General features: G+C 67.1%; 45 protein-coding genes and 12 pseudogenes (1 of these 57 running past the window's edge). 21 read left to right on the plus strand and 36 right to left on the minus strand.

What is annotated here, in order from left to right; translation table 11 throughout:
* Positions 1-9: 9 nt before the first annotated feature.
* Positions 10-162 (plus strand): DUF1330 domain-containing protein, encoded by a 153-nt coding sequence (locus AB0M67_RS27795; RefSeq protein ID WP_365750048.1) that lies wholly within the window; start codon positions 10-12, stop codon positions 160-162.
* Here the strand turns inward: AB0M67_RS27795 and AB0M67_RS27800 are convergent.
* The 7 genes and pseudogenes from AB0M67_RS27800 to AB0M67_RS27830 all read right to left on the minus strand — a co-directional run bounded on the left by AB0M67_RS27800 (position 159) and on the right by AB0M67_RS27830 (position 6,502).
* Positions 159-797: a hypothetical protein gene (locus tag AB0M67_RS27800; protein ID WP_365749783.1), complete on the minus strand. Its 639-nt coding sequence runs from the start codon at positions 795-797 to the stop codon at positions 159-161. The genes AB0M67_RS27795 and AB0M67_RS27800 overlap by 4 nt on opposite strands.
* 832 nt (positions 798-1,629) lie before the next feature.
* Positions 1,630-2,427: a carbohydrate ABC transporter permease gene (locus tag AB0M67_RS27805; RefSeq protein ID WP_365749785.1), complete on the minus strand. Its 798-nt coding sequence runs from the start codon at positions 2,425-2,427 to the stop codon at positions 1,630-1,632.
* Between the two features lie 89 nt (positions 2,428-2,516).
* Positions 2,517-3,128: a sugar ABC transporter permease gene (locus AB0M67_RS27810; protein ID WP_365749787.1), complete on the minus strand. Its 612-nt coding sequence runs from the start codon at positions 3,126-3,128 to the stop codon at positions 2,517-2,519.
* Between the two features lie 134 nt (positions 3,129-3,262).
* Positions 3,263-4,161: pseudogene (locus tag AB0M67_RS27815) on the minus strand (phosphotransferase).
* A gap of 177 nt (positions 4,162-4,338) precedes the next feature.
* Positions 4,339-4,737, minus strand: a complete 399-nt coding sequence (locus AB0M67_RS27820) for a helix-turn-helix domain-containing protein (RefSeq protein WP_365749789.1) — start codon at positions 4,735-4,737, stop codon at positions 4,339-4,341.
* Positions 4,697-6,184, minus strand: coding sequence for an FAD-dependent oxidoreductase (locus AB0M67_RS27825; RefSeq protein ID WP_365749791.1), 1,488 nt, complete (start codon positions 6,182-6,184; stop codon positions 4,697-4,699). The genes AB0M67_RS27820 and AB0M67_RS27825 overlap by 41 nt, the downstream gene beginning before the upstream one ends.
* 54 nt (positions 6,185-6,238) lie before the next feature.
* On the minus strand, positions 6,239-6,502 hold the full coding sequence (locus AB0M67_RS27830; RefSeq protein ID WP_365749793.1) for a LacI family DNA-binding transcriptional regulator: 264 nt from the start codon (positions 6,500-6,502) through the stop codon (positions 6,239-6,241).
* Between the two features lie 41 nt (positions 6,503-6,543).
* Between AB0M67_RS27830 and AB0M67_RS27835 the strand changes: the two genes are divergently transcribed.
* Positions 6,544-6,990: a hypothetical protein gene (locus AB0M67_RS27835; RefSeq protein ID WP_365749795.1), complete on the plus strand. Its 447-nt coding sequence runs from the start codon at positions 6,544-6,546 to the stop codon at positions 6,988-6,990.
* 37 nt (positions 6,991-7,027) lie between these two features.
* On the opposite strand, the gene AB0M67_RS27840 is transcribed toward AB0M67_RS27835, so the two are convergent.
* The 3 genes and pseudogenes from AB0M67_RS27840 to AB0M67_RS27850 form a co-directional block, all read right to left on the minus strand.
* Positions 7,028-7,291 carry a hypothetical protein gene (locus tag AB0M67_RS27840; protein ID WP_365749797.1) on the minus strand — a complete coding sequence of 88 codons (264 nt, stop codon included), beginning with the start codon at positions 7,289-7,291 and terminating at the stop codon, positions 7,028-7,030.
* Between the two features lie 251 nt (positions 7,292-7,542).
* Entirely contained in the window at positions 7,543-7,791 is a 249-nt protein-coding gene (locus tag AB0M67_RS27845; protein WP_365749799.1) for a hypothetical protein, read from the minus strand.
* Positions 7,792-7,939: 148 nt separating this feature from the next.
* Positions 7,940-8,297, minus strand: a pseudogene (locus tag AB0M67_RS27850) (transposase); the annotation flags it as partial.
* Positions 8,298-8,726: 429 nt separating this feature from the next.
* Here AB0M67_RS27850 and AB0M67_RS27855 point away from each other — a divergent pair.
* A pseudogene (locus AB0M67_RS27855) lies at positions 8,727-8,804 on the plus strand (transposase); the annotation flags it as partial.
* Between the two features lie 20 nt (positions 8,805-8,824).
* Positions 8,825-9,052 (plus strand): annotated as a pseudogene (locus AB0M67_RS27860) (transposase); the annotation flags it as partial.
* Between the two features lie 380 nt (positions 9,053-9,432).
* Here AB0M67_RS27860 and AB0M67_RS27865 read toward each other — a convergent pair.
* Entirely contained in the window at positions 9,433-12,585 is a 3,153-nt protein-coding gene (locus AB0M67_RS27865; RefSeq protein WP_365749800.1) for a CHAT domain-containing protein, read from the minus strand.
* A gap of 77 nt (positions 12,586-12,662) precedes the next feature.
* Here AB0M67_RS27865 and AB0M67_RS27870 point away from each other — a divergent pair, with 77 nt between their 5' ends.
* The 3 genes and pseudogenes from AB0M67_RS27870 to AB0M67_RS27880 all read left to right on the plus strand — a co-directional run.
* On the plus strand, positions 12,663-13,037 hold the full coding sequence (locus AB0M67_RS27870) for a CATRA system-associated protein (RefSeq protein WP_365749802.1): 375 nt from the start codon (positions 12,663-12,665) through the stop codon (positions 13,035-13,037).
* Positions 13,027-14,577: a CATRA conflict system CASPASE/TPR repeat-associated protein gene (locus AB0M67_RS27875; protein ID WP_365749804.1), complete on the plus strand. Its 1,551-nt coding sequence runs from the start codon at positions 13,027-13,029 to the stop codon at positions 14,575-14,577. The genes AB0M67_RS27870 and AB0M67_RS27875 overlap by 11 nt, the downstream gene beginning before the upstream one ends.
* A gap of 84 nt (positions 14,578-14,661) precedes the next feature.
* Positions 14,662-14,844, plus strand: a pseudogene (locus tag AB0M67_RS27880) (IS21 family transposase); the annotation flags it as partial.
* Between the two features lie 146 nt (positions 14,845-14,990).
* Here AB0M67_RS27880 and AB0M67_RS27885 read toward each other — a convergent pair.
* Positions 14,991-15,413: a hypothetical protein gene (locus AB0M67_RS27885; RefSeq protein ID WP_365749806.1), complete on the minus strand. Its 423-nt coding sequence runs from the start codon at positions 15,411-15,413 to the stop codon at positions 14,991-14,993.
* A 278-nt stretch (positions 15,414-15,691) separates the two neighbouring features.
* Between AB0M67_RS27885 and AB0M67_RS27890 the strand changes: the two genes are divergently transcribed.
* Complete coding sequence (locus AB0M67_RS27890) at positions 15,692-19,186, plus strand: helix-turn-helix domain-containing protein (RefSeq protein ID WP_365749808.1); 3,495 nt, start codon at positions 15,692-15,694, stop codon at positions 19,184-19,186.
* 429 nt (positions 19,187-19,615) lie between these two features.
* Here the strand turns inward: AB0M67_RS27890 and AB0M67_RS27895 are convergent, their stop codons facing one another.
* From AB0M67_RS27895 to AB0M67_RS27955, 13 genes are all read right to left on the minus strand, one after another.
* Positions 19,616-19,948, minus strand: a complete 333-nt coding sequence (locus AB0M67_RS27895; RefSeq protein WP_365749810.1) for a hypothetical protein — start codon at positions 19,946-19,948, stop codon at positions 19,616-19,618.
* Positions 19,945-20,442 carry a DUF1990 domain-containing protein gene (locus AB0M67_RS27900; RefSeq protein ID WP_365749812.1) on the minus strand — a complete coding sequence of 166 codons (498 nt, stop codon included), beginning with the start codon at positions 20,440-20,442 and terminating at the stop codon, positions 19,945-19,947. The genes AB0M67_RS27895 and AB0M67_RS27900 overlap by 4 nt, the downstream gene beginning before the upstream one ends.
* Before the next feature lie 234 nt (positions 20,443-20,676).
* Positions 20,677-21,048 (minus strand): hypothetical protein, encoded by a 372-nt coding sequence (locus AB0M67_RS27905; protein ID WP_365749814.1) that lies wholly within the window; start codon positions 21,046-21,048, stop codon positions 20,677-20,679.
* A gap of 123 nt (positions 21,049-21,171) precedes the next feature.
* Complete coding sequence (gene car / locus AB0M67_RS27910) at positions 21,172-24,561, minus strand: carboxylic acid reductase (RefSeq protein WP_365749816.1); 3,390 nt, start codon at positions 24,559-24,561, stop codon at positions 21,172-21,174.
* 227 nt (positions 24,562-24,788) lie between these two features.
* Positions 24,789-26,450 (minus strand): carbamoyltransferase N-terminal domain-containing protein, encoded by a 1,662-nt coding sequence (locus AB0M67_RS27915; RefSeq protein WP_365749818.1) that lies wholly within the window; start codon positions 26,448-26,450, stop codon positions 24,789-24,791.
* Positions 26,451-26,522: 72 nt separating this feature from the next.
* Positions 26,523-27,761, minus strand: a complete 1,239-nt coding sequence (locus tag AB0M67_RS27920) for a cytochrome P450 (protein ID WP_365749820.1) — start codon at positions 27,759-27,761, stop codon at positions 26,523-26,525.
* A 29-nt stretch (positions 27,762-27,790) separates the two neighbouring features.
* A complete protein-coding gene (locus AB0M67_RS27925; RefSeq protein ID WP_365749822.1) occupies positions 27,791-29,224 on the minus strand; it encodes a class II 3-deoxy-7-phosphoheptulonate synthase in 1,434 nt (477 codons plus the stop codon).
* 23 nt (positions 29,225-29,247) lie between these two features.
* Positions 29,248-30,192 (minus strand): diiron oxygenase, encoded by a 945-nt coding sequence (locus tag AB0M67_RS27930; RefSeq protein WP_365749824.1) that lies wholly within the window; start codon positions 30,190-30,192, stop codon positions 29,248-29,250.
* 13 nt (positions 30,193-30,205) lie between these two features.
* Positions 30,206-31,021: an aminotransferase class IV gene (locus tag AB0M67_RS27935; protein WP_365749826.1), complete on the minus strand. Its 816-nt coding sequence runs from the start codon at positions 31,019-31,021 to the stop codon at positions 30,206-30,208.
* An 8-nt stretch (positions 31,022-31,029) separates the two neighbouring features.
* Entirely contained in the window at positions 31,030-33,150 is a 2,121-nt protein-coding gene (gene pabB / locus AB0M67_RS27940) for an aminodeoxychorismate synthase component I (protein WP_365749828.1), read from the minus strand.
* The gene (locus tag AB0M67_RS27945) at positions 33,150-33,980 is read right to left on the minus strand and encodes an arylamine N-acetyltransferase (protein WP_365749829.1); all 831 of its coding nucleotides are present in this window, start codon (positions 33,978-33,980) and stop codon (positions 33,150-33,152) included. The genes pabB and AB0M67_RS27945 overlap by 1 nt, the downstream gene beginning before the upstream one ends.
* Positions 33,981-33,994: 14 nt before the next feature.
* Entirely contained in the window at positions 33,995-34,822 is an 828-nt protein-coding gene (locus AB0M67_RS27950) for a UbiA family prenyltransferase (protein WP_365749831.1), read from the minus strand.
* A 79-nt stretch (positions 34,823-34,901) separates the two neighbouring features.
* Entirely contained in the window at positions 34,902-36,056 is a 1,155-nt protein-coding gene (locus AB0M67_RS27955) for a cytochrome P450 (protein ID WP_365749833.1), read from the minus strand.
* A 602-nt stretch (positions 36,057-36,658) separates the two neighbouring features.
* Between AB0M67_RS27955 and AB0M67_RS27960 the strand changes: the two genes are divergently transcribed.
* Positions 36,659-36,925: a hypothetical protein gene (locus AB0M67_RS27960; protein ID WP_365749835.1), complete on the plus strand. Its 267-nt coding sequence runs from the start codon at positions 36,659-36,661 to the stop codon at positions 36,923-36,925.
* A gap of 46 nt (positions 36,926-36,971) precedes the next feature.
* Complete coding sequence (locus tag AB0M67_RS27965; RefSeq protein ID WP_365749836.1) at positions 36,972-38,279, plus strand: cytochrome P450; 1,308 nt, start codon at positions 36,972-36,974, stop codon at positions 38,277-38,279.
* 197 nt (positions 38,280-38,476) lie between these two features.
* Here the strand turns inward: AB0M67_RS27965 and AB0M67_RS27970 are convergent.
* The 3 genes and pseudogenes from AB0M67_RS27970 to AB0M67_RS27980 all read right to left on the minus strand — a co-directional run.
* Positions 38,477-38,691: pseudogene (locus AB0M67_RS27970) on the minus strand (IS5/IS1182 family transposase); the annotation flags it as partial.
* Positions 38,692-38,796: 105 nt separating this feature from the next.
* A complete protein-coding gene (locus AB0M67_RS27975; RefSeq protein WP_365749838.1) occupies positions 38,797-39,759 on the minus strand; it encodes a methyltransferase domain-containing protein in 963 nt (320 codons plus the stop codon).
* 163 nt (positions 39,760-39,922) lie between these two features.
* Entirely contained in the window at positions 39,923-40,831 is a 909-nt protein-coding gene (locus AB0M67_RS27980; RefSeq protein WP_365749840.1) for a methyltransferase domain-containing protein, read from the minus strand.
* A 549-nt stretch (positions 40,832-41,380) separates the two neighbouring features.
* On the opposite strand from AB0M67_RS27980, the gene ispH reads away from it, so the two are divergent.
* The 3 genes from ispH (at position 41,381) to ispG (ending at position 45,550) form a co-directional block, all read left to right on the plus strand.
* A complete protein-coding gene (gene ispH, locus AB0M67_RS27985; protein ID WP_365749842.1) occupies positions 41,381-42,331 on the plus strand; it encodes a 4-hydroxy-3-methylbut-2-enyl diphosphate reductase in 951 nt (316 codons plus the stop codon).
* A 262-nt stretch (positions 42,332-42,593) separates the two neighbouring features.
* Positions 42,594-44,411 carry a 1-deoxy-D-xylulose-5-phosphate synthase gene (locus tag AB0M67_RS27990; RefSeq protein ID WP_365749844.1) on the plus strand — a complete coding sequence of 606 codons (1,818 nt, stop codon included), beginning with the start codon at positions 42,594-42,596 and terminating at the stop codon, positions 44,409-44,411.
* Positions 44,408-45,550 (plus strand): flavodoxin-dependent (E)-4-hydroxy-3-methylbut-2-enyl-diphosphate synthase, encoded by a 1,143-nt coding sequence (ispG, locus tag AB0M67_RS27995; protein ID WP_365749846.1) that lies wholly within the window; start codon positions 44,408-44,410, stop codon positions 45,548-45,550. The genes AB0M67_RS27990 and ispG overlap by 4 nt, the downstream gene beginning before the upstream one ends.
* A 203-nt stretch (positions 45,551-45,753) precedes the next feature.
* Here ispG and AB0M67_RS28000 read toward each other — a convergent pair whose 3' ends face one another.
* Complete coding sequence (locus tag AB0M67_RS28000; RefSeq protein WP_365749848.1) at positions 45,754-46,047, minus strand: LuxR C-terminal-related transcriptional regulator; 294 nt, start codon at positions 46,045-46,047, stop codon at positions 45,754-45,756.
* A 270-nt stretch (positions 46,048-46,317) separates the two neighbouring features.
* On the opposite strand from AB0M67_RS28000, the gene AB0M67_RS28005 reads away from it, so the two are divergent.
* Positions 46,318-46,638 carry a hypothetical protein gene (locus AB0M67_RS28005; RefSeq protein ID WP_365749849.1) on the plus strand — a complete coding sequence of 107 codons (321 nt, stop codon included), beginning with the start codon at positions 46,318-46,320 and terminating at the stop codon, positions 46,636-46,638.
* Between the two features lie 215 nt (positions 46,639-46,853).
* Here AB0M67_RS28005 and AB0M67_RS28010 read toward each other — a convergent pair whose 3' ends face one another.
* Positions 46,854-48,023 (minus strand): MFS transporter, encoded by a 1,170-nt coding sequence (locus AB0M67_RS28010; RefSeq protein WP_365749850.1) that lies wholly within the window; start codon positions 48,021-48,023, stop codon positions 46,854-46,856.
* Between the two features lie 71 nt (positions 48,024-48,094).
* Here AB0M67_RS28010 and AB0M67_RS28015 point away from each other — a divergent pair, with 71 nt between their 5' ends.
* A complete protein-coding gene (locus tag AB0M67_RS28015) occupies positions 48,095-48,598 on the plus strand; it encodes an IS3 family transposase (protein ID WP_365749852.1) in 504 nt (167 codons plus the stop codon).
* A gap of 204 nt (positions 48,599-48,802) precedes the next feature.
* On the opposite strand, the gene AB0M67_RS28020 is transcribed toward AB0M67_RS28015, so the two are convergent.
* From AB0M67_RS28020 to AB0M67_RS28030, 3 genes and pseudogenes are all read right to left on the minus strand, one after another.
* Positions 48,803-49,837, minus strand: a complete 1,035-nt coding sequence (locus tag AB0M67_RS28020; RefSeq protein ID WP_365749854.1) for a helix-turn-helix domain-containing protein — start codon at positions 49,835-49,837, stop codon at positions 48,803-48,805.
* Positions 49,838-50,198: 361 nt separating this feature from the next.
* Positions 50,199-50,817: pseudogene (locus AB0M67_RS28025) on the minus strand (transposase); the annotation flags it as partial.
* Between the two features lie 94 nt (positions 50,818-50,911).
* Positions 50,912-51,076, minus strand: a complete 165-nt coding sequence (locus tag AB0M67_RS28030) for an NAD(P)-binding protein (RefSeq protein WP_365749856.1) — start codon at positions 51,074-51,076, stop codon at positions 50,912-50,914.
* 268 nt (positions 51,077-51,344) lie between these two features.
* Here AB0M67_RS28030 and AB0M67_RS28035 point away from each other — a divergent pair, with 268 nt between their 5' ends.
* From AB0M67_RS28035 to AB0M67_RS28045, 3 genes and pseudogenes are all read left to right on the plus strand, one after another.
* A complete protein-coding gene (locus tag AB0M67_RS28035; protein WP_365749857.1) occupies positions 51,345-52,862 on the plus strand; it encodes a GMC family oxidoreductase N-terminal domain-containing protein in 1,518 nt (505 codons plus the stop codon).
* 361 nt (positions 52,863-53,223) lie between these two features.
* Positions 53,224-53,474, plus strand: a pseudogene (locus tag AB0M67_RS28040) (helix-turn-helix domain-containing protein); the annotation flags it as partial.
* A 63-nt stretch (positions 53,475-53,537) separates the two neighbouring features.
* Positions 53,538-54,329 (plus strand): SDR family oxidoreductase, encoded by a 792-nt coding sequence (locus AB0M67_RS28045; protein ID WP_365749858.1) that lies wholly within the window; start codon positions 53,538-53,540, stop codon positions 54,327-54,329.
* 24 nt (positions 54,330-54,353) lie between these two features.
* Here the strand turns inward: AB0M67_RS28045 and AB0M67_RS28050 are convergent.
* Positions 54,354-54,539, minus strand: a pseudogene (locus tag AB0M67_RS28050) (transposase); the annotation flags it as partial.
* Positions 54,540-54,899: 360 nt separating this feature from the next.
* Between AB0M67_RS28050 and AB0M67_RS28055 the strand changes: the two are divergent.
* Together AB0M67_RS28055 and AB0M67_RS28060 are read left to right on the plus strand one after the other, a co-directional pair.
* On the plus strand, positions 54,900-56,078 hold the full coding sequence (locus tag AB0M67_RS28055; protein WP_365749860.1) for a cytochrome P450: 1,179 nt from the start codon (positions 54,900-54,902) through the stop codon (positions 56,076-56,078).
* 88 nt (positions 56,079-56,166) lie between these two features.
* Positions 56,167-56,355: pseudogene (locus tag AB0M67_RS28060) on the plus strand (hypothetical protein); the annotation flags it as partial.
* A gap of 70 nt (positions 56,356-56,425) precedes the next feature.
* On the opposite strand, the pseudogene AB0M67_RS28065 reads toward AB0M67_RS28060, so the two are convergent.
* Positions 56,426-56,779 (minus strand): annotated as a pseudogene (locus AB0M67_RS28065) (serine hydrolase); the annotation flags it as partial.
* Positions 56,780-56,925: 146 nt separating this feature from the next.
* Positions 56,926-57,357, minus strand: a pseudogene (locus AB0M67_RS28070) (serine hydrolase domain-containing protein); the annotation flags it as partial.
* Here AB0M67_RS28070 and AB0M67_RS28075 point away from each other — a divergent pair.
* Positions 57,274-57,671, plus strand: partial view of a TetR family transcriptional regulator C-terminal domain-containing protein gene (locus AB0M67_RS28075; protein ID WP_365749862.1) — the 5' portion only. Its footprint extends 40 nt past the window's final position; the window shows 398 of its 438 coding nt (coding positions 1-398); its start codon is at positions 57,274-57,276; the stop codon falls past the right edge of the window. The pseudogene AB0M67_RS28070 and the gene AB0M67_RS28075 sit on opposite strands and share 84 nt — an antisense overlap.

Consider the following 57,671-nt stretch of genomic DNA (forward strand, 5'->3'; position numbering starts at 1 on the left):
TCCCGGTTCGTGGTCATCGAGTTTCCCGACATGGACCGGATCCGGGAGTGGTACGACTCCCCCGAGTACCGGCGGGCCCGGGAGATACGAGAGGACAAGGTCCGGGTGGGCATGCTGTTCGTCGAGGGCGCACCGCCTGAGGGCTTCTCCCTCCCGGCCTAGCCATGCCGCTGGTGCGCTGACCGGAGAGGGTTGCCGGGCAAGGCTCGCGGCGTCCGACGGTGCACCGGACGCCGAGGGCTCCGTAGGAGGTCTCGGTACCGGAGTCCATGCCCCTGAAGGCGATCTTCAGGGGCATGGAACGAGTTGTGGTTGATCCGTGTGCCGATGGCATAGGTCTTGACTCCGAGGCCGACCTGCGTGAACTCGTTGTCATGGATGTGCGCGGATACGGCCGGGTCGGTGACCGCGACAGCGCCGCTGAGCTTGTACTTGGGGCTGGCAATGCCCTTGCCGTCGGCGTTGTCGAAGACGACACCGTTCGCGAACCGCAGTTGAGTGACATCGATATGGCTGCCCGCGAGCTGCAGCATGTTCCAGCCCGTGGGGTTCGACAGGGTCGGCGGGGTGCCGGTGCCGAACGCGGTGACCGTGATGGGGGCGGAAGACGTGCCCGAACCGTTCAAGGTCGCGCTGCCGGTGAACGTCTGGCCCCTGCGCAGGGCGACCACGTCACCGGGTGACAGTGATGCGGCGGTGATACGGCTCAGTGTCTTCCAGGCGGTCGCGGAAGTCGTGCCGGCAGCAGTGTCGTTGCCGCTCTGTGCGTCCAGGTAATAGTTCTTCCCGGTTCCCACGGGTGTGGGGTTGCCCGAGGTCTGAAGCCGGTCGGTGGAGACGGTACGGCCGCCGCCGCCCGGGACACGGCCGGCACGGTCTTCTTCGGAATGGAGATGGTATCGGCGTGGGCCGGGACTGCCGCTGAGAGCGTGGCGAGAACAGCGATTATGAGACCTGCCGTGGTGTTTCGCAGGTGGCGGATACGGCGTGGAGCGTCGGCTCTGACGTGCACGCGATTCTCCTATCGCCTGGACCTTGGTGTCTCAATGGCCCGGGCTACTGCCCGGGTTGCCTGTCGTGCCGCTTCGACAACGCCGGTTCCGCGGGAGAGGTGCACCGCCGTGACGCCGGCGAACCCGCCGCCGGCCCTTGTCGTTCAACCGTGCGCCGTAGAGACCGCCCACCGTGCCGCGGCCTCGGTACTCGCGAGCGACATCTCCTGCCGGGTGAGAACGACCTGGGGAGTGAGCACGTCCAGTGCACGGGTGACGTCGTCCGTCAGCAGCAGGAGATTCGCTTTCGGGGAGGAGCACGGTAATGCTGTTCTCACCGTCGGGCGTCACAGTGATCAGAGCGTGACCACTGGGTCCTTCCAGGGCACGGAACTGTGAGGTGTCGGCCCCTCGCCGTACGAGCTCTGCCTCCCGTACGCGGCCGCCCTCGTCGGATCCGCGACGGCCGGCGAACGACGCTGTGGTGAGGGTCGCCGCGGCGGCCGCCCGGTTGAATCCCTTTTCCGCCCGGGTGCCGCTGATGGTTGCCGCCCAGGACAGTTTCGCCTGGAGCGGGGCGACGGTGGAGTATGGGCGACGAGGTCCGGATTCGCGGATCCGACGACGGCCACGCGGGTCAATTCTTACTCCCCGTGCCGGCAACCGATGCGACGAAGTAACGCTGCAGACCGAGCAGAACCGCTGCGGGGATGATCGCCAGCACCGCTGTCTCGGCGAAGACCCGGCCGTAGTCGCTGCTGAACGCGGCAAAGGTCTTGGCGATGGCGACGGGCGCCACATCATTGCCGTCGCTGGTGGTGACAAGGATGGGCCACAGGTATGCCTGCCACTGGAAGAGAAACAGGATGAGACCGGTACCGATCAGTGCCGGACGTGTCAGTGGCAGGTAGATCCTGAGGAAGATGCGCGGCCAGCCGGCACCGTCCACGCGCGCGGCCTCGGCCAGCTCCGGCGGGATACCCAGGAAGAACTGACGGAGTGTGAAGATGGCCAGTCCGTTCCCGAGCCCGGGCAGGACCAGGGCGGGAATGCTGTTCGTGACGCCCCAGTCACTGAAGGTGTGCGCCAGAGGGATGGCGATCGCCTCGAACTCGAAGGGGACGAGGAAACTCAGTACAACCATGCCGAAGACGATCTTGCGTCCGGGAAAGTCGACGACAGCCAGCGCGAAAGCCGCCATCGCCGAGATCACCATGCCGAGGACAACGGTCACAGCCGCGACGATCACACTGTTGGCGAGGTTGCGCGGGAAGCCGTTGTCGATCGCCGAGTGAAGGTTCCCGAGCGTCCGGTGAACGGGCCAGAGCATGTGCCAGCTCATGGACGAGCTGCTGGCGAAGGTCTCGGTGGAGCTACGGGAAGTGCTGGCGACGAGCCACAGGACCGGCAGCAGGAAGCCGACGGCTACGACCAACGCGAGGACCGTCAGTACAACACGGCCTGGGCGGATGCGTGTCCGGGGCGCGAAGGCGCCCGAGTCCGGAAGCGAGATGCGGTTCATGATCAGCTCTCCTCGGCGCTGCGCAGCAGCCGGAACTGGACCGCGACGATGACGATCATCAGGGCGAACAGTACGAGGAGTTCCACCGCGGCGGTATGCGGATCGGACAGCTCGAAGCTGTTGTGGAAGATCTCGTACATGAGGAAACTCGACTTTCCCTGCGGTCCCCCGCCGGTCAGGATCTGCACGGGCGCGAACAGCACAAAGTTCGAGACAGTGTCGGCGACCAGGACGAACAGCAAAGGCCGGCGGCGCAGCGGAAGCGTCACCGACCAGAAACGGCGCAGAGGCCCCGCCCCGTCGATCGCCGCCGCCTCGTAGTACACGGCCGGGATGTCGTTCAGCCCGGCGATGAGGAAAATCATCCAGTACCCGACACCGATCCAGCTCGCGATGAGGATGATGCTGCCGACGACCTGCCCCTGTCCGGTGAGGAAAGGCTGCTGGTGGATGCCGACGGAGGCGAGCGCCGCGTTGACGGGACCGTCCGGGCGCAGCGCGATACCGCACACCACCGCGGACCCGGTCATCGGGACCGCCGCAGGCAGAAAGACGAACGTGCGCCAAACACCAGTAGCCGGCAGATTCTGGACCGGACGCTGGATGCGGCGCATGCGGCGTTGCAACCGGGACCGAGCAGTTCTCGGTCTGCACGGTTCCGACGGCCGGGACTGCTCCGACCCTGTCAGCGAGTGGACGGAGCCTGAAAGGCACGGTCGATAGATGCCGACGTCGATCGATGCCGACGTCAAAGGCCCTTCAGGACACGATCAAGCGCCGACCGGCCTGCAGGTCCCCAATTCGGCTTGCCGCCAGGCAGGCCGCGGTCCCCGTTCTGGCCCATCAGCATCAGGAACAGGCTGTTCATCGCGGCCAGCCCGCGCGCCCGTCGGACCGCTGCCTCGTCCGCCTGTGCATAGCTGTTGAAGAACCGTGAGGCGCCGCCCGCAGGGAGCAGCAACCAGGCGGCCGCAAGGTCCCAGGCCGGGTCGCCGGCGAAGACTGCGCCGAAGTCGACAATGCCCGCCAGTGTCCCGTCCACGACGACGACGTTCGCGGGATGCAGGTCGCCGTGCACCCACACCCGCGGGCCTTCCCACTCGGGAGCCGTGACCGCGTCGTCCCACACCGCGCGGATGTCGTCGTCGACGAAGCGGCCCAGGTCCACGGCCCGCAGGAAGTTCTCAAAGCCCTCCGTGCACATTTTGGGGTGACCGCCGCGGTCCGAGGCGTCCGGCGCTTCGGCGGGCGCCTCCACATGCAGCGCCTGAAGGAAGGCCGCCAGGATGTCGGCCGCATGGTCGCCGCGGGTGATCGAGCCGTGGTCCAGCGGTGTGCCCTCAACCCATGTCATGCGGTCCAGATTTTGAGGAAGCGCTCAGACGGCGCACCCTCGCGCACGGGGACCGGGATCGGCAGTGGCAGGCGCGAGGCCAGGGTCGGCAGCCACCGGCGCTCCTTGAGCTGCATATCTGGGCGGGTGCCCATCCGCTGCATCCGGACCGCGAGCTCGTCCCCAAGGCGTCACATCTGGTTGCCCCAACCGCCTTCCACCTGGCGGATGGGCAGCGCGGCCAGGTCCGGATGCTGGTCCCGCAGCAGGTCTCGGACCAGATCCTCGCTGATGTCGATCTCGGATTCGATCATGCGCAGTCACAGTACTTGAGGCAGGTGGAGGTGACCTTGCTCTTTGGGGGGGAGGTCTGAGTACGCAGGATGGGTCGGACGGACGTGCGCCGCGGGCCTGTTGGGGTGGTGCAGGCAAGGCTGTGCACGCCGATCTTCCGGGAGTTCGGCGTGCGCGAGTGGGCTGGAGTGCCTGGGTTACCTGGCCGGGGGCGGGCCGGTGAGATGCCGACTCGCCGGGGGGGGCGGCTCCGACGCGGCCGCGATGATCGCCGCGTCATCGATGCTCTTCGGCCGTCCCGGACGCGGCTCGTCCTCCAGCCCTGCCGGCCCGTGCGCCCGGAACAGCTCCTGCCACTTGATCACCGTCGGCCGCGTCGAGCCCACCGCGGCCGCCACCGAGCCCGTTCCCGCGCCTGGTTGCGCACACGCCAGCACGATCCGCGCCCGCTCGACATACCCCGCCCGAATCGACCATGAGCGGGACCACGACCTCAACGTCAAGCGGTCCTGCTCCGAGAGCAGCAGCGGGGCAGGCTGCAACGGGGCCGTGCCATCAGAAGCGATCCGGGCGGCAACCTGACAGAGCCGACTCAACGGTTCCGTCGACCAACTCCCGCGCGACCAGACGGCCCACGGCCGCGGCCAGCGTGACCGCCGAGTGCATCACTGCCAAGTAGAGGCCGGGGACCTCGGCGACCGGGCCGACGATCGGCTCACCATCGGCCGGCATGGGACGCGCTCCGAGTCGGGTGCTGAGCAGCTCGACGCCCCCCGCGCCATGGAAAGTGGACCGGACAGCGGCAAGGGTCCGTTCGGGCGAGTCCGCGGCGGCGATCAGCCGGTCCGCGGCGACCTGCCGAAGATCGAAGTCCTCAGTGTTGACCACGGTACGGACCAGACCGGCCGGGGCGCGGAGCCGGAACAGCGGCGACGGCGACGGTTCGACCGGGACACGCACGCCGAGCGACGCGCCCAGCGCGGCCGTGGCAACTCCCGCCGCCAGCACCACCGTCGCACCGGAGAGGAGTCCTGCTGCCGTCTCAACCCCGGCAATCCGGCCCGCAGCATCACGGCGGACCGCGGTAACCCGCGCGTCCAGATGTACCCGAGCTCCATGGGCACGAGCAGCCGCGACCAGCCGCTCGGCCACACCCACCGAGTCAACAGCCCCGTCACCCGGAGCCCAGACAGCCCACTCCGGAGGCCGCCGAAGGGCGGGCTCAAGCGCCGCCACGGTGGCCGCGTCCACGATCGTCTGCCCGGGCCCGGCGTCCGGCGCACTGTCCTGCCCGGTCCAGCTCAGCGAGCCAGACCAGGTAACCGGGAGCCCCGGCAACTCGGCCCCGAGCCGGTGGTACTCCGCCGTCGCGGTGGCCCGCAGCCCGGCGGCCGGACCCTTACGCACGCCAGACGCCCCGACCCACGCGAACGAGTCCGCCGTCACACCGCCGCCTGGCCGCCCGGCGTCGACCAACGTCACCGCGGCACCCGCCCGGGCGGCATGGTAAGCCACCGACGCGCCGACAATGCCGGCGCCGACAACGACCAAGTCTCCACTCACCGATGAACTCAACACGTTCACGACCCTAGCGTCCACCCGCACGGCCTGGTCAACGCCCACCGACCGACGACCGCACAGACCACCGGCACTCGTGAACACCCCCCGCAGGTAAAAGGGCCGCAGGCCGTGATCGCGCAGAGCCTGCCGGTAGCCGTCGAGACGAGCCGAACCGGGAGCGACACGCACGGGCCCGGAGATGATGCCCAGGTTCCGATGACCCCGACTGTGCAGGTAGGCGACCGCATCAGCGGCGATCCTCTCGTCGTCGGAGGACACCACATCGGTCGATGTCCCGTGCCGGGGCGAGCCGACGGTCACCACCTGGGCCCCGGAGGTGAGCAGGGGCTCCAGCATCCGGTCCGGTACGTCGACGGCGGCCACGACCACCCCGTCCACACGGCGCTGGACAGCCTCATCGAGGAAAGCCTCGATCGGCGGTGTGCCCGCTCCGACGTCCGCCAGCAGGGACGACGTACTCACGCCCACCGACCGCTTGCTGGAGACCACGTGCGAGGGCGGGATAGAACGGGTTGGTCAGGTCCTGGACGACAAGTGCGATGGTCTGGCTGCGGCGACCGGAGAGACCGAGAGCGAAGAAGCTCTGCTGGAACCCCATCTCCTCGACCGCACGTGCCACCTTGCGGCGCGTGGCATCGGAGACGGGCCGCCTGCCGGCAGCACGTGCGAGACGGTCGTCTTGCTCACTCCGGCCCACGCCGCCACGTCCGAAATGGTCGTGGGCCCCTTCGGGCCGACGGCTTCCAAACCGGTTTGCCTCGTGGCCGTGCCCCGATTCACGCGGGCGCCGAGTGGCTGAACGGATGCCCTATCGTCATCACATGACAGGGATGGGCGGCGCTGTGATCGCCGACGACGACGTCCTGACCCTTCTCGTCGAGCGCGTTCCCGAGACCAGGCATCTGGTCGAGGAGAAGTACGGGCTCCGACACGAGGAGGCGCCGCCGACAGCCGGCACAGGGCCCCACCTGTATGAGAACCTGCTCGACCTCCTGACGAGGCCAATTCTCCTGCCGGCCTTGGAGCATCCGGAACCGGGCAGCGATCTGCTGCGGCGATGCTTCGGTTTCGTGGAGGACATCTACAGCGGTGCCGGGGAGCATCGGCGCGGCGCCGTCTACTTCCAGATACTGGAGTGCCTCCTTGAAGCAGGGCCGTATCTGGAGAACGCCATGCCCTATCTGCGAGGGCCGGTCAGGGAGCGGGTGTCGCACATGCTCAAGCACTACGAGGTCGAGGGCTACGAGCACGGCCTGTCCTCGCTCTGAACAGCCACCGAGCGGGTAGCCGTCCGGCCCCGGCCGATCAGGCGCGGAGCCAGCCGGCCAGGGCCGCGACGGTTACGGTGCCGAGGAAGACACAGCCGCGCTTGTCGTAGCAGGCAGCCACGGCTCCAGCTCGCTTGAGCCGATTGATCGTCCGCTCAACGGTGTTGCGCTTCTCGTACCGCGCCTTGTCGAAGCCGGGCCGTCCGCGCCGCGTGAGCCTTCGCGTAGGCGGGCGGCCCGGCTGCCGGTCTTCTCCCCGATCGCGTAGCGGATGCCCCGCCGTCGCAGATACACGCGGCAAGGATTGTTGCTCTATGCCTTGTCCGCCGCGACACCGTCGGGATTCCTGCGGGGCCCGCCCGATCTGATCCGGGAGACACGGATCTTCGGCGCGGCCGGATTCGACGGCGACGCGGCGATGCGGACGGTCTCCTGGTCGTCGTCGCCCCCGATGATGCCAGCGTTGTACCGCGTACCCTTGCCGTTCGGCGCGACGCCGAAGACCGCGTCCGAACTTTCACTGATCGCAAGGCTGCGGATCGAGGGACTCGCTTACTTCAGGCGTGCGGCGGGCAGACGGCGCCAGGCGCGTGTGAACCGCACGAGTGCTGCGGTCACACCGATACCGAAAAGGAAGACCCCCAGGCCGGCGTTGCGCAGGACTCCGAAGGTGGTTACGACGGCGACAGTGATCAGGGAGCCGGAGAACAGCACCTGGTGTCGCGGATCACGGAACCTCGCAAAGCCGAGCAGCGAGATCACGAGCCACCCGACCAGGAAGCCGATTCCCATGAAGGCCATGGACATCTCTCCCCACGGACGGCCAACATTCCATGCTGATCGAACTTCGATGACACGAACCTACTGGTCGTCAACCTTCAATGGCAATGATCAAAAATCAATGGGACAGGATCAAAGGGTGTCCGGCGCCACTGATTCCTCATACCGTTTACCAAGCAGCGAGGGCAGCAGGCGACGTGAGCTCGCAGTGTCGTCCGTCGCGCAAGCGGGCCCAGATTACGTTGACGCGGCGACGGGCGAGCGCGAGAACAGCCTGAGTGTGGCGCTTCCCCTCGGCTCGCTTACGATCGTAAGACCGACGGGATTCCTCGTACTTGCGCATGCTGAACAACGCGGAGGTATAGAGGACACGATGAAGTCGGCGGTTGCATCGCTGCGGACGGCGTAGGTTCGTTCCCGCTGATCTTGCCGCAGTCGCGTGGGACCGGCGCGACGCCGCCGAAGCCGGCGAGGCGGTCCGGAGCGCCGAAGACGCTCATGTCGCCGGTGGCAACCAGGAATTCGGCAGCCGCGGAGCTGGGCGAGCGAGGACTGAAACAGGGTCAGTTGTAGAGCCTGTGCTCCCTGAAGATGCCCGCCATGTCGCTCCTGTCCTCTACCCCACTCGCCGGCTCCCGGTCTTCCATACGACTGATCCCAGGACTGGCGCTCTGCTCTTCCTCCGACCGGGGTGCAGCGCTCGCGCTTGCCGCACCGGTACCGGCAAGAACCCCCGCTGCCACCAAAGACAGCACTGTTACACGGGAAATGCCACGCATTCAGACCTCCTGGATCAGAGCACTCCCCTTCATCCAGCCACGCCGGAACACCGAACCCGCGCCCGCCACGCGCGACAACCAGGAACTACATCCATACGAGTTCACTCACGCGGTTGGGGGCACCGAAACTCGTTGAGACATCTCTGGACAGATCACTTGGATACACGCGACAGTCAGCCAGAACACGACCTGCGCGAGACCATGAACGCCATCCTGTATGTGGACCGCACCGGAGTGCAGTGGCGCTACCTCCCCTCTTGCCACTCTGGGAGACGGTCCGTAGAGGGTTCATAAGCCCGCACACGAGGGCCGGTTCCCCAGCCGGTGCACCGAAACCGTCCCGGCCCGGGCCAGGTCGACCACCGGGTGCGAAGAACCGCCGCCCAGCCACCCGTCATGACGTGGGCCGAGTGCTCGCCGCCGGTGAGGCGTTCAGCCGTCCCGCCCACCACAACGTCGGCACCAAGCCCCGGCGCGGAACGCTGACCCCACCCCAGAACTGAAAGCTCACTCCTCGTCGCAGGAATCGGCCTCGCCGTAATAGGACATGCCGTGAAGCCCACGCGGTGACCCCGCCGACCGAGCCCCGGAAATTGAATAACGAGGTACCGCCTCGCCGCCATCCGCGCCCGCGCCGGACAACAGCAGGCGGTCGGGTGAGCAGCGAGGGACCTTCCGGCCCCTCAGTTCTCCAGGAACACTGACGCCACCACTCTTACGCACCCCACGAGCTTGCCAGCATGTCGAGGTCTTCGAGCCCCCGGCGTCGTGGCGTACGTTCCACTGGCCATAGGGGCAGAAGCGCGAATCATGGAACTGCTGGCGACCGTGTGTGCCCGCCCGCGACACCACCGCCCTATGGACCACGCACCTGGCGCCGTGCTCAGGGCCCCACATGGAGATAGGTGGCCCATACCGTGGGGCGATCCGGGCTTTCCCGGCGTAACTTGGCCACGGCCGTGTGCAGCGCTTCGGCCGCGTGTGTCGCGTCCAGCCGACCGGGCTTGAGGGTCAGGCGCTGGTACACCGTCCGTGTGAGGTCTGGGGACACGATGTCACGCACGGCCCACTGCGCTGCGATCACGTGCCGGAATCCCGCCAACTGCATGGCCCCGGCCAGGTGGAGCGGTTCGTCCGGGAGCAGTGCAACACCGCGCGCCGTCTCGCACGCCGAGAGGAAGGCAAGGTCGGGGGAGCTTGCGTAGCAGGAGGCGAGGTCGGATACGGTGACCGGCCCGTCGTAGCAGCTCAGGGCGCTGAGCGAGGGATCTGCGAGGTTCTGCTTCCCATGTCCGGCGAAATGCAGCCACCCATGCTCCGGCAGCATGCTCAGCAGACGTCCCCGCGTCGCGTCAGACCCCTTCAGCTCGGTGGCATGGCATTGTGCGGTGACATTCTCCAGCTCCAACAGTGCCCCCGGCAGAGCTGACTGCGGCTCTCCGGGGATCTCGGGCACCGCCACGGCCAAGACCCGGTTCCGGGCGGTTGCCGGGGTGTGCACGTTTCCGGACCTGGAGACGGCGAGCGCGCGGACGGTGGGGGTGTAGGAGCTGATCACCCGGTACGGCACCGCCGTACGTTCCGGTCCGGCGCCGCCCTCGTCGTCGTAACGGCCGGCCGCGTGCAGAGGCAGGAGGCTGAGCAGGCCGGTCGGACACCACCAGAGCCGGGGCAGGGTCTGGTGATAGCCGGTCCCGTCCATACCGAGGGTGTCAAGTACCGGCTCCGCGATGACATCCCACAGCCAGGGAAGAAGAGTGTCCAGTTCACTCTGCAGCCGTGTGTCATCCCGGAGTTCGACCAGACTGATTCCAGCGGCCTCGAAAGCTTCGGCTCTACGCCGGAGTTCGCCCCACTCCAGCGACGGCAGAGGAATGTGCACCGGGGGCCCGTCGGGAACGACGACGATGGCGTCGCACCTGTTCGAGTCGGTGTTCACTACGACGATGGGTCCGTCGGCTGCGGCCGCCCGGAGCTTGTCATACTGGGGGGTGTTCCAGGCCAGGTTGAGGTCGGGCAGGCGGAGTATCTGGCTTCGGAGGTCTTCCCATTCGCGGGCCAGCGCATGACGGTAGTCGGCAGATGCCTTGGGGGATGCCAGTTCGGCGGCGACCTGTTCGACGCGGGCTGCCAGTTGAGGATCGGCTCGGGCGAGGTCGGAGGAGGTGCCGTGCCGCACTTCTGTGGCCTGCGCCAGCAGGATGCCTCGCCCCTGTTCCAGAAGCAGGACCGCGTGCTCCGTGCGGTCGAGTGACAGCGCGGTGGCCGCCGCGGCGGTGGCAAGGCCCGAGACTTCGGTCAGGAACCGCTGGCGGTCACTCAGGTCCAGCCCGAGCCATGCTGTTTCCCGCTGGAGCTCGATTGCCTTCTCGTAGCTCTCCAGCGCACGCTGCGTAGCACCGGCTTTCCGGCGCAGGGTTCCGAGGTTCATCGAGGCGATCAGCCTGAGGAACGGGCGCGCCCCGGCGGTGTCAGCTGCCTCGTCCAGCAGTGCGTCGGTCTCTTGTGCCAGGTCAGCGGAGCCTGTCTCGGCGGTCCACGTCAACAGGGAGTTGGCGAGGTTCGCCGCTACTTCGGGCCGCGATGGATGCGTGGATCGGATGCTGTCCAGCAACGCACGCCCCAGCGAGATGCTCTCTTCGAGATCCGGCATGGAGCGCGAGGTTTGGTAGCGGTGGCGCAGGGAGACGAGGAGCGTGTTGATGAACTCGGGCCGCCGGGCATCTACGCCGTCGACTTCGGCCAAGGCCCTGCGCTGGCATTCAATAGCCCGGTCCAGGGTTTCGATCTCTCGGTCGTGCAGATGGCGTTGACGGTAGATCCTGCCGAGAGTTGACAGCCGGGAGGGGAGCTCGATGTCGTGGCGCGGAGTAGCCTCGACTGCCGCCTTCGCGAAGCCCACCGCCTCCGCGAGGGGTTCCGTCTCTTTGGTGGCTATGTGCAGCAGAAGGAGTGCGCCGGCCAGGTTGGCCTGCACGACCGCATGCTGCCTGGACGGCGGTGTCGCCAGAGCGAGCCGGAAGTGCTCGATCGCCTCGGTCAGATCCTCGCGGTCGCCGTGACGCTCGTGACGCGCACCGAGTGCGTTTGCCAGGGAGGTGTGCCAGACACCGCGGTCGGAGCTACCGGGAGGCGCCTCATCGACCGCGACGCGCGCCACGCGGATGGCTTCCGTCAGGTCGTCACTTGAATAGGTGAGTTCCGCGCGCCTTCGTAGAACTGAGCTCAGTCCTGCCAGAGCGCCGCAGCACAGAACGCTTCCGGAATCGAAGGCTTCGGCGGCCGCACGGAACCGGTGCATCGCCTGGTCGAGGTCGGCCGGGTCCCTGGTGAGAGAATGCCGACTGAGCAGCACTCCTGCCGAGGTGTAGAGAAGAACAGCATGCCCCTCATTCCCCGACTGCGTGACGGTCAGGCCCGCCTCGGCAAGATGGATCGCCTCTGTGAGGCGTGAAGGGCCGCCGGTGGAGTCATGGCGGCGGGTGAGTTCGAGGACTCTCTCAGAGACGAAGGGGCCCCAGTCCTCCCGGGCGATGCCTGCTCCTTCGAGGGCTTGCCTCAGGCGGGCCGCAGATAACTTGTCCACGCCCTCGCCCGCCCCATGCCGCGAATCGGGATCGATATGCGTGAGGCTCCGGCGATACTCGCGGGCCTGCACCGAGCGCAACTGCACGGCCAGGGGGATGCTTCCCAGGAACTTGGCTGCGAGATCGACCTCTGGCCGGGCCGAAGCCGGAATGGCGTCGGGAGCGTCCGCGTGCAGCATGAGGAAGTAGGTGAGGGCTTCCACGCGTTCGTGCTCGTCCCCACACCCCTGCTGGTACCGGTACCAGTGGCTGCGGGCGAGCGCTGCGATCTCGCCTTTGCGGAAGACCGGCTCGCCCTGTGCCGGAAGGAAGACCAGTCGGCGCAGGCACGCGATCAGTTCCAGAGTGTCCGTGCGCTTGATGAGGCCAGGGCGCTTCCAGACCCGTAACCTCCTTAGTCGGCGCTCCAGTTCGCCGGTAATTCGCTCTCGTTCCTGATGCTCATGCATGCGTCCCCCGTGATCGGCTCAGGCATGTGCTCCCGATAGGGTAATTGATAGAACACGGCGACCAGGGACGGCAGTTGATGGCAGATAGATTCGAACCGCCCAAAGCAGCTCAGGAAGAGGCCCTCGAACTGGAAGAGGCTCTGACCACGTTACGAGGGCGCCTCAGAGTGGTGGCGGCTTCCCGCCTCACCACATCGCAGTGGGAGGGAATCGAAAGGCTGTTGCCAGCCGCGCGGCAGGCCGTCACGGACGGCAGCCTGGCCGACGTTCAGCGCGTCAACCGCCAGCTCCTCGATATGGGAGCACACCGGATCAGACGGTTTGAGGAAGAGGACCGCGCCGCCCCGGCACCGCCTCTCGTACTCGAACGCCTCAATGAGACGATCGAAGCAATTCCCGGCTTGCCGGAGATCGCCGAACCCCCGACCCTCACCACCGACAATGATCGGTAGGCGCTCCCTCCTCCTACAAGTCTTCCTGCAGGCGACGCCAGGAGGCGAAGCACTCCTCCGCGAGCTGTGGCAGTCCTGCGGGGCGTTGGGCATGTCCGAATCCGCCCCCGGCAGCGCGCGCGACCTACCGGCCCCCAACCCCACGGCCGACCGGGACCCCTCCGAGTCCGTGCTGGTACTGGCCGCCCGCGGTACGCCACGCAACTGCGAACGCACGGACCAGGCGTTCGCGTTCCAGTCGCACGATGCCTACGGCTGTGTCGTGGCGCTGGCCGGTGACGGCACTGAGGACTGGGCGTCGCTCGAACGCCGCTGGGAGGAGGTCGCGCCGACTCTCCAGGCCAGTCCCCCAGCCGTCCTGGGGGAAGTGCGGCTCCTGAGGGGGGTGTGCGAGGGGACCGCGCCCTTCGACGAGGTCGCCGCAGCTCTGGCACACGAACCAACTGCGACGGGACAGGCGGTTCCGAGCCAGCAGATGAGGTGGTCACGCGTGAGCGAGTCTCTCGCCCTGTGGGACACATCACCCGAGCCGCGTTCCGCCACCCGCACACTCGTGGTCGTGGCCGCCGATGCCACGGGCCACCTCGACGGCGACGCATTGGACGGACTCCTTGACGAATGGTCATGGGTCAGCGATCGCCCCTGGCCATCTCCTCTGACCCGCTACCTGCTGCAGTCGGTGAAGCTACGTCACCTCTTGGCGGTCAGAGACCGCCACCTGCCGGCCATACACGGCCTGCGACACGACGTGGACGCGCTCATCGACGAACTCGTAGGGCTCCACCGGCGCGTTGGCTCCCCCACCGCCTCCGTAGCGGACGGTAGCCGACTCATCGACGACCTGATGAGGGCCGAGACTGCGCTGGGCCGCCTCCAGGTACGCCAGGCCGAGGGCCTGATCGGCACCCTCACGACCCTCCAGAGAATGCGCCGCTCCGCACAGATCGCAGCGGCCAACATGGCCGCCTCGGTGCCCATAGAGCCGGGCCGGCGGCAGGGAGAGCCCCTCGACACCGATCACCGACTGGGTCAGTGGCTGGCAGAGCAACTGGACGACGACGCCTACTACCTGGAGGCGGTCCGCCAGCGGGCCGACGAGGTGGGCAGGGTAGCAGGGGCAGTCACCCAGCAGATGCTTCAAAGACATCAGCAGCATCTCCTCCAGGTCCAAGGCGCTGTGCTGGGCGGCATCCTGATGGCACTCGCGGCGATCCAGAGCATCGGCTACAAGGTGCCGCTGCCCGGCCCTCTGGGCGGTCCCGTCATCGCCTTGGCCTCGGCTCTCGCGCTGACCCTTCCGGGCGCGGTCATCCGGTGGTCACGGCCGTTCGGGCGGCAGGCACCGCTGAGACAGTTTGATCTGCTGACCGTTGCCCTGACGGGGGCCGCAGCGGGGTGGTTGGTTGTCAGCGCGTTGTTCGTATGGGTGGGCACGGTGGCGGCCTCCGTGTGGAGCGTGTCCGGCGCAGTCGTCGGCGCGGGTCTGGCATTGTTCACCGCGATCGCTGTCGGACGGCGGATCCACGACGTACAGCGATGAGTAAAATCGAGGCTCACGCGCCCGGGCGCTGGCGAACGGCGTCCTTCAGCACGTCGAAGTCTCCGTTGAGCCTGTCGTCCAGCCGCGGCGTTCGCCGCCTGGGTGCCGCGACGACGGGCCCAGACCCACAAGACACACCAGGAAGTCATCGGGCATCGCGCCGCCCGGGACCACGCGGTCCTCACGCCACTGCCGCCGACTCCGTATCTGGTGGCCGAACGGCACCTGCGGCAGGTCGGCAAGGACCGCCTGGTCGCCTTCGGCGGCGGCACCGGTCCGCAGTTGTAGACCCCCACCGTCCGCAGGCCGGGCGGGCGTCGCCCGCCCGGCCTGCCCCAACGACGAGATCAAAGTCGGCCGCGAGTCGCGAAACTCACGGAGTACACGTAGCAGTCACTGGAGAGCAGAGCGCCTCAACCGGCCACGAGGTAGAGGTACACATAGCCCTCGTTGCCGTTCCACCAGCCGCTTCGCTTCCACGCGCTCCAACTACCGTTCGTGGAGCAGTCCGTTACCCACACGCGCCTCCCCGCGCTGTTCGCACTGTTGCCGATGTCGCCTCGCCCCTCGGCGCAGTAGCCGTCGGTGCGGGTGTCCTGGACACGGATGTTGAGGCTGCTCTGAGTCGTCCCCCCGTAGGTACGACGGCACTCCTGGTACTGCAGCATGCCGCCGGTGATCCTGACGGCACTCCCGTTCCAGCAGCTCTGGCTCGCGCTGGTGTCCTGTCGCGGGCTCTGCGCGGTGGTGCCGGCTGATGCCGACGGTGCCGCGACGAGACCTGCGCTCAGTGCCAGCGTGGCTGCTGCCAGCGCGGTCCGGGCCTTCATCTGCATGATGTCTCTTCCCTTGTTGATCGGGCTGTTGTGGTGCTGCGTGCTCGCGGCACCAGGGATCCGAGGCAGCGGGCCATCGACCGGCTGGCCTCGGTTGATATCGACTGTCGAGGCCCGGAGATTGTTAAGCAGCCCCCCTCCGGGCCGGCGAACAAAAGGAAGGGGGGCGATGAGTTCGGCCGGTCAGTGACTTGTACAGCGCTCCGGTGTCTTCCTACGGTTGGCCCCTGCCCGGCACCCATTCACGGGGGCGGCTGCGAGGACGGGGAGAGGACGGGATGGGCCGTCAGGAGAGCCCGCTGGACCCGGCGCAGGGGACTGTGCAGCGGTTCGCCTTCGAGCTGCGAAAAGTGCGGCAGCAGGTGGACGGCATGACCTATCGGGCGATGGCGCGGAGGACCGGGCTGTCGGCGGTGACGCTGTCGCAGGCCGCCGCGGGGCGGAAGCTGCCCACCTTGGAGGTATTGCTGGCCTATGTGTCGGCATGCGGTGGTGATGGGGAGGAGTGGGAGCGCCGCTGGCACGAAGCCGTTGGAGAGGAAGCCGCGCAGGAACCGCCCCCTGAGAACGCCGGTGATTCGCCCTATCGGGGCCTGGCCCGGTTCGAGGTGGCTGACAGCCTGTTGTTCTTCGGGCGGGACCGGCTCGTCGAGGATCTGCGGGACATCGTGCGTCGGCGGCGGTTCACCGCACTGATCGGGCCGTCCGGCAGCGGGAAGTCCTCCTTGCTGCGCGCCGGACTGATTGGCCGCCTACGTGAAGAGACAGACCCGGCCCTGCGCCCGGCGGCGATCCGCGTCCTCACCCCTGGCCCTCGCCCTGGCCTCGACCGAGCACACCTGCTCACACCCAAGGACGCCGACGGCGACACCGTCGTGGTGATCGACCAGCTCGAGGAGGTGTTCACGCTCTGCTCGGACCCGGCCGAACGCGCATGCTTCATCAACGCCCTGCTGGCCGCCGGCGCACCCAACAGCCGCTTACGCGTCGTCATCGCGGTACGGGCCGACTACTTCGGCCGCTGCACGGAATTCCGCGACCTGGCCGACAACCTCAACGACGGCACGCTGGTGGTGGGGCCGATGACCCCGGCGGAGTTGCGCGACGCTGTCATCAAGCCCGCGCAAGCCGCCGGCCTGACCGTGGAACGGACCCTGACCGCACGGATCTTGGGTGAGATCGCCGACGAGCCCGGTGGATTGCCCCTGATGTCCCACGCCCTTCTGGAAACCTGGCGCCGACGCAAAGGGGGCATGCTGACCGAGGCCGCTTACGAAGCCATCGGCGGCGTCCACGGCGCCGTCGCCAACACCGCCGAACATTTCTACACCGGATTACCACCCGCACAAGCGTCGCTGTCCCGCCGCATCCTGCTCCGTCTGGTCACCCCCGGTGAAGGTGACCAGGACACATGCCGGCCCACCAACCGCGCCGAACTCGACACCGGCCGCCTTCACGACACAGCCGTGGTCCTGGAGCGCCTGACCCGCGCGCGGCTGATCACCCTGGACGAGGGCACCGTCAACCTCGCTCATGAAGCTCTGATCAGGGCCTGGCCCCGTCTGCGCGCATGGATCGACGCCGAACGTGACCGCCTACGTGCCCACCGCCGGCTGACCGAGGCCGCCCGCACCTGGTACGAGCTGGGTCATGACCCAGGCGCGCTTTACCGGGGGACCCGCCTGGCCATGAACCAGGAACTCTTCGCCTCATCGGAGCAGCACGCCGCCCTGACATCTGTGGAACGGTCCTTCCTCACCGCATCGATACGCCGGCACCACCGCGCTACGAGACTGCGCCGCGCTGTGACCGTCGGCTTGGTGGTGCTGGCGCTGCTCGCCTCGGCCGCCGCCATCACCGCGTACCGCCAGAGCACCACGGCGCGGGCTGAACGGAACACGGCCATCTTCCACCAAGTCAGGGCCCAGGCCGACAGCCTGCGGGGTTCTCAGAGTTCCCTGGCGGCCCAACTCGACCTCACCGCGTACCGCATGCGTCCCACACCGGAGCTGTACACACGCCTGGTAACCGGTGCCAACGGCCCTTTGTCCGCTGCCCTTCCCGGGCACACCGGGATGATCGCCTCCGTGCGATTCGGTCCGAACGGGCGTGACTTGGTGACCGTTGACAGCGATGGCGTGGTGGCCCGGTGGGATCTCACCCACTCTTCTCATCCAGTCTCTGTGGGTAAGCCGCTCGCCGGTCGGAGCGAAGCCGTCACCGCTGTGGCCGTAAGCCCGAACGGAAACCTGCTGGCCATCGCGGACGGCAAGGGCACCGTACGGCTGTGGAATATCACCGATCCGCGCCGCCCGAAGGGTCTGGGAGAGCCGTTGACCGGACACTCCGACTTGCTTTGGGGTATGGCGTTCAGCCCGGACGGCCGCACCCTGGCCACCGCGGAATTCGACGGCGCGGTGAGATTGTTCAGCTTGGTCAACCCTGGCCATCCCAAGGCACTCGGCGAAATGCGAACCGAACGTGACGATGTAATCCACTCTCTCGCCTTCAGCCCGGACAGCCGCACCCTGGCCACCGCTGCCGGCGACGGGACGGTCCAGCTGTGGAACCTCGCCGACCGCGCCCGTCCCGAAGTCTGGGGAGGACCCCTGAACGGGCATACCAAATTGGTTCGGTCGATCTCGTTCAGCCCTGACGGTGGCACGCTGGCCAGTGCGTCCCACGACGGAACAGTACGGTTGTGGAACACCGCCAACCTCGCCACTCCGACGCCCCTCGGGCAACCCCTGACGGACCACACGAATATCGTCTCCTCGGTGGTTTTCCGTCCGAACGGCCGTACCCTGGCCACTGCCGGCGACGACGGCAGGGTGCGCCTGTGGGAGTTGCCATCCGGCGTCGTCACCGGTCACAGCCAGGCAGTCGTCTCGACCGCGTTCAGCCCTGACGGGCACACAATGGCCACTGCGGCATACGACGAAACGGTACGACTGTGGGACGCCCGCAGACTCTCACACCCAGAACCCCTCGGAACGTTGTCGCTACCGAGCACCGCAATCTCATCCGTGGTCTTCAGTCCGGACGGACACACCATGGCCACCTCAAGTATTAGGTTGCCCCAGGGCGGCATGGTGCGCCTGTGGAACATCGACAAACCCACCGATCCAGAACCTCTCGGTGCGCCTTTGACCGGCCGCAGCGGGGGAATCGAGTCCGTGGCATTCAGTCCTGACGGACAAATCCTCGCCACCGCAGGCAACGACAGCACGGTAAGGCTGTGGAACATCACCAACCCCGCCCACCCCACACCCTTAGGAAAACCTCTGACCGCGCACAACGAGGCCGTCTACTCCGTAACCTTCAGCCCCGACGGACAAACCCTCGCCACCGCAGGCAACGACAGCACGGTAAGGCTGTGGGATATCACCGATCCCGCCAACGCGGCACCTCTCGGCAAGCCCCTCACCGGACATACCGCAGCCGTGAGATCGGCGGTCTTCACCCCGGACGGAATCACCTTGGCCACGGCGTCCCACGACAATACGGTAAGGCTGTGGAACGTCACTGACCCCGCTCACGCCACACCCCTCGGCAGCCCCCTCACCGGACATACCGCAGCCGTGAGATCGGCGGCCTTCACTCCGGACGGGACCACTTTGGCCACGGCCAGTGAGGACTTCTCCGTCAGGCTCTGGCAATTGAAAGTGGATCGGGCCTCGGAACAGATCTGTGCTATCACCAAGGACGCACTCACACGCCAACAGTGGGAGAAACGCATACCGCAGCTTTCTTTTGATCCACCCTGCACCTGACGATGTCGAAAGGCGGTTGGTTCCGCGAGCTTTGGACTCAAACCCATCAACGGCCGGTTCCGTTTCGGTTCCAGCCCGCGATCGGCACTGAAGGCGCGACTGTACGGTGAGCGGTGTAACTCCTGAGCTGGAACGGCAGTTGATGACTGACGTGACGGGTGAGACCGAGTCCCTGGAGACCACGGGAAGCCCGCTGGATGCTTCGGGTGAGAAGTTGGTCGGGGAGCTGATGGGAAGGGCTCAGGCCGGCGGTCGGGAGAACAATCGCGACGGGCACCGCTCGAAGACGGTGACGACCGAGGTCGGCCCGGTCCGGATCGCAGCAGGAGATACCGGTCGTCGCCGGTGTTCTTGATCCGGGTCTTCGGCCGGGCGGGTTCTTGCCGAGCCGGGCAGCCCGTCCGAAGCGAGTGCCCCACTCCTCTGTGATCAGCCCGACCAGTTCCCGCGGCGCCTGACACGCGACTTCCAGGGCAGCCGCATGGCCTCGGTGACCAGCTCAAGGCACGTCAGGTCCCGGACGGCACTCAGGATGTGCGTGGAGTCGGTCCGCTGACGTCCTCGCGCCGTGACCAGTCCGGCGGCCCTGATTCTCTCCAGGACGAGGCCGAGGAGTTTGTCAGCCCTGCCGTCCTCGGCCAGACGCTCGCGGCAGTCCGTCAGGACGCCGTGGTGGAAGCCGGGATCGTCCAGCTCCGTGCCGTGACGGACCCGCTGACCAGTAACGTTGTGGGTGGCTGCAGGCCGGGCGGCCGAGTTCACGTCGTTCGGGCCAGCCGCTGTAGGCTTTTGGCGTATCGGCGTGCCACGGCCTGTTGAAGCAAGCGTCCGCACGGTCCCATCGCCTTCGTGTACCAAGCCGAGGGTCTGCTGATGGCGACGATGACGAAATCAGTGGAGTTGTCCGGCAGGCGTTCCAGAACGAACGCCTCTTCGCCGCACTCGGGGTGTCCGGTGAGTGTCCCGTACGCAAACCCGGTCCGATGCTCCTCGTTGACGGTCCACACGACCTGGCACGGCGCCCGAAGCGGTCCCGCCCGCAGCAGAACCTGTACGCCGGGCGCGGCGTACGGAGTGTCATTCGAGACACGGATCAAGGGGGTGGCCCGGTGCATGCCCCACCCGAAGAGTGCCTCGACAGCACGGTCGTACGTGCCGAGACCCAATGGCGTACGGAGCTGCAGCACGTGGAAGCCCGGGGGTGTCGGTCCGCTCTTCGCCGTCATTCCCACGTCGGAGTAGGTCAGATTACGCATGCCCCCATCATGCCCCTCTGCTACGTGGGAGCGTCACGGTGGACCCATGCTGAACACACTGCGCGGATGAGGGCCGGGGAAGAATTCCCCGGCCCTCGGCGGCCGAACCAGTCGGCACGTCAGACGCCGGCGGACACCGTAGCCATCGCGCAGGCAAACAGGCCGCAGGCGAGCACGACTCCGGCACAAATCCTTGCAGTCCTGCGGCCGGGCATACGCGGTGGTCGCGCCGGCCTAGACGAACTCCACGACACGGCAGCCCTGTTGTGCGGGGTTGGCCTGGCATTGCGCGGCAGTGACGGCCTCGGTCGGCGAGATCACATACTTCGGGCGGACGAGCTTCTGACTGCCGCTCGTGGTCGTCTCGGAGACGAACGTCAGTAGCGTGTCGTCCACCGCGGATGCGCTGGACGCCAGCGGCCACGTGGTCGTGCCTGCGGCCTTGGTGAAGACAGCCACGTTGGACTGGCTGTCCTTCAATGTGAACGACGTGCCGGTGAGCGACCCCGTGAGGGCGGGCGACTCATAGCCGGTCTGGGGAGCCCAGCCGCCCTGCGGGGCGGCGGTGATGGCGATGGCCGCACCGTCGGCGTCCAGGATCTCCACCGAGGTGTCCGAGGTCTTGCGCAGCTGAGTGAACTCGCTGCTCTCCTCCCCGTTGACGGACGAGGTCCAGCCGGGCCCGGGCCGGGGGAGACCCGACCGGAGACTTCGCCCGATACAGCGTGGTCAGGCGGTCATCAGGCGCCGCAGGTCCGTCACGTACTTGCGGATGAGGGTTGGGGACAGGCGCGGCACATCCCGATCCGGTCCGATGCCGGCCTCCCGGACGGCCTCCCGGAAGCGGACCGACGGGACGTCCGAACCGGGCACCGCCTCTTCCGGTTCCTGGAAGCCTTGCAGCAAGGGAAGGACGGAGTACTGGCGCTGTGCCTCGGGCAGGTTGCGCAGGGCGGCTTCGATGCGGACGAGCCAGTCGCCGTAGCCCGCGATCCGTTCGATACCGTGGCCGTCCTCGATGAGCCATTCCACGAACGTGTCGAGTGAGATGCCGTCATCGTGCGGGTTCACCAGGTTGAAGGTCCGGTACCCGGAGGTGCTCCGTCCCAGCGTGACGACCGATGCCGTGGTGAAGTCGACGGGCAGGCCGTCGTAGTGGGCCCGCGGCCTCTCGCCGCTGTCGGTCCGGTAGAAGGAGTTCGGGGCCACGCCCGTCGCGAGGAGAGTGAACAGCAGTCGGCTGAACATGTCGTGCACGTTCAGCTGCCCGGTGTACCGGCTGTGCGCGAGGATCATGTTGGAGCGGAACACCGTCACCGGCAGGTCACACAGGTCGTGTGCCTCCCGCAGCAGCACCTCCCCTGCCCACTTGCTCGTCGTGTACCCGCCGGCGTATCCGTCGTCGACAGGCTGGACGGGCAGCGCGGCGCGCACGTCGGTGTCCTCGTCGAGAGGCTGTCCCCTCCGGGATCTGGACACGGCCACGCTGGAGATGTACGTGAACGGCTTGAGCCGTTTGGTCAGGGACAGCCGGATGAGCTCCGCGGTTCCGAGGACGTTGGCGTCGAACAGGTAGTGGTAAGGCAGCATGTGGTTCACCAGGGCGCCCGCGTGGACGATCAGGTCCACCTCACCGGTCAGCCGTTCCCACGTAGCCTCGTCCAGGCCCAGCCTTGGCTCGGCGATGTCTCCTGCCAGCACTTCCAGGTGCTCTGCGGCCAACTCCTCGAAGGTGTGGGTCAGTTCGGAGTCGTCGCTGCCGAAGGCATCGGCCAGTCGTTTCCTGGCGGCGTCCGGGTCCTTGCCCCGGACCACGACGATCAGCTTGCCGTCGGCCGGGGCCAGCCGATGGAGCCACTCAAGGGTGAGGAAGCGCCCCAGGTATCCGCTCGCGCCGGTCAGCAGAACGCGGCGTGGCTCCCCGGCAGGGCGCGGGAGGTGGCGGGCGCCGTCGAGAGTCGCCGCATCGATGAACCGGCCCAGGATGAGGTCCTTGGCGTGCGTCTCGGTGGCGTCCTCGCCGTGCACCGACGCGAAGGTGGGGCGCGTCGCGGTGGCCGTGCGCTTGGACTCCACGTAGGCGGCCAGCTGCCGCAGGTCGTGCGCGGGGCTGATGATGACGTCGACCGGTACCCGGACACCGAAGGTGTCGTGCAACAGGTTCGACAGCGATATCGCGGACAGCGAGTCGCCGCCGAGGTCGCGGAAGTGCGCGGAGGGACTCACCTCTGTCATCGAGCCCACCAGCAGCGCCCGCGCGGCCCGCTGGACCGTTTCCAGCGCCGGCCGGTCGCCGCCTGTGCGGCGCAGGTCGAGCAGCTCCTGGGTCTCGTGGGCCGAGATCTCGGCGTACAGCTGCTCCAGTCGCTCGCCGTAACGCTCCACGAGCTTGGGCCACAACAACTTTCGCTGGTCCGAGAGCAGGCCGTTGGCCTGGCTGAACGGCTCGGCCTCAAGCAGCAGACCCCTGGGGATCTCGTACGAATTCAGGCCGGTGTCCTTCGCGATCCGCCGGAGCGAATCGCTGAGCAGTTGTTCGAGACGTTCCCGGTCGTCCCCGTACCGCCGCAGGGCATCCGGGGTGGGCACGACGACAGCGAGCAGGTAGGAGCGCTCGCTGTTGCCGTAAAGGAAGATCTGCCGCACCAACGGGCAGGCGGCGAAGATCGATTCCAGCCTGCCGATCGCCACGAACTCGCCCTGGGACAGCTTCAGGACACTCTTGCGGCGGTCCACGACGGCGATACGGCGTGGACCGAGCTCCGCGACGATGTCACCGGTCCGGTAATAGCCGTCCTCGTCGAAGAGCTCCGCCGTCAGCTCGGGCTGCTTGTAGTAGCCGGGGATGCCGTCGGCCTTCAGCAGGAGCTCGCCGCGCGGGTGCGGCGCGTCGGTACGGAAGTAGCCGAGCTCGGGCACGTCGGCCAGCTTGTAGTCGATCACTGGTGGGTTCAGCAACTCGCCGTTGACGGCGATGCCCGCGACCTCCGTGGAGCCGTACCCGGTGTGCAAGGGGACGCCGAGTACTGCCTCGGTGAACTCGGCCAGTGTCGCGGACAGCGGCGCGGAGCCGCAGCTGGCCGAGCCGACGCGCCCTCCGAGTACCTCTTCGCGGAGATGCTCGCGCACCTGTGCCGCGGCCCGCTCCGGGTCGGTGCCCGCGGAGGTCCGCCGGTCCAGCTCGCTCTGGTAGAGCTGGTGGAGCATCTCGCACACGCGCGGCACGAGGTACAGCTCGGTGGGCCGTACGAGAGCGAGGTCCTCGAAGAATGTCGAGAGGTCACTGCTGGCGGTGAAGCAGCTGGAGCCGCCGCGGGCCAGTGCGTTCGTCAGCAGGAAGTGGCCCGCGAAATGGCTCAGCGGCGTGTAGTTGATGGTGACCGTGTCCGTGGCGGTCCGCTTCGTCCGGTCCTCCCACATCACCCTGGCGAGCCGCTCGGGGTACATCGCACCCTTCGGCGTTCCCGTACTTCCCGAGGTGTAGATGAGCATCGACAGGGGATCCTCGTCGTCGCCTGGAATGTACAGCGGCGCCTCGGGCAGGCCCGCGCCGCGGTCGAGAACCGCCGACAGGGCGACAACCTCCACGTCCCGTCCGGCCTCGGCCAGGCGGTCGCGGGCGGCGGCGAATCGCTCCGCCTGGTCCTCGGCGCGCGGATGGTAGTCGAACACGAGCAGCCGCTGGACCGAGGGCGTGCGCAGGGACAGCTCCGTCGCGGTGTCCAGTCGCTCGATGCTCGTGGCGACGAGGACCGGCTCGGTCTCCGCCATGATGGACGTCAGGTTCTCGGTCGGTGAACTGATCTGCAACGGAACGTTGACGGCGCCCAGATAGCCGCACGCCAGGTCCAGTGTCGCGTAGTCCCGGCTGGTGAAGCCGAGGAGGGCCACACGGTCGCCCGCGACGAGAGGGCGCCGCGGGTGGTGGTGCCATTCGCTCGCCACCGCGCGGATACGGCTCCACAGCTGCCTGTAGGTGGTCATTTCGTAGCGCGGCAGCAGACGGACCGAAACGCGCCCGGTCCGGGCGTCCCGCACGAACTCCCTCGCACGCTCACCGACGGCGGGCCGGTCCTGATAGCGCTCAAAGGCATGTGCCATTACTTGCGCGAGTCGCACGGTGATCTCCGCGTCGGATAGTTGGCGGACTTGTCTGGAGACAGCCGGCCTGTCGGCCTGCGGCTTCCCCTCGCCGGGCGTCGGCGGGCCGTTTCTCCAGGGCGCGACCTTCTACAGGTGCTGTGTAGTCAGCGGATATTACAGAACCCGGTGATCCAGGTGGCGATTTTCAGCCGGGCCTGTGCACGGATCGGCGCCGGGCCTGTGCACGGATCGGCAAGGGAACATCACCCCACGCGGGGGTTCGTATAAAGCGTCCCCTCGGACCAGATGTAACGAGTCCCGCCCCAACTGGCCGCTGACTCGACGTCGGGAAAGAAACCCCGTCCCTCAAGGTTCGCGCTCGTGTTGCACAACACAGGTACTCCGCTGATCTCCGCGTAGGCGGTGAGGATACGAGCGGTGTCGGTGTCCTGAGTCGACGCGATGGTCTGGAGCCGAGCGGTGCCGTCCAGGTGAACGACCGCCGGGACGCGTTCGGCCCAACCGGGCCGCATGCGGTGCTCGAAGATCATGTAGGGGTCGGGCGTGCCGGGGGCGAAGACCTCCGGCGCGCGGTCCTCCAGGCAGATGGGCGCGACAGGCCGGTACGGGGCCCGGTTCTTGATGTCGTTGAGCCGGTCCTTCATCCGGGTGTCGGTCGCGGGCGCCAGGATGCTCCGGTTGCCCAGAGCGCGCGGGCCCAGCTCCGCCCGGCCGGAAAGGACGACCACCGGTTCGCCCTCCGTGTGCAGTAGGGCGGCCAGCTGCCGTTCGTCGCAGGGTTGTGCCCGCCATCCGTCGGGAAGTGTGCCAGTGGTGATCCGCGGTCCGCTGTAGACATCCCACTCCAGCGCCGTCCTGCCGCGCCGGAACATCTCGCAGGCCGCTGTTCCGATCGCCGCCCCCGCGTCGTTGGGGAAGGGCGGGACAAAGACCTCCTCAAAGACCTCGCTGGCCCGAATCGCGGTGTTCCACTTGATGTTGAGCGCGCAGCCGCCGCCGAGCACCAGATTGTGGCCGCCGTCCGGGAAGCGGCTCCGCACCGCCGTGGTGAGCCGCGCGAGCAGGTTGTGGCCGATGTAGGCCTGATAGGTGGCGATGAGGTCCGCGTTGGACAGGCCCGGCATCAGCTCGTCCCTGTTCGCGGCGACCTTGTCGCCCAGCACGCCCACCTTGTCGACGGGCATGTCGCGGAACTCGGCCATGAGGTCGTCGAAGACGGCGAAGGCACCGGTCTCGACCCGGCCTTTGGCCGCGTACGCCATGGCCTTCCCCGCGACGGAGAGGTGTTGGCGGATGTACGTGTCCGATGTCACGTCGTCGGTGTTGAGCACGTACGGTTCGAACCGCGAGCAGAAGGCCGCGAAGCTGCCTCCGAAGACGGGCATCAGGGCCTCGACGAAGGTCACCTCGCGGGTCGCGGCCCGCACCTGGTAGAGGCGCGGCGTGATGAGGCCGTCCCAGACCACGACGAACGCGTCTTCGCCCCTGGCGGCGAACGGGCTTGAGCAGTACGTGCCGATGAGATGGTTGGCGACGTGGGTGTAGCCGGCGTAGTTGTCGAAACCATGGCCGCTGAAGGTGTGGCGTTGCAGCGGCCCGTCGTCACCAGGGCTCTCAAGGTACGGTGCGACCCGGAACTGTACGGGCAGGCCGCCGGCGTTCACCTTGACGGCGGGGTCGCCCGCGGCGTCTTCCGTGTACCAGCCGTCGACCACGAACTGGTCGATGTCGGCGGGTGCCAGACCCTCTGCGGCGAGGATCTCGGTCACGCGTTCCAGGTCTCCGAGGGCGCTGTAGCGTTCGCCGTTGTTCAGCTTCTCGATCTCGTAGCTGAAGAGAAGGCGACCGTCTTCGATGACGGCAACCCCACCGTCGTGCGATGCCTTAATCCCGCATATGAGCATGTGGTCAGCCACACCTTTCTGGCCGCATAGCGGCCTGGAATCCGGCGGTCAGGGAATGTCATTCACGCGCCACTAGCGGCGGTTCAGCCGTACCGGCAGTGAGTGGAGCCCGCGAATGATCGTGCTGGTACGCCATCGCAGTTCCTCAGGGTCGGCCGCGAGCCTCATGGCGGGGAACGCGTCCAGCAGGGCGCCGAACGCCACCCTCAGCTCCACCCTGGCCAGCGGCGCCCCGAGGCAGTGGTGGATGCCATGTCCGAAGGCCAGATGGCCGCCGTCAGTGGGCCTGCGGACGTCCAGCGAATGCGGATCGTCGAAGCGCTGTGGATCACGATTGGCGGAGGCAATCGCCAGCAACACGAAGTCGCCGGCCGGGATCTCGACGTCACCGATGGTCAGGGACTCCGTCGCACACCGGAAGGAGGCGTGCTTCAGCGGGCTCTCCAGCCTCAGGAGTTCCTCGACCGCGCCGGGGAGGAGGGAACGGTCCTCGCGCAGTGCCTCCCATTGGTCCAGGTTCCGCATCAGGTGGAGCGTGCCGTTGCCCAGGGCGTTGAGGGTGGTCTCGAAACCGGCGACGAACAGCAGGTAGGCCGTCGAGACCAGTTCGATCTCGGTCAGCTGGTTGTCGACGTCGTGTGCCGAGACCACGGCGGCGAGCACGTCGTCGGTGGGCACGCGGCGTTTGCGCTCGATGAGTTCGCGGAGGTACTCGACCACCTCGGTCGTGGCGGCGGCGGCCGCTTCGGGGGAGTCGCCAGAGACGAGCGCCTTGGACCAGGACTTGAAGTTCTCCTGCTCCTCGACCGGCACACCCAGCAGCAGACAGATCACCCGGATCGGCAGCGGAAACGCGAAGGCGTCCAGGAAGTCCACCGTGTCGTCGTTCGAGAGGGCATCGATCAGCCCGCCGGTGATCTGCTCGATGTCCGGCCGGAGCGCTTCGATGGCGCGGCTGGTGAATGCCTTGCTCACGAGCTTACGCATCCGGGTGTGGTCCGGCGGGTCGGAGTTCAGCATGTGGCTGGCAATGACCGGTGAGAAACCGGCACGCCTGTTGCTGTCCGGCTCATTCTGCGCGAACAGCCTGTCCATCCTGTTCAGATCGGTGCTCAACCGGGGATCCGCCAGTGCGGAGCGCACCGCCTCGTATCCGGTGATGAGCCAGACCGGGAGTCCGCCGGCCACGGGGACTCCGGGAGGCATCTTCACCCGGTGCACCGAGCCTTCGGCGCTGAGCTTTGCGTACACCGAGTAAGGGTCCTGCACGAACGCGTCGTCGAGTTCCAGCGGGGTGGAATCCTGATCCATGGGTGCGTCCTCAGAAAATGTTGTTGGTTTCACGCGCCGAACGAGGCGGGAGAAGTGCTGTGATTTGCGCCCGGGGCCGCGGCATTCACCGCTGCGTCCGGTGCCACGGGTGCCACGACGCCGGTTGCTCCTGGGGTGAACATCTCGGCGACCAGGAAGGCCAGATCAAGTGCCTGGCCTGCGTTGAGGCGCGGGTCGCACGCCGACTCGTACCTGCGGTGCAGGTCGTCGAAACCCAGTTCGGCGCCGCCGCCGACGCACTCGGTCACGTCCTCGCCGGTCAGCTCCACGTGCAGTCCGCCGGCGTGGGTGCCGAGCGCCTTGTGCACCTCGAAGAAGCCGGCGACCTCGGCGAGGATGTCGTCGAACCGCCTGGTCTTGTGCCCGCTGGGCGCCTCGAAGGTGTTGCCGTGCATCGGATCGCACACCCACACCACCGGCGCGCCGGAAGCCGTGACCTTCTCCACGAGCCGCGGCAGCAGGTACCGCACGCGGTGCGCCCCCATGCGCACGATGAACGTCAGCCGGCCCGGCCGCCGGTCGGGGTCGAGGCGGTCGATCAGGGCCATCGCCTGCTCGGGCGTGGCGGCAGGGCCCAGCTTCACCGCGATCGGGTTGTCGATGGTCGCGAAGTAGGCGACGTGGGCGCCGTCGAGCTGTCTGGTGCGGTCGCCGATCCACAGCATGTGGCCGCTGCCCGCATACCTTCGGCCGGAACGCGGCCTGTGGCGGGTCAGCGCGGCCTCGTAGTCGAGCAGCAGTCCCTCATGGCTGGCGAACAACTCCGGGGTGCGCAACGGATCGCCGCCGCCGTACGCGTCTTCGCGGGACAGTGCCCGGCCGATTCGACCGGCGAGCTCGTCGTAGCGTTCACCGGAAGGCGAGCGTGAGACGAAGTCCTGGTTCTCCTTGTGCAGTTGGCGTAGGTCGGTGCCGCCACGGGCGCATGCGCGCATGACGTCCAGGGTGTAGCGCGAAGCGTCGTACATCCGAAGGAGCCGGACCGGGTCCGGCCGTCGCTCGGCCTGGCTGAAGCCGATGCCGTTCACCGCGTCGCCCCGGTAGACCGGGAGCGTGCGCCCGTCGACGGTCTCGGTCGGCCGGGATCGGGGCTTCGCGTACTGCCCGGCCATCCGGCCCACCTTGACCACCGGCACCGCCGACGCGTACGTCAGGATCACGGCCATCTGCTGCAGGAGGCGCAGTTTGCTGTGAATCGCCCGTGTCGAGAGACGGTCGAAACGTTCGGCGCAGTCGCCACCCTGCAGCAGGAACGCCTTGCCCTCCGCCGCCTGGGCGAGTCGTGCGGTGAGCGTGTCGCACTCCTGCGGCGTGACCAACGGGAGCAGGGCCGCAAGGTGATCCGCCACGTCGCCGAGCTCAGCCGGGCTGGGCCACTCCGGCCGCTGGTGGGCGACGAGTGTCCGCCAGTGCGCGGCGGCTTCGCCGGTGAGGGTCAACATGATCTCCGTCCGCTTCTCATGGCTCAACGGTGCGGGGCCGTCAGCGGGACCATCTCGACGAGGTCGTGGCTGATGCCCAGGTCGTCGAGCAGCAGCTGCAACGGTCCGGTGTCCCGCGCGGGCACGGGACGGGACGCGACCCACTCGCTCAGCTGACCGGTGTCGATCTCGAAGCCGCCCTGGGCCGCCACGGTCACCCAGGGGTCCAGGTCCGCGGAGCGGAACGCGGTCAGCCCGGTGACGAGTGCTTCACGGAACGTCCGCTGCTGTGCGCCGTCCAGGTTCCGGTAGAGCGAGCCGCACAACTCGCGGAACACCACCGCGTGTCCGCTCTCGTCCCGCCGGTGCAGATCGGTGGTGATCCGGTTCATCGGCTGAATCTCCTGCGCGGTGGCGAGTGCGGAGAGGAACCCGCTGATCGTCGTCTCGGCGGCCAGGGAGAACGCGATGTCGACGATGTCGCGGTCGAACCCGGTCAGCCCGGCGCGGACCGCGTCCAGTCCCTGGACGACCGACCAGACGCCCGGCGCGAACCGCACGTCCGCCAGGTCGCGCCGCCTGCGGGTGACGCCGACGGCGTTGTGGCACATCAGGATGTGATAGTGCTCATCGATGATCGTCTGGTGCAGCGCGTCGACGGCGACGTCGTCGCGGCGTACGGGGATCCGTTCCTGGAGCATCAACCGGCAGGCAGGCAGGATGATCTCGTCCTCGATGGCCGCGGTCTTGGCGTTGTAGGCGATCCACGCCGCGGACAGGATGCGCTCGCGAGCGTCCCGGTCGAGCCGGTCGGCACCCGGCAGGCCCAGCACCGGGACGAGGTGTTCGGGGAAGTCCGGCAGCGCCGCGTCGAAGTGACCGTCGAGGTCGAGCTCGTCCTTCTTGACGGCCACTCGCTTCCCCCAGCGGAGCGTCAACCGCACCAGCAAGTCACGCTCGTACTCGGGCACTTCACGTGCCGCGGTCATCGGGAAACCTCCTTCATGGGTTCACCACAGGAATCAGGGAGGCGTCGGCCGGAACGGCGAGCGCAGCCAGGCGCGACTGCCAGCGCTCGGCCACTGCGGCGTCGGTGTCCTGGAACCGGCCCAGCCCCTCGGTGACCGGCCGGATGCCATGCAGGGCGTTCAGCGTCCAGACGGGCACGCCGGCGAGATCCGGCGCGGTGGACTGCTCGGTGACGACCCGGTGCCCTGACATACCGGCCAGCTCGCCGAGCAGGGCGCGGGTGATCCCGGGGAGCAGCCCGGGGCCGGGTGGTGGCCCGCACAGCATGTCGCCCCGCCACCAGACGATGCTCGTGGACGCCCCTTCGACCACGTACCCTTCCGCCGAGACCAGCAGCGCCTCGTCAGCTCCCGCCGTAACCGCGGCAGCGCGCAGGGAAGCCAGATGGTCCAGGTCGGCGCCCTTGACGGCCGGCAGCCGACGACGGTCGGGTCCCGCCGCGGTCCACAACCGGACGGTCGCGGTGCGCGGTGGCGCGGGACGCAGCCACATCCGCAGCCGCGTTCCCGGCCCGGTCTCCACGAGTTCGACGCGAGGAAACCATCGGCCTCGCGCGGGCAGCGACTCGGCGACTGCCCGCAGGAACCGGTTCGTCTGTTCCGCTCCCGGTCCGGAGAACCGGTCGCAGGCCGAACCGAAGCGTTCGGCGTGCCGGTCGAGTCCCCGCACCCGCCCCTCGTCCACGAGCCAGGAGTCGATGACCAGCACCGTGCCGGCGGCGTCGGCCGTCGACCATCCGCCATCGGCGTCCCACCACCGGCGCACGCCCTGGGCGGTCGCTGCGCTCATCGCTGTGTTCATCGTTGGGAGCCGCCCACGTCCGACACCGCCGGCGCACGCCAGGCGCGGAGCGACGCCGCCGCCTTGAGCAGCATCTCCTCGTACTCTTCATACGGGTCGGAGTCGAGCACGATCGCCCCGCCGGCTCCGATGGTCAACCGGTCACCGACGCGGACCGCGGTGCGGATCACGATGTTCAGGTCCGTGCCGCCGGAGAGGCCGAAGTAGCCGAGGGCGCCGGAGTAGACACCCCGGGCCTCCGTCTCCAGGCGGTCGATGATCTCCATGGTCCGCAGCTTCGGCGCCCCGGTCATCGACCCGCCCGGAAAGCACTGCCGGGCGCAGTCCATCGCGCTGACCCCGGCATTGAGCCGTCCACGAACAGTGGAGACCAGTTGGTGCACGGTCTCGTAGCTCTCGACGGCCAGGTACGGGTCGACCTCGATGCTGCCCACCTCACACACCCGGCCCAGGTCGTTGCGCAGCAGGTCGACGATCATCAGGTTCTCGGCCTGAGTCTTGGCGCTTGAGGCGAGGGTGGCAGCCAGTTCGGCGTCGCGCACCGGGTCGGCGTCGCGAGGGGCTGTGCCCTTGATCGGCTTGCTGGTGACCGTGCGGTCTCTCTCGATGCGCAGGAACCGCTCCGGCGAGGAGCTGAAGACCGTGACGTCGCCGAGGCGTAGGAGCGCGGCGTACGGTGCCGGGTTCGCCCGGCGCAGCCTCAGGTAGAAGGACGTGTCGTCGTCATGGAACGGCATGTGCAACTTGTTGGTCAGGCAGATCTCATAGCTCTCGCCCCGGTTCAGCTGCCGTCGGCACTCCGTGATGTCCGCCAGGTACTGGCTCCGGCCGCGGCCGAGATACTCCTCGGCATTCGGGGGCGGTCCGGCGGCAGGTTCGCGCGGCGGCCCGGCGTCGGCCGGGTTCAGGCCCGTCAGGAGCGCGGACGTCCGTTCCACCCACTCCTGCGCGTCGCGCCGGGTCTTCTCGTCGTGGACGGCCACCAGGTAGGTCAGTCCCTCCCGGTGGTCGACCGCGATGACGCGATCGGCGAACATCCAGTTGGCGTCCGGCGTTTCGGCGGTGTGACGGGCCGTGGCCCCGCATTCGGCCTTGAGTTCGTAGCCGAAGTAGCCGACGTAGCCGCCGGTCAGGTCGAAGGGCAGGTCCGAGTCGGGGATGCGCCGTTCACGCAGCCGCTGTTCGAGGACGTCGAACACGCTGCCGGTGACGATGTGGACCCCGTTCGCATCGCGCACTTCCACTGTCCCGCTGCCGGTGCGGTAGGTCAGGACCTCGCTGAGCGGACCTGACGTGTCGCCGAGGAACGAGAACCGGGAGAGACCTTCCTCCACCCGGCTGCTGTCCAGCCAGAAGCAGTACGGGATGTTGTCGAAGAGCTTGAGAAAAATGGCCTCGGAGTCGGCGGCGGTCGACACGACCGTGCTGATGATTCCCAGTCCCTCGACCGCGCCGGGCGTGTCGTCGGACAGTGCGGTGTCGGTGTTGGTGTTGGTGTTGGTGTTGGTGACGGTGACGGATGGCCGTTGTCCGTGCTGCGTCCGGTGGGTCAGTTCGGCGAAGTTCCGCAGGATCTCACGCCCGTGCTGGGAAGCGATCGACTCGGGATGGAACTGCACACCCCACTGCGGCAGATCGCGGTGACGCAGCGCCATGAGCACACCGTCGTCCGCCCACGCGGTGGCGACGAGTTCCTCGGGCAGGGGCTCCCGCACGCACAGCGAGTGGTAGCGAACCGCGACGAACTCACGCGGAATTCCGGCGAACAGCGGATCTCCCTCGTGGGAGACCTTGGCGAGGTGCCCGTGTCTCGGTTCGGGCGCGGCGACCACCGACGCTCCGGCCAGGTGCGCGATCAGCTGGTGGCCGAAGCAGACACCCAGCACGGGCAGTGTGGTGCGGCGCAGCAGGTCGCCGAGGAGGCCGACGTCGCGGGAGTTCTGCGGCCGTCCAGGGCCGGGTGAGATCACGATGTTGTCGAAGTTCTCCAGCCGCAGACTGGACAACATCGGATCGTCGTTGACCATCACGACGGGCTCCTGGCCGTTGATCTCGGCGATCAACTGGTACAGGTTGAAGGTGTACGAGTCATAGTTGTCCAGCAGCAGGGTACGCATCAGGGACCGTCCAAGATTTTCCGGAGCGCCTGGACGTCGCCCGGTTCCAAGGTGATCCCGAAGATCTCCCGGGGAGCGGAAAGTATCTCGTCCGCGTCGAGTTCCCGGAAGGTCGCCGGCTCCCCGGGACGTATTTCCGTGAGAGTGCTGCCGACGAGGAGGTGCCTCACTTCGGGCTGTGTGCGCTGGAGGACCATCCGGTGGTTGAACGGCGAGCGCGGATGCGTGAGGCAGAAGTGGTGGAGGAGCTCGAAGTCCGACGGATAGCGCACGTCCGTGGTGAAGCCGTAGAGCTCCGCCGGTCCCTCCGGCCGCAGGAACCGCAGCACGTGTTCACCGGTCGGCTCTCGCAGAAGATCGAACGACCAGTCGCCGTCCAGCCGCGCGTTCTCCGCGAGCCGAATCGGCTCGTGCGGCCCGTAGCCACCGAAACTCACGTCGTGGACCCAGCGTTCGCCGTCGAGCTCCACGCACAGGGCCACGTGCAGGGCCGGCCCGAACTTGCTCCCGGTGCGGATCCGCGTCCTGCCGGCGAACGCCGTGAACGTGAACCCGATGCGGTCCAGCACGGCCGCCATCAGCACGACCTGTTCCAGGCACCAGCCGCCGCGGCCCTGCCGCACGATCTTCTCCTGAACGCTGTCCAGGTCCAGCGGCACCACCGTGCGCCCGAGCAGCGCGTCGAGGTTGTCGAAGGCGATCGCGTCAACGTGGGCGGCGTGCAGGCCTCGCAGCGTGGAAAGGTCCGGAGCCACGTCGCCCTGGTAGCCCACGCGGGTCAGGTAGGCGTCCAGGTCGACGCCACTCCCCTGCCACATCGAATCTGTCACACGTAGCTCATCCTTCATGTGAACTGCCCGGCGACCACGGCCGCGAGAATGATCCAACCGAAGTACGTGTTGGCGACAAAGGCGTCCCAGCAGGATTTCGGATCATCCAGGTCCACACGTACGACCAGATAGGACAGAAAGACTCCCGCGAGCACGGCGATCAGGTAGAACGCCCACCCCATCGGCGTCTGGGAACCGGCCCACAGCACGCCGCCGACACTGAGCACGACGAAAATCGCCAGCCACGCCTTGGTGGCCTTGCCGAAGAGCAGAGCGGAGGACCTGACACCGATGTTCCGGTCGTACTTCTTGTCCTGATGGGAGTAGATCGCGTCGTGAATCAGGGTCCAGAAGGCCCCGCAGGCGTACAGGCCGTACACCGCGAGCGGGTAGTCGACGCTCCCGGTCACCGCCGTCCAGCCGATCAGCACGTAGACGCTCATCACCAACGCCAGGAATGCCGAGGGCCAGAAGAAGACGCGCTTCATGTAGGGGTAGGCGATGATCAACGGGTACGAGGCCCCGACGACCAGGGCTGTCTCCACGTTCGCCACCGCCAGGACCAGCAGTGCGACCACGGCCTGTGCGGCGGCGAACAGGAGTGCGTTCCCGACGCTGATCGTCCCCGACGCGACAGGACGCGACACGGTGCGGGCGACTCGGGCGTCGACGTCCCTGTCGACCACATCGTTGACCGCGCAGGCCGCGCCGCGCACCAGCACCGCGGCGACAGCGACAAGCACCACCGCCAGCAGGTCCGGTCGTTGTCCGGAGGCGAGAACGCCGGCCCACAGCCCCGGAAGCAGGTAGAGCACGTACCCCGTGGGCCTGTCCAGTCGCATCAACAGGAGATACGCGCGGACTGAGTCCGGGCTCTTCGTGACTACGCCCGTAGATATCTTGTACAGCATCAGGATCCAATCACCATGTCACCGGAAGTTGGATCAACCCGCCGATCAGCGTGTTGTGGCGCAGTCTCAGCTCCTCCACACCGACAGCCAGACGCATGGTCGGGAATCGTGCGACGAGCTGCGTGAGCACCACCTGCAGCTGCATCCGGGCCAGCATCGCGCCGACGCAGTAGTGCGCACCGTGCCCGAACATGAGGCTGCCTGTGGTGTTGCGAGTGACATCGACCCGGCCGGGGTCGGCGAAGGCCGTCTCGTCGTGGTTGGCCGCGATGATGTTCAGCAGCACGAAGTCGCCGGTCCGGATGGTGACCCCGTCGATCTCGAAGTCCGTCAGCGCATAACGGGGCATGCCGCCGTTGTGCGGGTTCGGCATCGACATCCGCAGGGTTTCCTCAACCGCGCCGGGGATGAGGCTCGGGTCATGCAGCAACGCCTGCCACTGCTCGGAGTTGACCAACAACAGCGACACACAGGTGCCGATCCGGGCCACCGTGGTCTCATAACCACCGAACAGCAACAACGCCGTCAGCCCGATGACCTCGTTGTCGCTGATCCCCTCGGTCGCGCAGATCCTGGAGATCACGTCATCGCCCGGATTCCGCCGTTTATCAGCGACAAGTTGCCTGCAATAGCCGAACAACTCGCCCAGCCCCTGCTTGGACCTGACCGGGTCCCCGACGTTGGCGGCGTCCTGGGTCCAGCTGCCGAACTGGTCCTTGTCCTCCTGGGGCACGCCCAACCACTCGCATATCACCTGAATCGGCAGCGACAGCGCCAACGCCTCGCGCAGATCCACCGGTGGCTTCTGCCCGGCCAATCCGTCCAGGAGTTGCCCGGTCAGTTTTTCGACGTAGGGCCGCAGCGCCAGCATCCGCTCGGCTGAGAAGTGCGGCTCCAGCAGCGCACGCAACCGAGCGTGGTCGGTGGCGAAGCCGCCCAGCAGGCCGGCGAGAAGCGCCGACCCGCTGTCCTTCGCCGCGGCCTCCGGATCGGGATGGGAGCGGCTGAGCCGGTCATCGTCAAGCAACTGCCTCACCCAGGCATGACCGGTGACCAGCCACGCCTCGTCGCCCTCGGCGGTACGAACCCGATGGACCGCGCCCTGGGATTGGAGCGTGCGCAGCCCTGGCGCGAGTTGCAGCACATTCGTCTGCTCGAAAGGCAATTGAGCTGGGGTACTCACTGACGGCCTCCGCCGGAATCGAGGTTCAGACCACCTTGCCGAAGACGATCACGACGTACTGGAGCTCGTCGCCCCGGTGTCCGTCGAGGAATGAGTAAGGCAGACCCGCCGGCCGGCCCCCATGCGGTGGGCAGAAAGTCGCCCAGCGGCGGGTTGACCGGGTCCTGGGTCTTGGTCACGTAGTGCCGAGGTGGTAACTCATCGAAATTCTCCTCCGGTCGCACGCCTTCCCAATTCCTGGTCAGACCTACGCGCATGGGGTTCGCGAATTGCACCACTGAAAATCTGATCGCCATCCTGTAACGACCTCGCCTGTCGTGTCAACGACGCGGCGTGAGCATCCTCGACTTTAGGAAAAACCCCAAAGAAGACGGCGTAAGGCCTGGATTGGACTACCCTGCGGAATGATAGCTGCTGGGCGAACCAAGGCCGTGTTCGAGTCCGGCTATTGAGCCGGCACCCAACGGCAGACAAGACTTCCCGAGAAGGACTCGGTCTCTACCGACCGGCGTGGATGCCCTGTCCGGCAACGCGAGCCAGGCGTTCCGACGCGGACGTCATGGCACGGAACGGAGTGGGAATGAGTGGCGGCAAGCAGGTCCTGCCGGCCGAGCCGCGGGTGCGCACGCGGGCTGGACGTGCTCGACGCGACCTGCCCCCTGGTGGCCAAGGTGCACCAGGAGGCCCGCCGGTTCGCCCGCGACGGGCGGACGTTGCTGCTGGTCGGGCACGCGGACCACAAGGAGGTCGAGGGCACCTACGGGCACGCTCCCGACCAGACGGTCATCGTCGAGACGGCCGCCGACGCGGAGCCGCTGGACCTTCCCCCCGACATCACACAACGTCACTGATCATTACCGGGAATGGTTCACTGAAAGCTTGAGAGGCTGAATGGCTATGCCAGTTGATTCCGGGCAATTACATGAGGACAGGTCGTTCGACCCGTATGGCGCACATCGCGACGACCCGTATTCATTTCTGGCCGACATCGGAGATACGGAGCCGGTGTTCTACGCCCCTTTGCTCAACGCGTGGTGCGTCACCCGGCGCGAGGACATCGTCGCCGTGCTACGGGACGACCAAAACTTCTCGGCGCGCGACCACAACCCCCGCTCCGCGGTCGCGTTGCCCGAGGACGTGAGCCGGATGCTCCGCACTTGGCGCGGTGCCGGTGCTCTGGCCGTCGGCTCACTCGACCCTCCCGAGCACGCCAGGATCAGGGAAGTACTCAACGTCGGGTTCACGCCGGCCAAGGTCCGAGCCTTCGAACCCACGATCCGTACGATCGCCACCGACCTCGTCGAGCGGGCCGCGGTCGCGGCGGAGTTCGACTTCATCACGGCGTTCGCCGTTCCGTACTCCCTTGAGGTGATCTGCCGGCGCCTCGGGATCCCGGACGAGTACCTCGACCGCTGCCGCACGTGGTCCGAGCAACGCATCGAACTCATGATGTTGCAGCGCTACACCGATCCTGACCGGCTGCGTGAATGCGCCCGCGGGCTGATGGACTTCGGAGCGTTCGCCCGATCACTCGTGCAGGAACGGCTCGCCTCACCGCAGGACGACCTGATCAGCGAACTGCTCCACGACGGCAAGGCAGGACACACACTCACCGCCGACGAGGCTTCTGTCCAGGTCCCCACACTGATCTTCGCGGGACATATGACCTGTGCCGAGGCGCTTGGCACGATCCTCTTCCAGCAGCTTCAGTCACCCGGCGGCTGGGCCGAGGTGGTCGACGGGACGATCGCCACACGGGACCTTGTCGAGGAGGGGTTGCGGTTCGACAGTCCGCTGGCGGGCATGTACCGGAGCGCGGTCCGTGACGTAGTAGTCGGCGACGTCCACCTGGCCGCGGGGAGCCGACTACTTCTGCTGTACGGAGCGGCCGGCCGGGGCAGTCACTCCCCCGCATGTCCGGCCGGGTTCAGTCCAGGCAGTGGGTCTGCCGCGCATCTCGCGTTCGGGCACGGCATCCATTTCTGCCTCGGAGCCGGATTCGCCCGCCTGCAATTGGAGATCGCGATACAGGCCATCGCCACCAGGATGCCAGGTCTGACTCTTGCACCAGGGCCGCCGCCACATCACCGGCCAGTGTTTCCGCTTCGGGCGTTGACCGAGTTGCGGGTGCGGCAGCGGGGACGGGCATCCGGGCGTTCGTCGGGAGATCTGGACGACACGTTGACCTCCGCGGAACTCACTTGACTCACTTGACTCACTTGTCCGACGGCATTGAAGGCGAGGACCCTGGGTTCCACAGATCAGGACGCCGGCCGGCCTCGGCATTTCGTGATGGCCCGTCAGTTCAGCTGGCGGGCCGTTTCGGCTTGTCGGACCGGTGATGGGCCTGCCGATGGCCCGGCTGTCGCGTCGGGTGGGCGCCGGGTTCCATGGCTCCGGGCGGAGATGACCTGGACGTTGCCGTCGTAATGCTTGTGTTTCCCGCTCCCGTACAGGTCATGACCGTTGGGACCGGGGATCGCGACCCGGTCGGTGGGGATCCCCACTCCGTCGAGGTTCACATGCGTTACGCCGACCTGCTTGGCCTGCGCCAGTGCGTGACGCAGGCCAAGGGGATCACCAGCACGGCCTGTTGGAAGCAGCTCAGCGCGCGTCGCGCCCAGGCCGAGTACGCTGCCGGCCGCAGCCGGCGGTCTGCAGCCGGGACAGGAAGTCGAGCTGAAGACCGGGGACGGCGCCCGCGGTCATGCACGAACCGCGGTCACGCGCGAACCGCGGTCAGGAAGAGGTAGCCGCTCTCCGGGGTGACCGCGGACAAACGCATGAAGTCGATGAGCGAGGCGGCCTGTTCCTCGCCGACCTGATCGACCAGCTTGTCGCGGACGGTCTCCACGGCGTCGGCCATGCGCGCGAGGGTACGGGAGACGTTGTCGCTGATGTCACGGATCTCCACGTCGACGAAACCGTTGGCGGCCAACGCCGTCCGGTATTCGTCCACAGTGCCCAAGGAGCGCACCGCGTAGTTCTCGCAGATGTGGTCCAGGACCACGCGACCCTCAGGGCTGACCGGGCCGCGCTCGATGACGTCGGCGATGGCGAGGCGGCCGCCGGGGCGCAGAACGCGGGCGGTCTCGGAGAGCACCTGGCCGCGGTCGGGCATGTGCCACATCGACTCAAACGCCCAGGCCGCGTCGAACGAGCCGTCGGGGAAGGGCATGTCCATCGCGTCCGTGAACTGGAACGTGGCCCGGTCGGCGAGCCCGGCCGCGGCCGCGAGTTCCGTGGCCCGCGCCACCTGGACATGGCTGACGGAGATGCCCAGAACGCTCACGTCACAAGCGCGGACGAGCCGCAGCGCGGGATGGCCGATGCCGCAGCCGATGTCCAGGACCCGCTGGCCGGCCTGCGCGGCGATACCCGAGATCATCAGGTCGGTCAGGCGGTCCGTGGCTTCCTCGATGGAGCTGTCGTCGGCGTCGTTCTCCCAGTAGCCGTAGTGTTTGTTGGGGCCCCACGCGGAACCGTAGATCTGACCGATCCCGTCGTACATGCCGGCGACGTCGCTGGGAGCGGGAAACTGCTCAAGCGTCATGAGGAACTCCGTATCGTTGTGAAGGTGGCGGGAAGTCGGCGGCGGTTCAGCCGTACCGGCGGTGAGCCCGTCGACCACGAGCTGGTCCATGTCGGCCGATGACAGCCCCTCCGCGGCGAGGATCTCAGTCACCGCCCTGGAATCCGGCAGTCACATCGAAAGGCGGGCGGAAACCCGCTGCGCTCGGCTGGGCAACCCCAGCCGAGCGCCTGCGTGATCTACTGACAACCACTGACAACCGGGTAGGCCATCAGGTGTTGCGAGGACCCCGAGAATCCGCCAACATGTTCTTTGCTCACTTCAGCTCGAAGCGCAGGAAACCCAGCCGCAAGCCCCCTGCTTGCCATTCAGCGCCAAGCGCCTGGTTCGCCATCAGAGATATCCTCAGCTGCCTGCGGTCAACTGCTGAAAGGCTGCTGTCACTGTCCAGTACCGCCTTCGTCCAGGCGGCACTCTCCTCCCAGAACGGCAAGGTTTCTGACGTAGCGTCGACGTCATCGACCAACTCAAAACCCGCAGACTGCGCGGCTTCTGCGTAGTCGAGCACCGTAGCCGGTTTTGTGTAGAAGTATTCGGCCCACACATCGGCCCCGTGAGGGCGTGTGAGGAATACTTCCTCGATGCACACACTCCCGCCTGGACGAAGCACGCGCGCCAGTCGCTCGAACCACAGAGGACGGTTGAAGTATCCGCTGCTCTCGATTGCTACTGCCGCGTCGTAGGGACCGTCCAAGGGGAGATGCATCGCATCACAGACCAGTGTTCGGACCTTCCCGTCCACACCGCATTCCCGCGCGAACCCGTCAACTATCGGCGGGTGTTCCGGCGCGTTGGTGACCGCCGTGACGTCGGCGCCGTATTCCTGTGCCCAGAAGAGCGAGCCCCCGCCAAGACCGCAGCCGACATCCAGGATTCTCCCCGACAGCCGGTGTTCAGCACCCCAGATCTTGGCCGCGTACCGCAGCAACCCCTCTTGATGGAGCCGTATGCTGCGGCGAATAGCATCCGGCGTCGCATCATGAGCATTCAGTGGCGTTTCAGATGAAGGGTAGTAACCTACATGATAGTGAATCCTGGGTCCAGGCCCGTATTTGCGAACAAGCCTAGCTGTTTTGTCGTCGTAGTATTGGCCAACTATTTTTACCTCATCCTGAGGCTCCAGCACTGTTTGAGGTGAACTTGAAAGTTCATCCAGATTTGACACGGTCACTCCTCCAGAGCTCGGATGCCGACGACATTGACCAAGGGCCTGCTTTGGTCGTTACGATATGCTCGTCATGATTTTGGCGAGGATACGCGGTTCGACAAGGAAGTGGTTTGCGCCACGAGTGGGCCAGGCTGGATGGTTAATACCGGCCTTGATCCGATATTGCGGCCATAGCAGCGCCTCGTTCGAAATGCAGAGTCGCCCTCATGATCCGGAATCTTGAGTCGCCCTGAAATTGAGTGGCAGCTATTGGATTCCATCCTGGAGGACACCCCTGGTCGTGTCAACGACGCGGCGTGAGCCTCTTCGACTTTAGGAAAAACCCCAAAGAAGACGGCGTAAGGCATGGATTGGACTACCCTGCGGGATGATGGCTGCTGGGCGGCACCAAGGCCGTATTCGAGTCCGGCTATTAAGCCGGCACCCAACGGCAGACAAGACTTCCTCTGAGAAGGACTCGGTCTCTACCGACCGGCGTGGATCCACTGTCCGGCAACGCGAGCCAGGCGTTCCTACGCGGACGTCTTGGCACGGAACGGAGTGGGAATGAGTGGCGGTAAGCAGGTCCTGCTGGCCGAGCCGCGGAGTTTGTGTGCCGGTGTACGCCGGGCGATATCCATCATCGACCTCGCGCTGGAACAGCACGGCGCGCCGATCTACGTCCGTAAGGAGATCGTGCACAACCACCACGTGGTGCGCGAGTTCCAGCGCCGGGGTGTCCGGTTCGTCGACTCCGAGCAGGAGGTGCCGGAGGGCGCGGTGTGTGTCTTCTCCGCGCACGGCGTCTCCCCGCAGGTGCGGCAGAACGCGGACGCACGCGGGCTGGACGTGCTCGACGCGACCTGCCCCCTGGTGGCCAAGGTGCATCAGGAGGCCCGCCGGTTCGCCCGCGACGGGCGGACGTTGCTGCTGGTCGGGCACGCGGACCACGAGGAGGTCGAGGGCACCTACGGGCACGCTCCCGACCAGACGGTCATCGTCGAGACGGTCGCCGACGCCGAGGCACTGGACCTTCCCCACGACGCACCGGTCGCCTACCTCACCCAGACCACGCTCTCGGTGGATGAGACCAGGGACATCATCGCCGTGCTCCAGCGCAGGTTCACCGACCTGCGCGGGCCCGCCACCGACGACATCTGTTACGCCAGCCAGAACCGCCAGGACGGCATCAGGGCCATCGTGGACCGGTGCGACCTGGTGCTGGTGGTCGGTTCGACCAACTCCAGCAACTCGATCCGGATGGTCGAGGTGGCGCGCAGGCTCGGCGGCAGGGCCGAACTGGTGCCGGACGTCACCCACTTCGACGCCACGTGGCTGGCCGGCGTGAGCACGGTCGGCGTGAGCGCCGGCGCGAGCGCGCCGGAGATCCTCGTCGACCAGCTGCTCGACCGGCTCGCCGAACTGGGTTACGCGGACACGTCCGTAGAACGGGTGGCGACCGAGGACATCGTGTTCTCCCCGCCCACGCGGCTGACCGGAGTGGCGGACGTCCCGTGACCGATCGAGACCGGGCGACCCCTGTCGATGATGGCGCCGGCAAGGACTCTGTTGGCAAGAGCGCGTCGGCGGTGAGCCGCGTCGTCCGTCGTTCCGACCTGTCCGGCCGGCCGCGGCCACCACATGGCATAAGGGTCCTTCCAGGTGTCAGCCGGCACACGAGGCCGTCGGCCGAACCGGCATCGCGCCTGGCCGTCGGCCCGAACTGACCGAGAGGGCGGCCGCGGCCGCCCACCACGCCCGGTGAGGAGCACTGTTCGACATGGCGCTGCTGGAAACCGTGCACGACCCGGCGCGACTGCGTGAGCTGACCGCCGGGGAGCTCCGCGATCTCGCCGGGGAGATCCGCGCGTTCCTGGTCGAGCGGGTCTCCGCGACCGGGGGACACCTCGGGCCCAACCTGGGTGTGGTGGAGCTGACCATCGCGTTGCACACGGTGTTCGAGTCGCCGCGGGACCGGTTGCTGTGGGACACCGGGCACCAGTCCTATGTGCACAAGATCCTCACCGGCCGCCAGGCCGGGTTCGACCGGCTGCGCAAGTCGGGCGGGATCTCCGGCTACCCGAGCCGGGAGGAGTCCGAGCACGACCTGGTGGAGAACTCGCACGCGTCCACCGCGCTGTCCTATGCGGACGGGCTGGCCAGGGCGGATGCCCACCTCGGCCGACGCGACCGGGCGACCGTCGCGATCATCGGCGACGGCGCGATGACCGGCGGCATGGCCTGGGAGGCGCTCAACAACATCGCGGGCGGGCGGGAGCGGCCGCTCGTCATCGTACTCAACGACAACCAACGCTCCTACGCGCCCACCGTCGGCGGGCTGGCCGAGCACCTGGCCGACCTGCGTGCCGGGCGCGGGCCGGGCGTGTTCGAACAACTCGGGCTCGGCTACCTCGGCCCCGTCGACGGTCACGACCTCTCCGCCGTCCAGGACTCCCTGCGCCACGCGGTCGCATTGGGCGGGCCGGTGGTGGTGCATGTGATCACCGCCAAGGGCAAGGGATACCGGCACACCGAGACCAACGACCTCGACCTCGGCCACGCCGTCAAACCGATGGACCCGCATACCGGGCAGGCGCTGAAGGCGTCGCCCCCGTCGTTCACGTCGGTGTTCGGCGAGAAGCTGGCCGAACTGGCCGAGCAGCGCGACGACCTGGTGGCGATCACGGCCGCGATGACCGAGCCGACCGGGCTCCTGCCGCTCCAGCGCAGGTTTCCGCACCGGGTGATCGACGTCGGCATCGCCGAGCAGCACGCGGTGACGATGGCCGCCGGCTTGTCCATGGGCGGCGTGCACCCGGTGGTGGCCATCTACTCCACGTTCGTCAACCGCGCGCTCGACCAACTGCTCATGGACGTCGCGCTGCACCGCCGCCCGGTGACGTTCGTCCTCGACCGGTCCGGGGTGACCGGGGACGACGGGCCGAGCCACAACGGCATGTGGGACCTGTCGGTGCTGCAGGTGGTGCCGGGGCTGCGGATCGCGGCGCCGCGGGACGGCACCCGGCTGGCCGAACTGCTGGCCGAGGCGGTGGCGTGGTGCGAAGGTCCGACACTGCTGCGGTTCCCCAAAGGCCCCGCCGGTGAGGACCTGCCCGCCATCGCCACGTTCAACGGGATTGACGTGCTGCGCCGCTCCGGCCGGCTGGACGTGCTGATCATCGCGGTAGGCGCACTGGCCGGGGTCGCGCTCACCGTCGCCGACGGTGTGCGGGCCCAGGGCATCGGGGTGACGGTGGTGGACCCGAAATGGGTCACCCCGGTCAACACCGCGCTGGCAGACCTGGCCCGCCGCCACCGGCTCGCGATCACGGTCGAGGACAACAGCCGCGCAGGCGGCGTCGGTTCCGCGATCGCGCAGACGCTGCGGGACGCCGATGTGCACACCCCGCTGCGCGAGTTCGGCATCCCGAGGCGGTTCCTCAGCCACGGGTCCAGGGCCGAGGTGCTCGCCGCCTGCGGGCTGACCGCGCAGAACATCACCAGAGCCGTGGCGGAACAGCTGACCGGCCTCGACACCGCACCGGCAGGCATCGAGGCCCCCGACACTTGGCCGGTTCACACAGGGGAGGAACGATGACGACCGTCGCTCTGGGAATGCCCTCGCCACGAAAGGAGGAGGCCACGCTCGCGGTGGCCACGCGGCGGACCTCCCGCCGGATCATGGTGGGTACGGTGCCGGTCGGCGGCGACGCGCCGGTGTCGGTGCAGTCGATGACCACCACGCCCACCGCGGACATCGACGCCACTTTGCAGCAGATCGCCGAACTCACCGCGGCCGGCTGCGAAATCGTGCGAGTCGCTGTGCCGTCGGCGGACGACGCGGCCGCGCTGCCGACGATCGCACGCAAGTCGGGGATCCCGGTGATCGCCGACATCCACTTCCAGCCCAAGTACGTGTTCGCCGCGATCGACGCCGGCTGCGCCGCGGTGCGGGTCAACCCCGGCAACATCCGCCAGTTCGACAACCAGGTCGGCGCGATCGCCCGCGCCGCCAAGGACGCGGGCGTGTCGATCCGGATCGGTGTGAACGCCGGGTCGCTGGACAAGCGGTTGCTGGACAAGCACGGCGGGGTCACCCCGGAGGCGCTGGTGGAGTCGGCGTTGTGGGAGTGTTCGTTGTTCGAGGAGCACGGCTACACCGACCTGAAGATCTCGGTCAAACATCACGACCCGGTGGTGATGATCGAGTCGTACCGCAAGCTCGCCGGCCGGTGCGACTACCCGCTGCACCTCGGCGTGACCGAGGCAGGCCCCCGGTTCCAGGGCACCATCAAGTCCGCGGTCGCGTTCGGCGCGCTGCTCGCGGAGGGCATCGGCGACACCATCCGCGTCTCGCTCTCCGCACCACCGGTCGAGGAGGTCAAGGTCGGCGCGCAGATCCTGGAGTCGCTTGGGTTGCGGCCACGGGGACTGGACATCGTGTCGTGCCCGTCCTGCGGCCGGGCCCAGGTCGATGTGCACACCCTCGCCGAGCGGGTCACCGCGGCACTTGAGGGGTTCCCGGTGCCGTTGCGGGTGGCGGTGATGGGCTGTGTCGTCAACGGGCCCGGCGAGGCGCGCGAGGCCGACATCGGTGTCGCCGCCGGCAACGGCAAGGGCCAGATCTTCGTCAAGGGCAAGGTGATCCGCACGGTCCCCGAGTCACAGATCGTGGAGACCCTCCTGGCCGAGGCCGTACGCATCGCCGAGGAGATGGGTGTGGACGTCGAGGCGTGACCGTCCGCACCCGGTCCGACCTCGCCGACGACCGCGGAGACCGGCTCGTCACAGGTACGGCGTCGCCCGCGCACTCGTGGCCGGTCAGCGCCTGACTTCCGGCCTGACGAGAAGGAGCGGCATAAAGTAAACGTCCGGGAACATGACACAGAATGCAGTTCACGCATGAACGTACGGATGACGATCTCGCGAACCATCGAGCGTTAATCCAAAGTTTCACACGCAATGCGCGGGGGCCACGAATCTGTTCGCAGAATCTGGAGGACGAACGCCCTCGAAACCAACGAGACACGATTCGGCGCCTGCAGCTTGTCGGACATGACGCGGACGTGATAGTCAATGGTCTTCGAACTGAGGTGCAACTCTCTCGAAAGTCGCCCGCTGGATAAGCCGGCTGCAACACCCTCCAGAATCCTGCCCTGGACCGAGCTGAGAACCAAGTCGCCGACCGGCCGGGACACCTCGTAGCCGTGCTGATCATTATCCATGGCACCCATCCATTCCGTACAGCCGGCCAGGCCAGGACCGTAACCGGAGAAATACAGAGCGAGAAGTACTGGAATAAGATCCTAGGTGGCTCCCTCACTCTTTGTCACTGTTGCGCCGTCGCAACCCGTCAACTTCCGTCCGCCTCGGAATTCCCTCCAAATTTTGAGGAATTCTGGCCTTGTTCGTGACGTGTGCCGAGGAATGGCGTTGGCCGACGAGCCACGACATGAAGATCATCAGTTCCCGCGCATCCAACCCCGGGTAGGAGACTCAGCCTTGTGTCCACAGCGGAGCAATTTCGAGGAACGGCCGTAACGAACTTCGCGCGCGATACCGAGACCGCAGCGCCGACAGAACCGGATGCCCTGATTCAGACCCTGTACGAGGACCTGAGCAGACTGCCGGCCAGCGCACAACTGGACGCGATGCTGTGCCTCCTGGAGGCGGCCAGGCTGATGCTGCCCACGCTCACCGCTGCGCGTGGCGAGCTCGCCGGCGAAGACCTCGACGACATCCGCGCGGCCATGCGCGCCGCGTCGCTCTCGATGCGCAGCTACCTGTGGCGGACCGCTGACAACCATCCGGCGGACCGGCAGTGAGATGCTTGAGCCGCCACAAGAAGTGGCGGCTCATCTGTTCCGCGCAGGGCGACCCCCACCCGGACGGCACACCGGACGGCACAGTGGAGAAGAAGCCGGTTGAACAACTGACTGACGAGGCACCAGTACTGCTTGTACGTACGCGACGCCGGCGTTCGGCAGATCGACGAGCGCCAGTTTCGCCACCGGCCTCCGGCTGGGCTCACGGCCGGCTGTCAGCTGCGGGCCGCTGAGGCTCGCAGCTGGGTCGCGCCGCGCAGGTCAGGCAGGAAGGTCATGGCGATCGCCGCGCAAGCCATGAAGCCCGCGCACACCAGCAGACCGGCCCCGAACCCCGCGTTGACAGCCAACACACCCAGCGTGAGCGGAGCGAACGCGGAGACGCCACGCCCGAAGTTGTAGCAGAATCCGGCACCGGTCGTCCGCACCCTGGTCGGGAACAACTCACCCATGTACACACCGAACACGCCCGCGTAAGCGGCGAAGAAGGCGAACATCGGACCCAGCCACAGCAACGTCGCGCGGTCAGCGGCGACCACGTACAGCGGCAAGGTCAGCGCCACACCGGCCAGTGACAGCACCAGTGCGTTCTTGCGGCCGATCCGGTCGGTGATCAGCCCGAAGACGTTGTAGCCGATGAACATCCCGAGATTGAGCACCATCATGAACACCGCGACCGTCGCGGCCGGGATGCCCTTGTCGGTCTGCAGGTATGTCGGCAGCCATGTGGACGCGCCCCACGCCCCGAACATCGCGAGCGTGGCCACGGTCGCACCGAGCAGAGTGTTCTTGCGCAGTTCCGGAGCGAAGATCTCCGTCACCTTCACCGGCGTGGTCTTCTGCTCAATCCACTCGGCCGACTCACGGAAGAACACTCCGACGACGACCAGCGGGATCACCACGCCCACCCCGCCGATGAAAAACAACAGGCGCCAGTCCGGCAGCAACGCACTCGACAGCACCGCGGCAACCACCCCGCCGATCGGGAACGAGCTGAGCACGAACGCAACCGCACGACCCCGTTGCGCGGCCGGCCACGTCTCGACCACGTAGGTCGACACCGCTCCCCAGACCCCTCCGAGTCCCAGACCCGCCAGGAAACGCAGCACCAGGAACATCGTGAAGCTATCAACCACCAAGATCGCCGCGGTGAACACGCCGAACACCGCGAGCGAAACCATCAACGCCCGTTTGCGGCCGTAGTTGTCCGCGAGCCAGCCGACAGTTACGCTGCTCAGCCCGATCCCGAGCAATGTCGCCGTGGCGAGCAGGCCGCCCTGTGTCGTCGTGAGTCCCAGATCGGCGCGGATCACAGGCAACGTGTACGACAGCAGCAAGATTTCCAGCGCGTCGAACATGTAGGCCGCGAACGAGCCGATGAGCACAACCCATCTGTTAGATCCACTCAATCGAACCAGTCCATTCAGCCATCACGTTTCTCCGCTCGGGAGAACGAATGCTAGGCGCCCGCGCAGGGTTCATCGTGACTCAGCTCCGATTTTCCGCAGTTCGCGGAGAACCGTCCGAGAACTCATCAAAATCAGCCACCAGTCGCACCCGCTTCGCGGACGCCTCTTCTCCGGCACAGCGGCCGGCTCGCCAGGTGGATGGCGTCACCCAGGCCGCACCACCAGGCAGCGAACCTGTCCGTCTCGTTGGACTGCGGTCACAGCCCAGGCCCGAGGTTGACGGCTCCCTGATCCTGGGACGGAAGGTTCCGGAGGAAGGGGCAGGAACTCACTCCCGCAGCACCGGAAGTTTCTTCGCCTCCATGGAGACGGAACTCATCGACCGAACCGCTGTCCCCACCCGCCACCACGCCGAAAAGGCCCTATTCGCCTGTATCGAGGGGTTCTACGACACCCGGCGCCGCCACTCGGCGAACGGTCAACTCAGCCCAGCCGAATACGAACGTCGCCACTCCGCGACACGGACCACCACACTTCACGCCGCCGCATAGACCGGACCTGTCCACGGTGCGTGAGTGTGCGATCCGGTAACGGAACGCCGCCGGGTCCTGTCCACTACATCTGCACGCACACGATCACGCACAAGTCGTGAGCGTCGTCCGACCTCTGCGGGTCCGCTGTGGAAGCAGCGACGCGCGGCCGGCTACGCGCCGTCCTGCACGGCGATCAGCGCACACAGATCAGCGCACACCTGGTCATCCATGCAGGGCCTCGGCGATCAGCGCCGCCGTCAGCATCTGCGCGCCCCTGCCACTGGTCGGGTCGCAGCCGGTGACCTCTCCGATCCGCCTCAGGCGGTAGTCCAGCGTGCTGCGGTGGATGAACAGGCTGCGGGCCGCCTTGTTCCTGCTGTAGTCAGAGTCGACGAAGGCAGTCAGCGTCTCCCACAGGACCTTGTGCGCCCGAAGCGGCCTGATCACCGCGGCCAGGTTGGTCCGCACCTTCTCGTGCAGCGTGACCGCATACTCGACCAACACGTCCGAGATCGTGTAGGCACCGCTCGGGCGCAGTCCCGCCACCACCAGCCTCAGCACGTAGGAAGCCTCGTTGAACCCATCGACGAGGCGTGCTCTGTCCCGTTCCGCAGTCGCGAGCCAGCCCCTGCCGCCAAGACACTGGGTCAGCCTCGTCACCGAGTGTTCGCCGCTGCTCAGACCGCCTGCCGGGATGAAGAGAACGACGTTGCCGTCCCGGTGCGTCAGCAGCGTGCCCTCCCCCGCCACCGTGCGTAACGCTTCCACTTCGCGGCTGGGCTCCGCAAGCCTCACCACGGCGATCAGGTATCGAGGTGTAAGCCCTTCGAGCACGTCCGCGGGCAGCGGATGACCGTCGGCGAGGTCGCCTGCCAGGTCACGCGAAACATCCGCAGTGGTCTTTTGCTGGTATCCGTCGAGGAAGTCCTGCAGCAGGCGGCCCCCGGAGCGCGCGATGGCGGCCAGCCTCGGATCACCTGCCGCCGCCTTGGTCAGCAGCTCAACCAGCTCGTCCGGCTCGTTACCGGTCCACTCCTGCCCTGCGGCCCGCATCTTCGACCTGAAGTCAGCAACCTTGTCCTCCTCCGGTGTCGAGCGGAGCACCTCGACCGGAGATAGCGACCTGCCTATCATTTCGGTCATTTCTTCGCGATCCCCTTCGTGGACTCGGAGCTTGGCCGCAGAATGCACCACACCAGCCAAAAGAATCACTTCCCTATTTTCCGGGCAACTCGGTAAAGGGATCAGTGAAGGCATCGGTAAAAAACCTTAGGACACGTCCCGGCGCGGCACAAGAGTGTCTTATGCGCCTCTGGGGCCGAGCGGCGGCCCGTATCGCCGCACACAAACGGGCGTTCCCCTCTGCCGGTGACGATCGGAAAAGAGTGGTCGGAGCTTCGGCATTGAATAGGTTGGCATATTTCGCCGAGCGGGGAACAGGCGGGGCGTTGCCCGTATCCGTCATTTCGAGGACCGATTGAAGCCCGTTTTCGGGCCCTGACGAGCCATGCCTTACGGGGCGGGGACGTCGTCGCGCCGGAGCTGACTGGGCCCGGTGGCCGAGGAGTTGCGCTGTGACCTGGGTCTGTCCAGCCATCGGTGTAACCGTGCGGTGGAGTTACCGACGGCCGATGGAGAGTCTCCTGTCGAAGGCGATGTCGAATGCCTGAAGTGCGGGCTTCCATCGCTTCGCCCAGCGTTCGCGGCCCTGGCCGGTGAGGTCCAGGCTCATGATGGCCATGTAGACGCACTTCAGTGCGGCGGCTTCGTTCGGGAAGTGTTCGCGGGCCCTGACGGCTTTGCGGATCGGCGCGTTGACCGATTCGATCGCATTCGTGGTGCAGACGATGGGGCGGATCTCGGTGTCGAACCGAAGGAAGTGTACGAACTCGGCCCAAGAATTCTCCCAAAGCCGCACGATCGCGGGATATTTGGCGCCCCCACTCCTTCTGGAAATCCAGGAAGCGGTCCTCGGCGGCCCTCGCGGTCGGTGCGGTGCAGATCGGCTTGAGCGCCTTGGCGGCTTTGTCCCAGTCCTGGCGGGCCGCGTAACGGAACGAGGCCCGCATCAGGTGAACGGCACACGTTTGCGTGACCGCCTGTGGCCATACCGCCGCGATGACGTCCGGCAACCCCTTCAGTCCATCGCGGACGACCAGGCACACATCCTCGACACCCCGGTTACGGATCTCGGTGAGGACCTGGAGACAGTACTTGGCACCCTCACCGCCGTCGCCCAGGACACGTCGAGGCTCGGCGCCGTGGGAACACCCTCAACACCGGGCCCGTCGAACATCCGGGAGAGGTTCGGGAACGCCGTCGGGTGATATGTCATGAAGCCCAGATCGACGGGGACACTCTGACCGTCCCTTGCGGGGACATTGCGTGTGTCCGCGTTCCCGCCCAGTAGTTTCCGGCTTCGAAGACGGTCACGTGGAAGCGATGTGACAGACCATAGGCCGCGGTCATCCCGGACACTCCGGCCCCGAACGCCACAGCCCCAGACCGTCAGCCAACTCCTGCAAGCCCTCAAGCCCGCCAGGTCAGCTCGTTGTGTCAACAACCCACCAACTGCATTGTGGCCGGGGCGGTCTCGGCACAGTCAACCGGCGATGATGGCTGCGACAACGAACCCTCGCGTGCCACTTCCCGAACTCGGAGGTAGGCACCCGGTTCATGCGGGTAGTCTCCTTTTTCCATCGCCCATCGGTCACTGAAACCGCCGGGCAGTCCGTGAGGAAATTCCAGATGAATGAGGACGGCTATGGAGCAAATCTACGATTACGTCATCGTCGGCGGCGGAACGGCCGGCGCAGTGCTGGCCGCCCGGCTGTCGGAAAACCCTGAAGCCCGTGTGGCCCTTCTGGAGGCGGGAGCCAGAGGGGGCCCTGCGATCATGTCGGATGCGAACCCTGAGGCAGCAGTCGGTCTCTGGGGATCGTCCGTGGACTGGAACTACACGACAACACCTCAGTCAGGTACCGAAAACACTGTCCATACCTGGCCCAGAGGGCGGGTACTGGGCGGTTCCAGCAGTATCAACGGCATGACTCACCTGCGCGGCCACGCATCAAGCTACGACGCCTGGGAGAAACAGGGCGCCGTTGGCTGGAACTACCAGGAAATGCTGCCGTTCCTCATGCGCAGCGAGCGGGCGAGAGGCAGGGATCCGCGCTTCCGGGGACAAGCGGGTTCCATGACCATCGAGGAGCCGCCCGCCGCCACTCCTCTCGCGCAGGACCTCCATGACGCGGCAGTCGACGCGGGCTTCCCGCGCTGTGAGGACGGTAACGCCCCCCAGGCCGAAGGGGTGTTCTGGTCCGAAAGGAATGTCGCCCGAGGCCGCAGGCAGAGCGCTGCGGACGCGTATCTGTTTCCGGTGCTCTCACGGCCCAATCTCACCGTCGTCACCGACGCACAGGTGCAGCGCCTCCTCATGGACAACGGCCGATGCAGAGGTGCCGAGTACGTTCTGAACGGCGAGCCACGCACCGTCCACGCCGAGCGGGAAGTCGTGTTGAGCGCGGGAGCCATCGGATCTCCGCAGATTCTCATGCTCTCCGGCATAGGCCCCGCCGACCATCTGCGACAGCTAGGGATCCCGGTTCGTGCCGATCTCCCCGGTGTTGGCGCCAACCTGCACGACCATCCTCTGGCCTGGACCTCCTACGGGGTGAAGAAGTCCCCGGTTCCTGGCCCCTCGCGGCAGGCGATGCTCCTCGCACGCACCGGCCGGGACAGGGACCCCGACATCCTGATGAGCTTCACGCCCGTGGCGCTGAAACCACGATGGGCAGGTGCCCAAGAGGGCTTCTCGATCCTCTTCGGCCTTGCGACCCCCACCAGCCGGGGCAGCGTGCGCCTGCGCAGCGCGGACCCCACCTCCTACCCTCTTATCGACCCTGCTTATTTGACCGAAAGCGAAGACTTGGCCCGTATGGTCGCCGCCTTGCGCATAGCACGGCGCATCGCGCGGGCCGACGCCTTGTCAGCCTGGCGTGACGACGAGATCATCCCTGGCCAGGAGGTTGTCACCGACGAAGAGTGCGGTGCGTACATCCGCCACACCGTCGGCACCTACTTCCACCCGGTGGGCACCTGCCGCATCGGCACGGACGACGAGGCTGTGGTCGACACGGCCCTGCGCGTCCACGGTATCGACGGCCTGAGCATCGCCGACGCCTCCGTGATGCCCTCGATTGTCTCGGCCAACACCAACGCGGCCGTACTGGGCATCGCCGAGCGCGCGGCGCACATGGTCGCCACCCGCGCCGCGCGCTGAGGCACCGAAGCCCTGTCAGTGGGCGGTGGTCCCGAGGGACGACTCCCAGGTGCTGCCACGCTCCCCTACCGCGATCACCCTCGGGTTGTTCTGTTCACTTCGTACCGGAAGCCGGAAGCAAGGGGCGCGCCGCCATCGACGGGCTGTTCGGGGAGCAGGGGGATCGGCATACGTGCGAAGCTCCCCCTGATTCTCGCCAGCCCCGTTGACCGGTGACTCTCACTGTCACCGCCCCTCCAGAGTTGGCCGTGGATCACCAGGTTGAGAGGATAACCGCCTGGCCTGTGGGGCTCGTAGAGTCATCGCTGCAGGTGATCAGCGGTGTCCATGGTTGTCGGTGGTGGCTGGGGACCCTGTCCGAATGATCAGCCGCTGGGCGACGTCTCTCTCGCCCGGCACCGTGCCGGCCTGGCACCGCAAGCTGATCGCCAAGAAGTGGGACTACTCCGCCCGCCGCAGCCGCACCGGCCGACCCCCGACTGTGGCCGCGCTCAGGAAGCTGGTGCTGCGCCTGGCCGACGAGAGAATCCCCGGTGGGGACACCGAAGAATTCAGGGCGAACTGGACCGGCTTGGCCATCCGATCGCACCGTCCACGGTCTGGGAGATCCTGGGGGAACGTACAACTGCATAACTCGGATGCGGCGGACGCCGGGAGGCACGAGGATGCCGTGCGATGACGAACTCACCGCAGCACAACACTCCGCCCGCCCGCCCCCTCGCGCTCGTTACCGGAGCCGGTCGCCCCGAGGGCATCGCGTACGCCGTCGCCCTCGAACTCGCGGGCGGCGGCTGGGACGTGGCCTTCAGCTATCTGACCTCCTACGACTCCCGGATGGACTGGGGCGCGACCCCGGGCGCGGCGGACCGGCTGAGCGCCGAACTCGCCGGCCTGGGCGCCGAGGCCGCCGGATTCGAGGCCGATCTCGCCGCCCCGGACACCCCCGCCCAGCTCTTCGAGGCGGTCACCGGACGTTTCGGCGGACGCCCCGTCGACGCCCTCGTGATGTGCCATGCCGAGTCCGTGGATTCCTCGATCCTCGACACGAGCGTCGAGAGCTTCGACCGCCACTTCGCCGTGAATACCCGCGCGAGCTGGCTGCTGATCAAGGAGTACGGGTCCCGGTTCGCGGGGCCGCCCGGGCGCGGCCGGATCGTCGCCCTCACCAGCGACCACACGGCGCACAATCTGCCCTACGGGGCCAGCAAGGGCGCCCTCGACCGGATCGTCCTGGCTACCGCCCGGGAGTTCGCCGGGCTCGGGGTGACCGCGAACGTGATCAACCCGGGGCCGGTGGACAACGGCTGGATGCCCACCGCGCTCAAGGAGCAGCTGACCGAGGCCACACCGCTGGGGCGCCTGGGCGTCCCGCGCGACTGCGCGAACCTGGTCGGATTCCTCTGCTCCGAGCGGGGCGGATGGATCAACGGGCAACTACTCAGCAGCAACGGCGGAATCGGGAGCTGACCGCCGCCAGGGTCTTACGTTGGATCACCGGGCCGACCATAAGAAGATGCCTGTGATGTGGAGTCCGGCCAGGTAGATCCTGGCGGTCTTCTCGTAGCGGGTGGCGATGCCGCGCCACTGCTACAGGCGCTTGATGCGTCGCTCGACGGCGTTGCGTTGCTTGTACGCCTCGCGGTCGAAGCCCGGGGGTCTGCCACCCTGGCTCCCGCGCCGCAGCCGGTGGTCCCTTTCGAGGTTGAGGTGTCCCTTGCAGGCATCCGCGAGAACGGAAACGACCTGTGGTTCAGTCAGAAGCACAAGGCGTTCGGCCGGCAACATCCAGTTCCTGCCGGCTGCGGACGGCACGCCGCTACGGGTCTCCGACATCGAGCCGGGCTCCACCCCGGACATCACCGCCGTCCGTATCCACGCCCTACCCGCCCTGTACAAGGCGGCGGCCGACGGCCTACCCACCCTTACATCGGTGCGGGCATCGGCATCCTCATGCCGGTCCGCCGCCCAAAGGGCAAGTCTGAACAGGCCCTTCACATCAAGGAATCAATCACACCTATGCCCAGCATCCGGCCCCCCGTGATCCTCGACGAGTCCTTCCAGGCTGATCCCCACGCCTCGTACGCTGCCCTACGCACAACGGCATGCCTGCGGGCTCTTGCCCCGGACGGAGCACCGGTTTGGCTGGTAACCAGCTACCACGACGTACGCGCTTCAGCAGCGGACCCGCGGCTCTCGGTCAACAAGGACCCCGCGCGGACCGTCGGCCGCCACGGTGACTCGATGCCGCCCGAGTTGGACGCGCATCTGCTCAACACCGACCCCCCGGCCCACACCCGGCTCCGCCGTCTGGTCAACAGCGCGTTCACAAAACAACGAACCGAGCAACTCAGACAGTCCATTCAGACAGTCACTGATCAACTGCTTGACCAAATAGCCGCACGCGGCGGTCACGCGGACATCGTGGCCCACCTGGCCATGCCCCTGTCGCTCACGGTGATCAGCGACCTGCTCGGCATCCCGGAGAACGACCGGCCAGATTTCCGGAACTGGACGGACACACTGCTCAGCCCGGCGCCCGACGCCGCTGTGCAGTCGCGCAAGGCCATGAGGGAGATGCACCATTTCCTCACGGAGCTCATCGACCGCAAACGCGATGCTCCCGGTGACGACCTGCTGTCCGCCCTCATCAACCAACACACTCGCCAGGACAGCCCCCGCCTGAGCAAGGCAGAGCTGGTGGCCATGGCCTTCCTTCTCCTCTTCGGCGGCTACCACAACTCCGCCGGCCTGATCTCCACTACCGTGCTGGCCCTCCTCTCCCACCCAGCTCACCACGCTGCTGTGCGCAGTGGGAAGCTGGCCATGGATCAGGTCACGGAAGAGGCGCTGCGCTGGAACTCCCCGGCGATGCTGGCCGTCCGGCGGTTCGCCACCCAGGACATGCGGATCGGCGAAGCGTCCATCTGCGAGGGGGAACGCGTCTGGCTGGCCTGGGCCTCGGCCAATCGCGATCCCGGCCAGTTCGTCACGCCCGAGACCTTCGACCCCGGGCGCGACACTCGTGGGCACCTTGCCTTCGGCCACGGCCCCCATTACTGCCCAGGTGCTTCCCTCGCACGCCTGGAGAACGAGATCGCCGTAACCGGTCTGGTGCGCCGATTTCCCGAGCTGTCGCTGGCCGGCCCTGTCGGCAAGTTGCAGTGGACTACGTCGCTGCGCAACAGGAGTCTGCGAGAATTGCCTGTCTCAACGTGACATGACAGCGACAGCAGTGTCCCCGTCGGGAACGTACGTGGGCAGACTGCCGGTGCCGCCGGAGGAGTTTCCAAGGGCGCTTCACGCCTCCGGCTGCGTCGTGCTGCCCCGCCGCTGGGGCGTCGAGAGGTCGCTCGCCTGGATGATGCACGCGCGCCGCCCTGCAATTGAGTATGCGCGCTCGGTGGCGCTTGTCGCGACCCCGAGTAGCCTGCCCGAGATGAGCGAGTCCCTGATCACGTGGGCGGCGATCACGCTGATGACACGACGGCTCACCTGCTGCGAGGATCACGTTGCAGGCCCGCGCGACGTCAGTCCGCACTACCTGGCACCGAAGGCAGCCTGATCTACTCAGGCCTTCCGCAGTAACCCCGCTGGAAGGCAGCCCAGAAGTCCTCGTCGATCCCGGTGTCAGCGAACGAGTTCCAGTTGGTGTGGGCGACGAGTTGGTCGTGCCCGTCGCGGCTGTTGAGGGCGAAGGTCAGGTATCGGAGTGCACTGCCGCCGTGGCCGTACGCACGGCCGCAGCCGGTGGTGCAGACGTAGACACCCAGGCCGTAGCCGACAGCGGGCGAGGCGCTGCCGGTTGGGGGGACCGTGTCGGTGAGCATCCGGTGAAGCAGGACTGGGGGCAGGAGACGTCCTTGCAGCAGGGCCCGGGAGAAGCGTGCGATGTCGGCCGCGGTCGTGACGAGGGCGCCCGATGCACCAGCCTCGGAGGGCTGAACGCGGTGACGTCGAAGCGGGTTGGGTCCGGCGCGTTCGGCAGCAGGAGCGAAACGTCGGCGTAGCCGTGTACATGGGCTCCGTCGATGGCGGTCTGTGCCAGCGGGTACGAAGTGTCGCGCAGCCCGAGGGGAGCGAAGACTCGGCGTTCAAGGTTGGTGCGCAGGTCGCGGTCGGTGATCCGTTCGACGATCAGGTCGAGCAGCAGGTAGTTGGTGTTGGAGTACCGGAATCGGGTGCCGGGAGCCGGGAAGTACCGGGGTTGGGCAAGACCGATGCTGATCAGCTGGTCGCGAGGCCGGTATTGGTCAAGCCTGCGGAAGTGGGGAAGCAGTCCGTCAACGTAGTCGTACAGCCCGCTCGTGTGGTTGAGCGGCTGGCGGATAGTGATGGGCGCACCGGACAGTGCATTGTCGGTACGGACCTGGTCGGGCAGCAGGCTCTGCACGGTGTGGTCGAGTCGCAACCGGTGCTCGGCGACGAGTTGCAGGACGACCGTTGCGGTGAAGATTTTGGTGACGCTCCCGGTGCGGAACTTCAGGTCCGGTGCCATCGGCGTGCCGGCGGACCGGTCGACGACGCCCGCCGCGCCGAATTCCTGGTCCGTCGCGCCTTTGCAGACCAGGCCGCGCACAACGCCCGCCTTGCCAGCGTCCAGAGAGAAACCCTCGTGGGCATCCGCTCACGCGTCACCCAAGCCATCACAAACGGCACGGCATGCGGCGATGTCACGCAGGGGATCGACGCGGCTGACCAGGCCCTGCAAATCGTCGCGTTCGCTGAAGGACTCGCCCTGCACACGCACATCGACCCCGACGGCACACCGAATCCGGCGATCCTCGCCGCGCTGGACGACCAACTCGGCCG

It is taken from the genome of Streptomyces sp. NPDC051662 (genome assembly GCF_040681655.1).
In the GTDB taxonomy this organism is placed as follows: Bacteria; Actinomycetota; Actinomycetes; order Streptomycetales; family Streptomycetaceae; genus Streptomyces.

What these genes read in the sequence shown, in the direction of transcription:
- AB0M67_RS27915 (WP_365749818.1), bottom strand. Translation starts at nt 26,450, where the DNA reads ATGCTCATATGCGGGATTAAGGCATCGCACGACGGTGGGGTTGCCGTC.
- AB0M67_RS28045 (WP_365749858.1), top strand. Translation starts at nt 53,538, where the DNA reads ATGACGAACTCACCGCAGCACAACACTCCGCCCGCCCGCCCCCTCGCG.
- AB0M67_RS27930 (WP_365749824.1), bottom strand. Translation starts at nt 30,192, where the DNA reads ATGACCGCGGCACGTGAAGTGCCCGAGTACGAGCGTGACTTGCTGGTG.
- AB0M67_RS27920 (WP_365749820.1), bottom strand. Translation starts at nt 27,761, where the DNA reads ATGGATCAGGATTCCACCCCGCTGGAACTCGACGACGCGTTCGTGCAG.
- AB0M67_RS27950 (WP_365749831.1), bottom strand. Translation starts at nt 34,822, where the DNA reads ATGCGACTGGACAGGCCCACGGGGTACGTGCTCTACCTGCTTCCGGGG.
- AB0M67_RS27965 (WP_365749836.1), top strand. Translation starts at nt 36,972, where the DNA reads ATGCCAGTTGATTCCGGGCAATTACATGAGGACAGGTCGTTCGACCCG.
- AB0M67_RS28000 (WP_365749848.1), bottom strand. Translation starts at nt 46,047, where the DNA reads ATGGGTGCCATGGATAATGATCAGCACGGCTACGAGGTGTCCCGGCCG.
- AB0M67_RS27845 (WP_365749799.1), bottom strand. Translation starts at nt 7,791, where the DNA reads ATGGCCTTCATGGGAATCGGCTTCCTGGTCGGGTGGCTCGTGATCTCG.
- AB0M67_RS27885 (WP_365749806.1), bottom strand. Translation starts at nt 15,413, where the DNA reads ATGCAGATGAAGGCCCGGACCGCGCTGGCAGCAGCCACGCTGGCACTG.
- ispH (WP_365749842.1), top strand. Translation starts at nt 41,381, where the DNA reads ATGAGTGGCGGTAAGCAGGTCCTGCTGGCCGAGCCGCGGAGTTTGTGT.
- ispG (WP_365749846.1), top strand. Translation starts at nt 44,408, where the DNA reads ATGACGACCGTCGCTCTGGGAATGCCCTCGCCACGAAAGGAGGAGGCC.
- AB0M67_RS27870 (WP_365749802.1), top strand. Translation starts at nt 12,663, where the DNA reads ATGGCAGATAGATTCGAACCGCCCAAAGCAGCTCAGGAAGAGGCCCTC.
- AB0M67_RS27935 (WP_365749826.1), bottom strand. Translation starts at nt 31,021, where the DNA reads ATGAGCGCAGCGACCGCCCAGGGCGTGCGCCGGTGGTGGGACGCCGAT.
- AB0M67_RS27925 (WP_365749822.1), bottom strand. Translation starts at nt 29,224, where the DNA reads ATGTTGACCCTCACCGGCGAAGCCGCCGCGCACTGGCGGACACTCGTC.
- AB0M67_RS27890 (WP_365749808.1), top strand. Translation starts at nt 15,692, where the DNA reads ATGGGCCGTCAGGAGAGCCCGCTGGACCCGGCGCAGGGGACTGTGCAG.
- AB0M67_RS27865 (WP_365749800.1), bottom strand. Translation starts at nt 12,585, where the DNA reads ATGCATGAGCATCAGGAACGAGAGCGAATTACCGGCGAACTGGAGCGC.
- AB0M67_RS27835 (WP_365749795.1), top strand. Translation starts at nt 6,544, where the DNA reads ATGACAGGGATGGGCGGCGCTGTGATCGCCGACGACGACGTCCTGACC.
- pabB (WP_365749828.1), bottom strand. Translation starts at nt 33,150, where the DNA reads ATGCGTACCCTGCTGCTGGACAACTATGACTCGTACACCTTCAACCTG.
- AB0M67_RS28020 (WP_365749854.1), bottom strand. Translation starts at nt 49,837, where the DNA reads ATGCCTTCACTGATCCCTTTACCGAGTTGCCCGGAAAATAGGGAAGTG.
- AB0M67_RS27900 (WP_365749812.1), bottom strand. Translation starts at nt 20,442, where the DNA reads ATGCGTAATCTGACCTACTCCGACGTGGGAATGACGGCGAAGAGCGGA.
- AB0M67_RS27875 (WP_365749804.1), top strand. Translation starts at nt 13,027, where the DNA reads ATGATCGGTAGGCGCTCCCTCCTCCTACAAGTCTTCCTGCAGGCGACG.
- AB0M67_RS27810 (WP_365749787.1), bottom strand. Translation starts at nt 3,128, where the DNA reads ATGCGCCGCATCCAGCGTCCGGTCCAGAATCTGCCGGCTACTGGTGTT.
- AB0M67_RS28035 (WP_365749857.1), top strand. Translation starts at nt 51,345, where the DNA reads ATGGAGCAAATCTACGATTACGTCATCGTCGGCGGCGGAACGGCCGGC.
- AB0M67_RS28015 (WP_365749852.1), top strand. Translation starts at nt 48,095, where the DNA reads ATGCTAGGCGCCCGCGCAGGGTTCATCGTGACTCAGCTCCGATTTTCC.
- AB0M67_RS27990 (WP_365749844.1), top strand. Translation starts at nt 42,594, where the DNA reads ATGGCGCTGCTGGAAACCGTGCACGACCCGGCGCGACTGCGTGAGCTG.